Source organism: Paraburkholderia sp. J94 (assembly GCF_905220285.1).
In the GTDB taxonomy this organism is placed as follows: Bacteria; Pseudomonadota; Gammaproteobacteria; order Burkholderiales; family Burkholderiaceae; genus Paraburkholderia; species Paraburkholderia tropica_A.
Genome location: NZ_CAJMZH010000017.1, coordinates 57,672 through 115,342, shown reverse-complemented (window position 1 = coordinate 115,342; position 57,671 = coordinate 57,672). Strand labels below are relative to the sequence as shown.

The following is a 57,671-nucleotide window of genomic DNA, read 5'->3' as shown; positions in this document are numbered from 1 at the left end:
TAGAGCACGCCCTCATACATCGTCACCTTGCTGACGATCGGCAGCAGCGACTGGCCGTAGTGCGTCGCGAGCCACGGCAGCACCGCTGCCCGGAACGCATAAACGAAGGTGTGGACACCCGTGGCGATCACGGCGATGCGATGCGCCTGCGACCACTTGAGGCTGTGATTGCGCAGCAGCTCGCGCATGGCCATCGCGGAGGCGAGCGAGATCGGAATCGCCGTGAGGTAGAGCCACATGACGGTCTCGCCGCGCGTGCCCGCAATGATCCAGGCGATGGCGAGCACACCCATGATGACGGCCGACGCGACGCGGTTCTGGCGTCCGTTCATGACGGCGAGGCCGTGCGCGATCAGCAGATAGCCGGTCATGATGACCAGGTTGCTCAGTGCCGCGCCCCAGACGCCGGGCAGCGCGCTGCGCCAGATCGCGGCCCCGACGCCGACGCCGAGCGTGGCATAGCCGGCGGCCAGGATTTTCAGTTCCCTGCTGCGCCCGGGATGCGTGCGATGCTCCCAGAGCGTCATGCCGGCGCTGGCGAAAAGTGTTCCTATAGCCAGGAGGTAGAGGGTGAATAGATCGACGTGCATCGGGGGGGCGTAAAGGTGCTACGCCGGGACTTCACGGCGGCGTGGGGCATTTTACGACGAAATGACGGCCAGACGATGACGTGTCATTTTTCTTGTGGCGGACGATGCGAAGCGCGGCGAGAAGGCCGATTGCGCGCGAATAACGTGCCCAAAAAATACCCAGCAACGCGCCCGGATCGGCTTGCGATCGACACGCGTTCGGTTCAGCGCCGCGCCTGGCGGTCTGCGACGCCGTGTCGCCGCCGCGCGAACGCAAGCGCGGCGGGCGAAATGCGCGCAGCGCCAGGCCGATTCGCCTATTCTGGTTCGTGACGATCGGTAGAGATTTCCGGCCGCCCGCGCACGCGGCGCGCGCCTTCGCACAACAGGAGGAGCAGTGACCGTACGCAATCTCGACGCCGTGTTCCAGCCGAAATCGGTGGCTGTGATCGGCGCTTCGCAGCGGCCCGGCAGCATCGGCAACATGGTGTGGCAGCGTCTGATCGAAGGCGGCTTCAGCGGCCCGCTGTTCGCGGTCAATCCGCGTCACGCAGGCGAGGCCGGGCAGTTCGACGGCCGTCCCGTGGTGGCCGACGCGGGCGATCTGCCCGAAGCGCCCACCGTCGCGCTGATCTGCACGCGGCCGTCCACGTGGCCCGCGCTCGTGCATCGGCTCGGCGGCATGGGCACGCGCGCGGCCATCATTCTCGGCGAGGTGAAAAGCGAGGAAGACCGCGTCGACCTGCGCCACGCGCTCGCGGCGGCGCGTCCGCATCTACTGCGCATCGTCGGGCCGGGCAGCCTCGGCGCGCTCACGCCCGCGCTCAACGCGCAGCTCGGTGCAGCCGCCACGGTCGCGCGCAAGGGCGGCGTGGCGTGGGTCTCGCAGTCGAACGCGCTGACCAACGCCGTGCTGCGCTGGGCCGGCGCGCGCGGACTCGGCTTTTCGCATGTGATCGCGCTCGGCGACGAAGCCGATGTCGATGTCGGCGACGTGCTCGACTATCTCGCGAGCGACCCCACCACGCGCGCGATCCTGCTCGAAGTGGACGGCATCAGCGCGGCCCGCAAGTTCATGTCGGCGGCGCGCGCGGCGGCGCGCAACAAGCCGGTGCTCGCGCTGCGCAGCGGCCGCGACGATCCGGGCGACGCGCTCTATTCGGCGGCGTTCCGGCGCGCGGGCCTCGTGCGCGTCGATACCTTGGACGACCTGCTCGACGAAATCGAAACGCTCGGCGTGGGCCGCGTGGCCGCGAGCGACTCGGCCACGCTCATCACGAGCGACCGCGGCGTGGCCACGCTCGCGCGCGACGCCTTCAACAAGGCGGGCGACACGCTCGCCGTCTGGAGCGACGAGGCGCGCGCGGCCCTGGCGGCGGCGCTGCCGCACGCGCAGGCCGGCAATCCGCTCGTGCTCGGCGACACGGCCAGGCCCGAGCACTTCGGCCTCGCGCTGCAAACGCTGGCCTCGCAGCGCAGTACCGGCACGGCGTTCGTCGTGCACGCGCCCACTCACAGCGCGCCGGTCGAGCAGGTGGCGCGCACGCTCATCGAGCATCAGCGCTTCGCGTATCGCGGCATGCTGGCGTGCTTTTTCGGCGGCGTGGACGAAGCCACGCGCGACGCGCTGCACGCGCACGGCATTCCGGTGCACACCACGCCGCGGCGGCTGGCGCGCGCGTTCGCGCGTCTCGTCGATTACCGGCTCGGGCGCGAGTTGCTGATGCAGACGCCCGAGAGCCTGCCCGCGCAAGGCGTGGCGGCCGTCGACGTGGCGCTCGGTATCGCGCGCGGCGCGCTGGCGGCCGGGCGCACGGTGCTCGAAGGCGCGGAAGCCGCGCAACTGCTGGGCGCGTTCGGGCTGGAAACGGCCGAGCCGCAAGCGCATCCGAATGCGGTCGTCGACGTGATCGTGACGTTTCGCGACGACGAGAACTTCGGCCCCGTGTTCCATTTCGAGGCGCCGTCGCCGGACGGTTTTTCGCCGCCGATGCGCGTCTACAGCCTGCCGCCGCTGAACCCGGTGCTCTCGCGCGACATCGTCACGCAATCGCCGTATGCGCGCCGGGCCGCGCCCGCACCCACGCTCGCGGCGCTCACCGAGCTGTCACAGGCGGTCTGCGAGGTGCGCGAGATCGTCGGCATGCGGCTCACGCTGCGCGCGCTGCCCGACGCCGCCGTGGTGGTCGCGCCGCGCATCGAGCTGGCGGAGAAGCGCAGCCGTTTCGCGATCATGCCGTACCCGCGCCGGCTCGAAGAGACGATCGACTGGCACGGCGAGCGCCTCACGATCCGCCCGATCCGCCCCGAGGACGAGGAAATGCACCGCGCCTTCGTCGAGTCGATGACGCCGGACGATCTGCGCCTGCGGTTCTTTTCGGCGGTGCGCAGCTTCGATCACACGCAGCTCGCGCGCATGACGCAGATCGATTACGACCGCGAGATGGCGCTGGTTGCGAGCGTGCCGGGCGAGGACGGCCGTCCGCATACGCTGGGCGTGGTGCGCGCGGTCGCCGACCCGGACAACGAGACCGCCGAGTTCGCGGTGACGGTGCTGTCCACGCTGAAGGGGCGCGGGCTCGGGCGGCTGCTGATGGAGCGCATCATCGCCTACGTGCGCTCGCGCGGCACGCATTGGCTGCTGGGCGAGGCGCTGCGCGAGAATGCGCCGATGATCGGCCTCGCACGCGCGATGGGCTTCACGGTCACGCCCACTGAAGATCCGGGCGTGGTGGGCTTCAGGATGCCGCTCGACTGAGGACTGACTGACGCTTGACTCGGCTCAGGCGCCTGAGGGAAGGGGAAATCGCAGGGGAAATCGCAGGTGGAAACGAAAACGGCCGCTCGAAGCGGCCGTTTTTCATGCTGTCTGCGCGCGCGCCGTGGCACGCCGCGCCGGAGATCAGCCCGCGATCTTCGCGATCGCCTCGTCCACCTGGGCGCGCGTGACCGACAGCTCCTCGAGCCAGGCCTCGGCGTACTGCGCGCCGGTTTCCTTCTCCAGACGCGCGATGGTCGCCGCGCAGCGCGCGCCGTCCTTCGGCGTGGCGATGAACGCCTTCACCGACTGGCCGCCCTGGAACGCTTCGAACAGCGGCACGCGGATCTCGTCGGGCAGCGCGCGCGTGGTCCACTGGTGCGTCTTGCCGTTGAACGTCAGCGACGGCGGCAGCACGCGCTCCTTGCGCGTCGCCGGAATCAGGCCGAAATTGCGCGCGGCTTCGGCGATCTGCTCGGCCGTGAACAGTTCGTCGGGCGTGATCTCGAATTGCGCGATCGCGGTTTCGACGGTCTTCATCGCGTCGGCGCGGTCGTCGCGCTTCTTCTGCGCGCGGGCCACGATGTCGCGCAGCTCGTCGGCTTCCTCGGCCGAAATCGTGAAGCTCGCCTGTTTCTGCTGAAGCTCGGAAAAGCGCTGGAATTCTTGATCGGTCAGAAGTTTCGCCATGAGATCGGAGTACGCGTCCGGGGCGCGATCGGGGCGATCGTGCGCCGGACGGAATTTGAGAGGGCCGCCATTCTAACCGTTTTGCGCGGCGCGGTTCCAGTTGCGCCGCGTGCGCGCAAAGGGACCGAACGTCGCGCAGGAAACCAGGACGCCTCTGATGTTCGGGGCCGCGCGCGCTTCCTATGCTCGCGGGATGAAACCTGCCGCCCCCACTCCGTCCGCCCGTTCCGACGCGCTGTTCAAGCGCGGCCTCGACCGTCTGAACGCCGATAAAACCATGCACGCCGAAGCGCTCTTGCGCGAGGCCGTCGACGCCGATCCGCGTCACGCCGACGCCTGGCATCAGCTCGGCGTTGTGCTCGCGCGCCAGCAGCGCCACGCCGAAGGCGAGCAGGCGATCCGCCGCGCGCTGGCGCTGAGCGAGAGCGGCACGTACCGGCGCGATCTCGCGTGGACGCTGCTCTGGCAGGGCCGCGACGAAGCGGCTGTCGAGGCCTATCTGTCGGCGGTGCTGCAGGGCGTGCGCGAAGCGCGTCTGTTCAACAACCTCGGCAATCTGCTGAAAAAGCGCCACGATCTCGCCGACGCCGAAGCGGCCTATCGCGCGGCCATCGAGACCGATCCGGCCTACGCGTTCGCGATCGGCAATCTCGCTGTGCTGCTCAGCGAAGCGGGCCGCGACGAGGAAGCCGAGGCGTGCTTCCGGCGCGCGCTCGACCTCGAACCGCAGGCCGCGAATCTCTGGCAATGCTACGGCGCCATGCTCGAACACCAGCATCGCCTCGATGAAGCCGACGCCGCCTATGCGCGCGGCGGACGCTGGGAGGCGGTGCAGTACGTGCGGCGCCGTCTCGCGCACTGGACCGGGCTGGAGGAGGTCGATCAGGCCGCGCTGGCGATGATCGCGTCCGGCGCGGCGGAGCATCTCACGCCGTGGAGCCTGCTCGGCATGCCCACGCTCACGCCCGAATGGCATCGCGAGGCGGGCAGGCGTTTCGCCGAGTCGCGCTGGCGCGGCGAACTGGCGGCGGCGCCGATGGTCGCGCGCGGCGCGGGGCTGGCCGAGGCGCTGGCGGCGTTCGAAGCGGGCGGGCGTTTGCGCATCGGCTATCTGTCGGCGGACTTTTACGATCACGCCACGCTGCGCCTGCTGGCGGGCGTGCTCGAACTGCACGACGCGGCGCGCTTCGACATCCATCTGTATTCGTATGGCGGCGTCGCGCCCGATGTCGACTGGCGCAAGCGCATCGCGCAGTGGCCCGTCACGATCCACGAAATCGACACGCTCAGCGACGCGCAGGCGGCCGCGCGCATCGCGCAGGACGGCGTGCATCTGCTCGTCGATCTGAAGGGCTATACGACCGGTGCGCGGCTCGGCATCACGGCGCTGCGGCCCGCGCCGGTCATCGTCAGTTGGCTCGGCTATCCGGGCTCGCTGGGCGCGCCGCGTCTGGCCGACTATCTGATCGGCGACGCCACGGCGACACCGCCCGTCACGGCGTCGCACTACAGCGAAACGCTCGCGCTGATGCCGCACAGCTATCAGCCCAGCGATCATCGCCGCTCCAGCGCGACGCGTGCCACGCGCGCCGAAGCGGGCCTGCCCGCGCGCGGCTTCGTGTTTTGCAGCCTCAATCAGACCTTCAAGCTCAATGCGGGCATCGCGTCGATCTGGTGCCGCCTGCTCGCGGCCACGCCGGGCAGCGTGCTCTGGCTGCTCGATCCGGGCCACGAGCGCGCGCGGGCCAATCTGCACGCGTTCTTCGCGCAGCACGGCGTGGCGGCGGCGCGTGTGATCTTCGCGCCGCGCGTGCCGCAGTCGCAGCATCTCGCGCGTCTGCCGCTCGCCGATCTCGCGCTCGACACCTTGCCGTACGGCTCGCACACCACGGGCAGCGACGCGCTATGGGCGGGCGTGCCGATGGTCAGCGCGCCGGGCCGGTTGTTCGCGGGGCGCGTGGGGGCGAGCCTGCTGCGCGCGGTGGGGCTGGAGGACTTGATTGCGCGCGATCTCGACGCGTATTTCCAGATCGCGCTCGCGCTCGCGAACGATCCGGCGTGGCATGCGAAGGTGCGCGAGCGGCTCGCGCGGGCGCGCGGCAACGCGCCCTTGTTCGATACCGCGCGCTTCACGCGCGACCTTGAGCGGCTGTATGTGGCGATCGCCGCGCGCGAGACGCAGAGCGTGGGCGATCGCGCGCCCGTCGTGATCGTTGATTGAGCACCGTGCGGTGCGGCGGCGTTTGATCAGCCGCTATTTCCCCGCCGCCGCGCGCTCGATGGTGGCGATGTCGATCTTCTGCATCGTCATCATCGCTTCCATGGCGCGGCGTCCGGCTTCGCGGTCGGCGCCGCCGACGAATTCGAGCAGACGACGCGGCGTGATCTGCCACGAAAAGCCCCAGCGGTCCTTGCACCAGCCGCAGTCCGACGCCTGGCCGCCGTTGTCGAGAATGGCGTTCCAGTAGCGGTCGGTCTCTTCCTGGCTGTCGGTGAGCACCATGAAGCTCACGGCCTCGTTCGGCTTGAAGTTCGGGCCGCCGTTCAGACCGACGAAGCGCCGCCCCAGCACCGTGAAATCCACCAGCAGTTCCGCGCCCACGCCGATGCCGGGAATCGGCGAGACGTGGCCCGCATCGACGTGGCTATCGGGGAAGGTGGCGGCGTAGAACTGCGCCGCTTCGCGCGCCTGGCCTTGATCGAACCACACGCATGTCACGAGATCGGTCATCGTTGTCTCCTCGCTGAAACGCATTTCACGCAGGGCTTTCGAGCGTAGCACCGGATGCGCGGAGCGGCCAGCGAGACTGAGCGATCCCCGCGACGCCTAAACGTCGCCTTCGCGGAACATCGACAGCGCCTGCACGGTCGCGCCGAGCATCTGCGTGGCTTCGTCGAGCGAGGGCGCGACGTAGTCGTCGATGCGCTTGAGGAACGGGCACGTGAGCGCCGCGATCGCCTGCCCCGACGGCCCGAGCACCGGAAAGGTCACATCGGTCACGCCGAAGATCTGCTGGCTGTCCGTGCGCGAAACGCCCGCCGCGCGAATCTGCTCGCACGCGCTCTCCAGCGCCGCGTGATCGATCGCGACTTCGCCTTTCACCTTGGTGTGTTCGGCGAGCATGTGCGCGCGCTGTTCGGGCGACTGGAACGCGAGCATGGTGCGCCCCGAACTCGTATCGACGAGACCCACGCGCGAACCGAGCCGCACCGCGATGCCCCACGTGCCCGGCCCGTCCACCTGCGCGATCACGAGCAGGTTGCCGCGGTCGTAGACCGAGAGATGGCAGGACTGCTCGGCGTCGTTCGCGTAGCGCTGCATGAGCGGCAGCGCCTCGGCGATCAGGCGCTCCATCGGCGGATGGCGGTGCGCGAGCGCGAACAGCTTGAGGCTCAGCGCGTAACGGTCGCCGGCCTCCGAGCGCATCACGTACTGGCGCGCGACCAGTCGTTCGAGCATCCGGTAAATCTCGCTCGCGTTGCGCCCGAGCGCCTTCGTGATCTCCGCGCGCGTGAGGCCGCCGCGCTGCTCGGCGAGCAGTTCGAGGATGTCGAGTCCCTTGTCGAGCGCGGGCGCGCGATAGCGGTCGCCGTCGTCTTTCTCTTCGTGCGCCTCGTGCGCCTCGTGTGCATCGCCGGCTTCCGGTTCGACAGCCTCGGGCGGCGCGGCGGGCCGCCGCGTACGTGCGTTCGCTTTCATCGTGTCCTTGTGCGTTGCCTGCGCGCCGCCGCCTCGGGCGGCGCGCCTCTCGTGATTATTTCAAAGCGCCCTGCCGATCCACCGCCGACAAAACCCTGACGCCCCCAGGGAAATTCCCGAGCCTTGCTGCACTGCACATTCCTTGACCTTGGATCGTGCGTATATGAATAATAGGTTCACTGGTGAACATACACCAGTGTCGTCTGGATTGGAAAGAGAAGTGGAAGGGGCAGTCGCAGCGCCGCCGGCGCGCTTCGCTTTTTCATGCGGGCGCGACGCGCACATGAGGTTCAACAACGACAACTTTGGAGACTGACATGGCGTTCGCAACCGGGCCGCACGCGGCCTGCCGCTTGATTCAAACGCGCAAGGCGCGCGCGTCGCTGCGCCTCGCCGCGAAGACCCTGTGCACGGCGGCCGTCTGCGCGGCCGCGTTCGGCGCAGCGGGAATGGCCCAGGCCGCGGACGCGAGCAAGGTCGGCCTCGGCCTGCCGCTGCTCACGTCGCCGTTCTGGCAGTCGTACAACAACTATCTCGGCGTGTACGCGAAACAGATGGGCATCGACATTCTCGCGCCCGTCAACTCGAACAACGACCCCGCGCAGCAGATCACCGACATGAACAACATGGTGAATCTGGGCGCGAAGGGCATCGTGGTCGGGCCGATCGATTCGGCCGCCATCAGCCGCGCGCTCGACAACGCCGCGCAAAAGAACGTCAAGGTCGTGGCCGTGGACGTGGCGCCCACCCAGGGCAACGTGGCGATGGTCGTGCGCGCCGACAATCACGCTTATGGCGAAAAGGCCTGCAAGTACATCGGCGAGCACGTGAAATCGGGCAAGGTCGTGCAGATCATGGGCGACCTCGCATCGGTGAACGGACGCGACCGCTCCGAGGCGTTCCGCGCCTGCCTGAAGAACTATCCGTCGCTGTCGCTGCTGGAGATTCCGGCGGCCTGGAAGGGCGATGTGGCCGCGAGCGCGCTCGACAGCCTGCTGACCGCGAACCCCGACGTCAAGGCGATCTACATGCAGGCGGGCGGCGTCTATCTCTCGCCCACGCTGCAAACGCTGCGCCGCAAGCAACTGCTGTTTCCGGCGGGCGACGCGAAGCATATCGTGATCGTCTCGAATGACGGCATTCCGCAGGAATACGAAGCGATCCGCAAGGGTGAGATCGACGCCACGATTTCGCAGCCCGCCGATCTCTACGCGAAATACGGCCTCTATTACATCAAGGCCGCGCTGGAGGGCAAGACGTTCAAGCCGGGCAAGACCGATCACGACAGCACCATCGTGCAGCTGCAGCCCGGCGTGCTCGAAGACCAGTTGCCCGCGCCGCTCGTGACGAAGCAGAACGTCGACGACAAGAACCTCTGGGGCAATACCGTCAAATGAGCGGTCAAATGAGCGGTCAAATGAGCGATCGAACGAGCGATCGAACGAGCGATCGAATCGAAGCCGCGCCGCTCGCGCTGTCACGCGAGCGCGCGGCGCGCTCGCTGCCGCCGGTGGTCGAGGCGAGCGGCGTGACCAAGCGCTTCGGCTCCACGGCGGCGCTGTCGAACGTGAGCCTGCGCGTGACGGCGGGCGAGTCGCACGCGCTCGTGGGGCGCAACGGCGCGGGCAAGTCCACGCTCGTGTCGATCTTCACGGGCCTGCGCAAGCCCGACGAAGGCGCGGTGCATTTCAACGGCGAGCCCGCCCCGCCCATCGCCGAGCGCGATGCGTGGCGCGAGCGCGTGGCCTGCGTCTATCAGCACTCGACGATCATCCGCGATCTCACGGTCGCGGAGAATCTGTTCATCAATCGTCAGCCGGTGAAGCGCGGCGTGATCGACTGGACGAGCATGCGCCGCGACGCGCGCGCGCTGCTCGACCACTGGCGCATCGACGTGCGCGAGGACGCGCGTGCGGGCGATCTCACGGTGGAGGCGCGCCAGCTTGTCGAGATCGCGCGGGCGCTCTCATACGGCGCGCGTTTCATCATCCTCGACGAACCCACCGCGCAGCTCGACGGCGAGGAAATCAAACGCCTTTTTCGCCGTATTGACGAATTGCAGCGCGAAGGCGTGACGTTCCTGTTCATCTCGCACCATTTGCAGGAGGTGTACGAGATTTGCCAGGCCGTCACGGTGCTGCGCGATGCGCGCCATATCGTCAGCGCGCCGGTTGCCGAGTTGCCGCGCGAACGCCTGATCGAAGCGATGACGGGCGAGCGCGGCGGCCTGAATGTGGCCGATGCCGCTGCGCGTGCCGCCTTGCCCGCCGACGCCGCACTCGCGCTCGACGTGCGCAACATCACGGGCGCCGACTACGCGAACGTCTCGCTGCAGATCCGGCGCGGCGAGGTCGTGGGTCTCACGGGCGCGACCAGCAGCGGACGCACGAGCGTGGGCGAGGCGATTGCGGGGCTCACGGCGCAGCAGTCGGGCGAGATCCGCGTGAACGGCGCGGCGCTCAAGCCCGGCGACGTGCCGCACGCGCTCGCGAGCGGCGTGGGCTGCGTGCCGAAGGACCGCCATCACGAAGGGCTCGTGCTCACGCAGTCGGTGGCCGAAAACGCGTCGATGACGATTGCGGGCCTGCTCGGCCGCCTCGGTTTTGCACCGCCCGCGAAGAAGCAGCAGGTAGGTAAACGCATGATCGAGGCGCTCGGCATCGTCGCACAGGGACCGGATCATGTGGTGTCGGGGCTTTCGGGCGGCAATCAGCAGAAGGTCGTGATGGCGCGCGCATTGGCAAGCAATCCTGATGTTCTCGTGCTGATCGATCCCACCGCGGGCGTCGATGTGAAATCGAAAGAAGCGCTGCTCTCGGTCGTCGACCGCGTGCGCGACGAAGGCAAGGCTGTGCTCGTGGTGTCGAGCGAACTCGACGATCTGCGCACCTGCGACCGTGTGCTCGTGATGTTTCGCGGCAACGTGGCGCAGGAATTCGCGGCGGGCTGGCAGGACCATGAACTGATTGCATCGGTCGAAGGAGTCGATCTCCATGAAGAATAGTGTTTCGACGCCCGCGTTCGCGGCCGCGCAAGGCGACCTCGCCGCCACGGGCAAACGCGCGCGTCCGCGCATCGAGTTCGCGCGTCTGCGCGATCTCGCGCTGCTGCCCGCGCTCGTGTTGCTGCTCGTGATCGGCGGCTTCGTGAGCCCGAGCTTTCTGACGAAGGCGAATCTGATCAGCGTGCTGGGCGCGTCGGCGGCGCTCGCGCTCGTCGTGCTCGCCGAGTCGCTGATCGTGCTGACCGGCAAGTTCGATCTCTCGCTCGAATCGACCGTGGGCATCGCGCCCGCCGTGGGCGCAATGCTTGTGATGCCGGCTGCGTCGGCGGGATTCGGTCTGCAATGGCCCGCGTTTGCGGGGCTGATCGCGATCGTCGCGGTGGGCGCGCTGATCGGCTTCGTCAACGGTTTTCTGGTGGTGCGGCTGCGCCTGAATGCGTTCATCGTCACGCTCGCGATGCTGATCGTGCTGCGCGGCATGCTGGTGGGCGCGACCAAGGGTGGCACGCTGTTCGACATGCCGCCGTCGTTCTTCGCGCTCGCCACCACCATCGTGCTCGGCCTGCCGCTCTCGGTGTGGCTCGCGGCGGCGGCGTTCGCGGTCGCGGCCTTCATGCTGCGCTATCACCGCGTGGGCCGCGCGCTCTACGCGATCGGCGGCAATCCCGATGCGGCACGCGCGGCGGGCATTCGCGTCGAGCGCATCACGTGGGGCGTGTTCGTGCTCGGCAGCATTCTCGCGGCGATCGGCGGGCTGATCGTGACGGGCTACGTGGGCGCGATCAACGCGAACCAGGGCAACGGCATGATCTTCACGGTGTTCGCGGCGGCCGTGATCGGCGGCATTTCGCTCGACGGCGGCAAGGGCACGATGTTCGGCGCGCTGCTGGGCGTGCTGCTGCTCGGCGTGGTGCAGAACCTGCTCACGCTCGCCCAGGTGCCGTCGTTCTGGGTGCAGGCGATCTACGGCGCGATCATCCTCGGCTCGCTGATGGTGGCGCGGCTCGCGGGCGGCGAAGCCCAGAACTGAACGCGGAGAAAGAACTTGAACAGCAGCCCCGGACACACCGATGCGCGCCTCATCCTGCTCGCGCCCGACGATAACTGCCTGATCGCCGCCGCGCGTCTCGCGGCGGGCGAGACGGTGGAGATCGAAGGCGAGCGCGTGACGCTCGCGACGACCATCGAACTGGGCCACAAGATCGCGCGGCGCGCGCTCGCGAAGGACGAAAAAGTGCTGCGCTACGGCGCGCGCATCGGTCACGTAACGGCGGACGTGCCGCGCGGCGCGCATCTGCATACGCACAACCTCGAAAGCGATTATTTGCCGACGTACACGCACGACGCGGGCCACGAGTTCGTGCCGCACCGCTAAGCAAGGGACATTGCCATGACTTCATCCAACGCCGAAGCCGCGCGCGCCGATGCGCCGATGCTCGAAGGCTGGCCGCGCAGCGACGGCCGCAAGGGCATCCGCAACGTGGTCGCCGTGGCTTATCTGGTCGAGTGCGCGCATCACGTGGCGCGCGAGATCGTCGCGCAGTTTCGCGAGCCGCTTTACGACGACGAACACGCGTTCGACGAGGCGCGCGTGTCGAACGAATCGCCCGTGCATCTGATCGGCTTTCCGGGCTGCTACCCGAACAGCTATGCCGAGAAGATGATGACGCGCCTCACCACGCATCCGAACGTGGGCGCGGTGCTGTTCGTTTCGCTGGGCTGCGAGAGCATGAACAAGCATTATCTGGTCGAGCAGGTGCGCGCGAGCGGACGCCCCGTGGAAGTGCTGACGATTCAGGAAAAGGGCGGCACGCGCAGCACGATTCAATATGGCGTCGACTGGGTGCGCGGCGCACGCGCGCAACTCGCGCAGCAAACGAAGGTGCCGATGCGGCTCGACGAACTCGTGGTCGGCACGATCTGCGGCGGCTCGGACGGCACGAGCGGCATCACGGCGAATCCGGCCGTGGGGCGTGCGTTCGATCATCTGATCGAAGCGGGTTCGGCCTGCATCTTCGAGGAAACCGGCGAGCTGGTGGGCTGCGAATATCACATGAAAAGCCGCGCGGCGCGGCCCGAACTCGGCGACGCCATCGTCGAATGCGTGGCGAAGGCGGCGCGCTATTACTCGATCCTCGGGCACGGTTCGTTCGCGGTCGGCAACGCCGACGGCGGGCTCACCACGCAAGAGGAAAAGTCGCTGGGCGCGTATGCGAAAAGCGGTGCTTCGCCGATCGTCGGCATCGTGAAGCCGGGCGATGTGCCGCCCACGGGCGGCCTGTATCTGCTCGACGTGGTGCCGGACGGCGAGCCACGTTTCGGATTCCCGAATATCAGCGACAACGCGGAAATCGCCGAACTGATCGCCTGCGGCGCGCATGTGATTCTGTTCACGACCGGGCGCGGCTCGGTGGTGGGGTCGGCGCTTTCGCCAGTCATCAAAGTGTGCGCGAATCCGCTCACGTATCGCAATCTCGCGGGCGACATGGATATCGACGCGGGCCGCATTCTCGAAGGCCGCGCGACGCTCGACGAAGTGGGCCGCGAAGTGTTCGACGTCACGCTCGCGGTCGCGCAAGGCGCACGGTCGAAGTCGGAATCGCTCGGGCATCAGGAATTCATTCTCACGTACAAGACGTTCGAGCCGGTCGGTCCCGCGTGCTTGCCCGCGAATGCGCGCGTGCCCGTGCATGTGGCCGTCGAGTATTGAATCGCCGATCAAACTGGAGACGAGCCGCATGGCGCAGGCATTTCATCCGCAGGTGACGCAGCGTCGGCGCATCGGGCGCACGGTGCTCGAAGTGAGCGCGCTGGGTCTCGGCACGGCGCCGCTCGGCGGCCTCTATCGCGACCTCAGCGACGAGGAAGCGCGCGCGACCGTCGATGCCGCGTGGGCCGCGGGCGTGCGTTATTTCGACACCGCGCCGCACTACGGCCACACGAAGGCGGAGCATCGTCTCGGCGATGCGCTGCGCCGTTATCCGCGTCATGAGTACGTGCTCTCGACGAAGGTCGGCCGCCGTTTCGTGCCGCGTGCGCACGCGTATGACGGCAGCGAAGGCTGGCAAAACCCGCTGCCGTTCGAGGCGATTTACGACTACACGCGCGACGGCATTTTGCGTTCGTTCGAAGATAGCCAGATGCGTCTGGGTCTCGTCGATATCGACATGCTGCTCGTGCATGACATCGGCCGCTTCACGCACGGCGATCGCAACGCGCATTACTGGCGGCAATTGAGCGAGGGCGGCGGCTTTCGCGCGCTCGATGAATTGCGCGCGTCGGGCGCGGTGAAGGCGATTGGTTTTGGCGTGAATGAGCGCGAAGTGATACGCGACGCGATGCGCGAATTCGATATCGATTGCGCGCTGCTCGCGGGCCGCTACACGCTGCTCGAACAGCAGCCGCTCGACGATCTGCTGCCCGCGTGCGTGGAGCGCGGCGTGAGCATCCTGCTCGGCGGCGCGTTCAATTCGGGCATTCTCGCGCGCGGCGTGTCGGGCGATCGCAAGTTTAATTACGGCGACGCGCCGCCCGAGGTGGTGGAGCGCGTGGCGCGACTCGAAGCGGTGTGCCGCCGATATGACGCGCCGCTCGCGGCGGCGGCCTTGCAGTTTCCATACGCGCATCCGGCCGTGGCGACGGTGCTCACGGGCGCGCGCAGCGCGGCGGAATTGCAGGAGAACGTGGCGTCGTTCGAGACGGCCTTGCCTGCGGAGCTTTGGCTGGCGTTGCGCGATGAGGGGCTGGTCGATGCGCGTGCGCCGTTGCCGAAAAAGTCCGCATCATGAGCGGCGATATCCTGCCCGAAGCGATCGACGCGCATCAGCATTACTGGGACCCCGCGCGCGGCGATTACGGCTGGCTCACGCCTGAGTTGAGCACGCTTTATCGACCGTTTCTGCCCGCCGATCTCGCGCCGCTGCGCGCGGCGTGCGGCGTCGCGCGCACGGTGCTCGTGCAGGCCGCGCAGACCGTCGAGGAAACGCGCTGGCTGCTCGATCTCGCGCGCGACGACGCGTCGATTGCGGGCGTGGTCGGCTGGGTGCCGCTCGACGATGCGCGCGCGCCCGAATTGATCGCCGAACTCGCGCGCGAACCGAAGCTGCGCGCCGTGCGTCCGATGCTGCAAGACCTGCACGACGACGACTGGATCGCCAACGCGCAGACGGCACGCGCCATCGACGCGCTGATTGAGCACGACCTCGCCTTCGATGCGCTGATCTTCACGCGCCACGCGCGCGCGCTCGAAACCTTTCTCGCGCGGCATCCGGCGTTGCGCGTGGTGATCGATCATGGTGCGAAGCCGCCGATCCGCGACGGCGGCATCGACTCGTCGGGTTTCGCGGCGTGGTCGCAAGCGATCGCGCGGCTCGCGCGCTTTCCGCAAGTGTTCTGCAAGGTGTCCGGGCTCGCGACGGAAGCCGCGCCGGGCTGGAGCGACTCGACGCTGCGCCCGTGGGTCGCGCATCTGCTCGAGTGCTTCGGCGCGCGCCGCCTGATGTGGGGCAGCGACTGGCCCGTGCTCAATCTCAACGGCGACTACACGCGCTGGCACGACTGCGCGCAGCAGCTTTTCGCGGATCTGAACGACGGCGAACGCGCCGCGATCTTCGGCGGCAACGCGGCGGCGTTTTATCGTTTGTCGCCGCTTCGATAGCCCGTTCCATAGCCGATTCGAACGCGGCAACGAATCTGGCTCGAACATGACGGCAAGCTGGCGCGAAACGGTCGCGAATCGGTCGCGAATCAGTCGCGAAGCGGTCTCACGCGCCGCGCCGTTCCAGCCGGTTAGAAAACATCCGCGCAAGCCGCACGATGCACGCGCCTCTGGCCATAATGGCCGTTTGCGGCATCGCATCGATCGGCATCCGGGATTCATCATCAATCGCGCTTTCTTTGGGAGTGGCAGATGGGACAACGACTGGCCGGCAAGACGGCCTTGATCACCGCGGCGGGCCAGGGCATCGGCTACGCGGCCGCCGAACTGTTCGCGCGCGAAGGCGCACGCGTGATCGCGACCGACCTGCGCATCGACGCGCTCAAGGCGCTGCCGGTCGAGGCGCGCAAGCTCGACGTGCTCGACGGCGCGGCGATCCGCGCGCTGGCCGCGGAAGTCGGCAAGGTCGACGTGCTGTTCAACTGCGCGGGCTTCGTGCACGCGGGCTCGATTCTCGAAGCGAGCGAGGAAGACTGGGACCTCGCCTTCGATCTGAACGCCAAGGCCATGTACCACACGATCCGCGCGTTTCTGCCCGCGATGCTGGAGGCGGGCGGCGGTTCGATCATCAATATGTCGTCGGCGGCGTCGAGCGTGAAGGGCGTGCCCAACCGCTTCGTCTACGGCGCGTCGAAGGCGGCTGTGATAGGGTTGACGAAGGCCGTGGCCGCCGACTTCGTGACGCGCGGCATCCGCTGCAACGCGATCTGCCCCGGCACCGTGGCCTCGCCTTCGCTGGAGGAGCGCATCGCGGCGCAGGCGGCGGCGCAGGGCACCACGGTCGACGCGGCGCGCGCCGCGTTCGTCGCGCGCCAGCCGATGGGCCGCGTGGGCAAGCCCGAGGAAATCGCGGCGCTCGCGCTCTATCTGGCCTCGGACGAGTCGGGCTTCACGACCGGCCAGGCGCATGTGATCGACGGCGGGTGGTCGAACTAGTTCGCTCCCTCGCGTGACAGGTCACGCTACATTCACGCGCGGCGCGCAGGCGTCGCGCACGAGACATCGAAGAGACAAGGAACACAGACGATGAAACTGCTCCGCTACGGCCCGAAGGGCCACGAAAAGCCCGGCCTGCTCGACGCCGAAGGCCGCATCCGCGCGCTTTCGGGCGCGGTCGCCGACATTGCCGGCGACGTGCTCTCCGACGCGGGCCTCGCGCAACTGCGCACGATCGATCCCGAAACGCTGCCGCTCGTCGAGGGCAATCCGCGTCTCGGTCCGTGCGTGGGCCACATCGGCAAGATGGTGTGTATCGGTCTGAACTATGCCGATCACGCCGCCGAATCGAACATGCCCGTGCCGGCCGAGCCCGTGGTGTTCAACAAGTGGACGAGCGCGATCGTCGGCCCGAACGACGACATCGAAATTCCGCGCGGCTCGGTCAAGACCGACTGGGAAGTGGAACTCGGCGTGGTGATCGGCAAGCCCACGAAGAACGTGAGCGAGGCCGAGGCGCTGAACCACGTGGCGGGCTACTGCGTGATCAACGACGTGTCGGAGCGCGAGTGGCAGATCGAGCGCGGCGGCCAGTGGGACAAGGGCAAGGGTTTCGATACGTTCGGCCCGACCGGCCCGTGGCTCGTCACGCGCGACGAGGTGCCCGATCCGCAGAATCTTTCGCTGTGGCTCGAAGTGGACGGCCATCGCTATCAGAACGGCAACACGCGCACGATGATCTTCACGGTCGCGAAGCTCGTGTCGTATCTCTCGCAGTGCATGAGCCTGCAGCCGGGCGATGTGATTTCCACCGGCACGCCGCCGGGCGTGGGCATGGGCGTGAAGCCGAACGCGATTTACCTGAAGGCGGGGCAGACGGTGCGCCTCGGCATCGAAGGGCTCGGCGAGCAGACGCAGAAGACGCGCGCCGCCGAATGACGGCGAACGTCTCGCTCCTGCGAGGCGATCGATAAGGAAACGGCCGCGGGCAATCCGCGGCCGTTTGTCTTTCAGCGCGGTAAGGGATGCCGCGCCGATGGTGTCATGACGTCAGGCCGAATGGCCGTTGTTGTCGCCGTTATCGCCCATGCGGTTGATGGTGCCTTGCGCGATCGCCACCAGCCGTTCGCCGCCATCCTCCATCACGAACACGCTGCACTGACAGGTGGCCTGCTGGCGTCCCGCGTGGATCACGCGCGCCCGCGCCATCAGCGTGCCGCCGATCGCCGGCCGCAGATAGTTGATCTTGTATTCGCCCGTCACCACGCGCGGCCCGAGCGCCAGCGCGCCCGCGAACGTGAGGGCGTTGTCGGCGAGATAGCTGATGACTCCGCCGTGCACGAAGCCGTGCTGCTGCTTGAGTTCGTCGCGCACGAGCAGGCGCAGGGTGAGCTCGTCGGCGCCGACGTGCATCAGTTCCGTGCCCAGCAACACGCTGAACGGCTGCGCGTGCAGCGCGCCGCGCGCGCGATCCACCAGATCTGTCATCGCTCATCCCCTGGGCTCGCGCCCCTCGGTTTCCTAACCACTCTAGGAAGCGTCTTGCGGCGGCGCAAGGTAAATCGAAGCGTCAATCGAAGATTCATCCCCGATATTGTTGCGAAAAACGGCGTCAATGATCTGGCGATTTTTTCTGCAATGCTGAATTTCGATTTTGACGCGGAAATTTCATGAAACTGGCCTCAATACAACGTTTGCCAGGCCGTAAACGCAGTGCGGGCGCGAGCGATCACATGCGAGCGCCGAACCTACTCACTGCCATCCCAGGGTGTTCAAGATGTTCAGCAAGATCAAGGTCGCATCCGGCCTGTTATGTGTTCTAGTCGCGTTCTGCGTACTCCAGCTCGTCACGGAGGGGCTCGGTTTCTGGGCGCTGACCCGCACGCACGACGACGTGAAGGACCTCTCCAAAGTCGCGCTGCGCCAGGCGAGCGCCGCCAACGACATCACCCAGCGTTTGATGGACGCGCGCATCAACCTGTCGCGCGCGGGCACCCGCCTGATTCGCGGCGGCGCGGCGCCGACCGAGATGATCGGCCATGCAAACGAGCAGCTTTCGGCCGCCGACCAGTCGTACGCGCAACTGACCGCCGTCGAGTCGATCAACGACGAGGACCGCGCGCGCGTGGCCGCGCTCGGCCAGCGTTATCAGGTCTATCACAAGGCGCTCGCCGAACTCGTGGACGACCTCAACGCGAATAACATCCAGGCCTTCCTCGATCAGCCGACGCAGTCGTATCAGGATGCCTACCTCGCCGAGTTGCAGGCGTTCACGCGCTTCACCGCCGCCGCGAGCCATGCGTCGCTCGACTCGATCGATACGCGCCTCGCGGTGTTCCAGACTGTCGGCATCATCATTCTGCTCGGGCTGATCGCGCTCGCGACCGGCGTGCATTACGCGCTGCGCCGCGGCGTGGTCGCGCCGCTCGAAGAAGCGGGCCGCCACTTCGACCGCATCGCGCGCGGCCATCTGGACGAAGTCATCGCGGCACGCGGCGACAACGAAATCGGCCGTCTCTTCCGCGGACTCGCGACGATGCAGGCGAGCCTCGCGCGCACGGTGCATACGGTGCGCGAGACGGCGGGTTCGATCAACGTGGGCGCCGATGAAATCGCGACCGGCAACGCCGACCTGTCGGCGCGCACGGAATCGCAGGCCGCGTCGCTCGAAGAAACGGCGGCCAGCATGGAGGAGTTGACCGGCACGGTGCGCAACACCGCCGAGAACGCCCGCGAGGCGAACCAGCTTGCCGAAGCGGCGCTCGACGCCACGTCGCGCGGCAGCAACGTCGTCGGCGAAGTGGTCGAGCGCATGCACGGCATCGCGAAAAGCTCGGACAAGATCGCCGAGATCATCGGCGTGATCGACGGCATCGCGTTCCAGACCAACATCCTCGCGCTGAACGCGGCCGTCGAAGCGGCGCGCGCGGGCGAGCAGGGCCGCGGCTTCGCGGTCGTGGCGGGCGAGGTGCGCGGCCTCGCGCAGCGCAGCGCGCAGTCGGCGAAGGAAATCAAGACGCTGATCAGCGAGTCGGTTTCGCAGATTCGCGGCGGCGCGGAACTGGTCGAGCGCGCGGGCGAGTCGATGCGCGAAGTGTCGGCGTCGATTTCGCGCGCCACGCAGATGATGGCGGGCATCAGCGCCTCGTCGCTCGAACAGAGCGCGGGCATCGATCAGGTGAATACGGCGGTGTCGCAGATGGACCAGATGACGCAGCAGAACGCGGCGCTGGTCGAGGAAGCGGCGGCGGCGGCTTCGTCGCTGCATCAGCAGACGCGTCAGCTCGCCGAAGCCGTGGCGGCCTTCGAAATCTCGCCGGCGGTGCTGGCCGAAGGCCGTGCGCTCGCGCCGATGGCCTCGCGCGCGGAACCGTCGGTCGGGTCGGCGATGGCCGGGGCGTATTAAACGGCGCGATGGCTGCCGCCTTTGTGGGCGGCGGCTTATCGAAGTCAGCACAACGGCGCGGAATTCCCGCGCCGTTGTCGTTTTCAGGCTCGCTCAGCCGCTTGGTCGTTTAGTCGCGCGGCAGCGCCTGATAGGCCGTCAGCAGGTGATACGGCGTGGTCGACGGCATGTCGGCGCGCGCAACCGCGCCGCTCGCGTCGCGGCATTCCACCCAGCCTTGCGGCGTGATGAAGCGCTGCTCGAACTTGCCGATCTGCGCGTCGAGCGTGGCGCGCACAACGGCATCGCCGTGCGTGGCGATCGCGCGCAGATACTCCGTCTGCGCCCAGATGCGCTGCGTGGCGTCGCTCACGCGGCCCTGTTCGTCGGTGGCGGCGGCCACGGCGCCCGTGACCGGGTCCACGCCGTGCTCCACCGCAAAGGCGAACGCGCGCACGAGCGCTTCCTGCATCCCCGAATCGCCGAGCCGCGCCGCGCCGGCCTGCGCCGCGAGCCAGAACCACTCGAACTGATGGCCGGGCTCCAGGCGATTGTCCGCCGCGCCCAGCGGCAGCTCCGCGATGCAGCCCGTGGGCGCGTGCAGGAAGCCGCGCGCGACGGCTTCGATGAGCCGCGTGATGGCCGTGTCGAACGCGGCGTCGCCGGTGGCTTCGCGCGCGACGAGCCAGGCTTCGGTCAGATGCATCAGCGGGTTTTGCACCGGCGTGCCCGTGACCGTGCCGAATGCGGCGTCGAGCGACGCGTTGAGCAGGCCGTCGCGGGCCGCGAAGCGGTCGACGATCAGCGACGAGGTCTCGCGCGCCGTGTCGAGCGCTTCCGTCACGCCGAAGCGCTGGCCGTACGCCGAGCACGCGAACACCACGAACGCATGCGTGTAGAGGTCCTTGGTGGTGTCGAGCGGCGCGCCGTGCGGATCGACGCTATAGAACCAACCGCCGCGCGTGCGGTCCTGAAAGGCATGTCGCAGCGAATCGAACAGCGTGTGCGCGTGGGCGTCGTCGCCGGCCTGCGTGAACACGAAGAGCTGGCGGGCGCAGGCCATCGCGCGATAACGCGTGTCGGGCAGCGGCGCGGCGTGGCCGTCGCGCACGGCGAGCGCTTCGTGCGGCAGACGCAGCGCCGTGTTGAAGCCGGGGCCGCGCCAGAGGGGCAGCACGATGCGGTCGAAATGATCGCGCAGGCTGGCTGCGCCGGTAGAGGTGTTCATGAATTGTGTAGGCGCGACAGGGGGCGCGCGAAGCCGGACAGTGTCCGCGATTGTACGCTTGGGCTCCTTCGCATCGAAGATCGGGCCGGGCGGGCGAAGCAGGCTGCGGTGCGCCGCGGCAATTCTAACGACGGGGCAGCCCGCGCCCGATGCGGGACGATCGAGCCGCGGAGCGCGCCCACGATAAAAACGGAGAGCAATACCATGATCAACAACTGGGAAATCGTCGCGCGCCTCGTGATGGCCGCGCTGCTGGGCAGCGTGATCGGCTTCGAGCGCGAGCGGCTCTCGTGGGCGGCCGGGCTGCGCACGCACATGCTCGTGTGCGTGGGCTCGGCGCTCATCATGATCGTCTCGGCGTTCGGCTTCGCGGACGTGATCAACGGCGAGCACGTCGTGCTCGACCCGTCGCGGATGGCGGCGCAGGTGGTCTCGGGCATCGGCTTCCTGGGCGCGGGCTCGATCCTGTTACGCGGCGAGATCGTGCGCGGCCTGACGACCGCCGCGAGCCTCTGGTCGGTCGCGGCCATCGGCCTCGCGGTGGGCGGCGGGCTCTATACGGCGTCGATCGCGGCGACCGTGATCATCCTCATCATCCTCGCGGGCCTCAAGCCGCTCGAACGGCGCTTCATCACGTTCCGGCAGCGCCGCCGCATCTCGCTGCTGGTTGATCGCGGCGCGCTCACGTTCCATTCGCTGCACGACGCGCTCGGCGTCTCCAGCCCGCGCGTCAAGCAGTTCGTGGTCCAGCAAAGCGACGACTCGCCCGAACTCGACGAGGTGATGATCGTGCTGAGCCGCGTCTCGTCGCCCGAATACCTGTCGATTTGCGACGCGCTGAAGAAGCTGCCCGTGGTGAGAGAGTTCCGCGAGGACGGACCGCAAAGCTGATCGAACGCATGCGTCACGCATGTTTCATATTGGCCAGGGGGACAGGGCGAACGTTTGCGGATAAGATGGCTGCCCATGGGCGCGCGACCGATGAGACCACGGGCGCCCGAGGAGCGAGCGCGGCTGTCGCACTGCGGCCAGGCGGGACGGCCGTGCGACGCGAAGTCAATAAGATGCAAGCCCTGTCGTTGATCCATGGCCGAACCCGTCAATCAAGCAGACAACGGACTGTCGAGTCCCGAGCGCGCGTCACGCGGCGCAGCTTCCCGGCGTCGCAGCCCGGCGCAATCCCTCGAATCCCCCGATCCGCAAACGCCCGATGCGCGCGAATTGAGCACGCTCGACCTGTTCGGCGATAGCCCGGACGACGGCGCGGCGGATCCTACGGCGTCTGCTGGCGCCGAGGCGGCGTCGCCGGAGGCCGTGAGCCTGCGCGCGCCGCGGCTTTCGCCTGCAAGCGCGTCGTCGTCCTCATCCACGCCCACGCCTGCCGCGCGGCGGGCCGCGCGTCCGAAAGCGCCGATGACGCCGATGGCGGAGGCCGGAGCGGGCGCGTTCGGTGTGGATGCGCCGCGCGTCGAGCCAGTGTTTGCGGCGGTGCTTTCTCCTGCGCCCATGCCGGTTTCTGCTGCGGCTGAGCCTGCTGGCGAAGCGCAGACGCCTCCCGCCACCCCCGCCGTGGATGCGCGCGCCGAGCCCTTCGATTTCGCGCCGCCGGTTGCTTCCGCCCAAACCGCGTCGCCGATCGACCCGGCCGCGCCGGGCTGGGAGCCGTTCGTGCCCTTCGCCCCGGCAACGGGCGCGGCTGCGGCCGCCGCGAGCTTCGACTCCGCCTCGGATTTCAAACCGGCCGCGAGTCCCGAACCCGCGCTGGCCGCCTGGCGCGCCGACACCGTCGCGGCGCTCGCCGCACAGGCGCGCCGGACGAAGTGGATGCTCATCGCGGCGGTGACGGCGCTGGCCGTCACGGTGGTCGTGGCGATCGCCCAGACGCTGATGATCGCGACGCTGTCGTCCGATAACCTGGCGCAGCAGCAGCGCATCGAGGTGCAGATGCAGAAGCAGCAGGCCTCGCTGGACGCCATGTCGGCGCAACTCGCGGCTGCTGCCGCCGCGCCGGTCGCCGCGGTCGCTCCGCCCGCACCCGCGCCCGCGCCGGTCAGCAAACCGGCCGCACCGGCCGAGCCGCGCCATGTGAAGCGCGCGGCGAAGCCCGCCGAGCGCGCAGCCGCGCACGCCACGAGCCGGACCAAAGCGCACGCGCATTCCCAGCAGACCGCGCGCTAGGCCCGTCTCGCGACCTTTTCTTTTCGACCCCTAAATCACAGGATGCCTATGTGTTGCCTTGACGCAACGCATAGGCATGCGAAATTGCCTATGCGACGCGCTGCCGCAGTTTTTTTGCTGCATCGCACTAGCGTTGGCCTAGGGAAAACCCTATAATCGTTTCTGTCAGGGAAAACCCTTAACGCCAAACCAACCGGGAGTCGCCATGAGCTATATCCTCGCACTGATCCAAAAGGTGAGCGACCTCTTCGCGTCGCCGTATCTGCCGATGGATGCTGACTATTCGTACGCAGCGCGTCACCGCGAAGCCGAACGCATCCGCCGCTCGCAGTACACGCCTTTCGGCCTGCCGCGCGACTAAGTCGAACGGTCCGAAGGCAATCGAGGCGCCGCGTAGGGCGCGCCTCATCTGCACAGAACACGCCGTACAAAGCCGGCTCTCGAAAGAGAGCCGGCTTTTTGCATTGGGGGCGCGATCGGCTATTGGCCCGATCAGCGATTAAGTGCCAACTCTCGCGAGAAAATTAATAAGGATAGCGATTTAAATTGGAATGCATGACGACATCTCGAATCAATGTCGCTCGTATTTATTCTATTCTGATGCCGTGTTTGTTCTGCGTTAATCCAGCTGTGTGATTCCCCGCGACATTTGACGATTTTTGCCATTTTCGCCATGGATCGCTGATTAGCATGATGTTGTTTCGTCATATTAATCAGAAATCCGAATCATGAATCAACGCTACAGACTGGTATGGAGCCGCGCGCGCGGCATGCTGGTGGCCGTGGAGGAAACGGCAACATCCTGCGGCAAGCACAGCGGTGAAGCGGCTGTAGCGGCGATTGTCCTGTTGCTCGCGCCGTTGATGGCGCACGCGCAGATCGTGCCATCCGGCGCGCACGCGCCGAACGTCATCAATACGGCGAACGGATTGCCGCAGGTGAACGTCAATCGTCCGGGTGGCGCGGGCGTGTCGATGAACACGTATAGCCAGTTCGACGTGAATCAGCGCGGGGCGATTCTCAATAATTCACCGACGATAACCGGCACGCAACTCGGCGGAAAGATCAACGGCAATCCGAATTACGGGCCGGGGCAATCGGCGCGGATTATCGTCAATCAGGTCAATAGCGCGAATCCGTCGCAATTTAACGGGCCGCTCGAAGTCGCGGGTCAACGTGCCACGGTGGTGCTGGCGAATCCGTCCGGTATTTCCGTGAATGGCGGCAACTTCATCAATACTTCGCGCGCGGTATTGACGACGGGGATCCCGCAATTCGATGCCAATGGCGCGCTCACGGGCTATAACGTCACGGGCGGCAATATCACGGTGCAGGGCGCGGGCTTTAACGCGTCGAACGTGGATCAGGTGGATCTGCTGGCGCGTGCGGTGCAGGTCAATGCGGCGATCTACGCCAACAGCCTGAACGTCGTCGCGGGCGCGAACCACATCAATCACGACACGCTCGCCGCCACGCCAATTGCGGGCAATGGCGCGCCGTCCCCGGTGTCCATCGACGTGAGCCAGTTGGGCGGCATGTACGCCGGAAAGATTCTGCTCGCCTCGAATGAGCATGGGGTCGGTGTCTCGAATGCAGGCGTGATCGCGGCGCAGGCGGGTGACTTCACGCTGAACGCCGATGGGCGCGTCACGCTCGCGGGCAGGACGACCGCGAGCGGGAACGTCGTGCTCAACTCGAACACGGGGATCACGAATACCGGAACCACCTACGCGCAGGGGGCGCTTGCCGCGAATACCGCGGGCGACCTCGCGAACAGCGGCACGCTGGCCGCGCAAGGCGCGCTCGATGTGGGCGCGGGCGCGGTGAACTCGACCGGCGCGCTCGGTGCGGGCGTGAACGGCGATGGCGTCGCGAATGTGGCGGCGAATCTGAACGTCGCGTCGTCGGGGGCGCTTGTCGCGACGGGCCATAACGTCTCGGGTGGCGATGCGACGCTCGCCGGTGCGGCGGTCAATCTCGCGGGCAGCGAGACGGCCGCGAACGGCAATCTCACGCTCGCCGCCAACGCGGGCGACCTGAACCTCGCGGGCGCGACGACGAGCGCAAACGGCGCGTTGAATGCGCGTGCAACTGGCGCGCTCATCAACGACCACGGCGCGCTCGCGGGCGGCGCGGTGACGCTCGTCGCGGGCAGGCTGTCCAATCAGGGCGGCAATGTGTCGGCGCAAGGTGCGCTGAACGCCACGGCGGCGGCCGACCTGTCGAACCAGAGCGGCGTGTTCGTCTCGCAGGGCGCGATACAGGTGCGCGGCGCAGCCATCGACAATCGTCAGGGCACGATGCAAAGCGCGGCGGGCCTCACGCTGTCCGGCGCGTCGCTGGACAATACGGCGGGCCGCATCACGTCGCTGAACGGCGACGGCCTCAACCTCGGGCTGACCGGGACGTTGCTCAACGGTTTGGGCGGCGTGATCGGCGGCAACGGCAACGTGCAGATCAGCGCCTACACGTTCACGAATGCGGGCCAGGTGAGCGCGCTTCACAACGCCGTCTTGAGCGCATGGAGCCTGAGCAACGCCGGATCGATGAGCGCGGGCGATGCGTTGACCGCGACGGCGAGCGGCGCGCTTGCTAACGTGGGCGGCTCGCTCTCGGCGACGACCGTGACGGCTACGGGCGCATCCATCGACAACACGAAGGGCGCGATCGCCGGCCATGCCGTGTCGATTTCGACGCCAGGCGATCTCGTCAATCAGAGCGGCACGATCACGCAGACGGGCGCGAGTGCGCAGACCATCAGCGCGGGCGGCAAGCTCGATAACTCGAACGGCGGGCAGATCGCGTCGAACGCGACGACTCTGACCGTGACGGGCGCATCGGTGAGCAACGATGCCGGTGCGATCACGCACGCCGGCACGGGGACGCTCGCGGTGAACGCCGGCGGTCTGTCGAACGCGCGCGGCACGATCATCAGCAACGGTCAGGCCGCGGCCCGCGCGACGGCGTTCAACAACGCGGCGGGCATTGTCAGCGCACAGAGCGGCGTCACTGCAGACGTCGCGGGCGCGCTGAACAATACGGGCGGCAAGCTGCTCTCGAACACGGACCTGAGCCTCACCAGCGGCACGCTCGCGAACGACGGCGGCCAGATCGGCGCGGGCGCGAATGCGGCGATCCACACCGGTTCGATGACGAACAACGGCGGCTCGATTGTCGCGCCGAATCTCGCCATCACGACCCGCAGCACGCTCGACAACAGCGGCGGCGATATCGAGGCGAACCAGCTCGATCTCTCCGCGATCGACCTGCTGAACCACGGCGGCACGATCACGCAATACGGCGCGTCGCCGATGGGCCTGAACCTCAGCGGCACCTTCGACAACTCGTCGGGCGGCACGCTCCAGACCAACAGCGCCGATTTCTCGCTCACGCCCTGGTCGCTGAACAACAACGGCGGCTCGATTCTTCACGCGGGAACCGGCACGTTCACGATTGCGCCGGGCAACGGCACGGGCGCGATCTCGAACGCGAGCGGCAGGATCATCACGGCGGGGCAGCTGGTCGCGAAGGCGCGGAGCCTGGACAACACGTCCGGCGTGCTGGCCGCGCAGGGCTATCTCTCGGCGACGATTGCGGGCGTTCTGAACAACACGCGGGGCGTGGTGCGCGGGCTCTCGTCCGCCACGCTCACGAGCGGTGGAACATTGTGGAATGCCAACGGCCAGATCCGGTCGGGATCGGGCGCGGCGGGCGACGTCAGCACGCTTGTCGTGCAGGCCGCGTCGATCGACGACACCGAGGGCGTCATCGGCAATCTCGGCACGGGCGACACCCGCGTTCAGGGCGGCAGCGCGCTCGTCAATACCGGCGGCCAGATTACGGGGAATGGCTCGGTGGGGGTGAACGCGTCCGCCATCGTCAACAGCCAGGGCGGCCAGGTCAGCGGCGCGAATGTCAGCGTGCAAGGCGGCACGCTCGACAACACCGGCGGAGCGATCGGCACTTTCGCGGGTGCGGGCGGCGATGTCGCCGTGACCACCACGGGCGCGATCGACAACACCCGCGGCCAGATCGGCGCGACGCACGACCTCGCGGTGAGCGGCGCGACGCTCGTGGGCGGCGGCACCTACAGCGCGGCCAACGACGTCGCGATCAGCCTCCAGGGCGACTTCGCGCCCACGCCCGACGTGCAGTTCAACGCCGGCCACGACCTGAGCTTCACGCTGCCGGGGACGTTCACGAACGCCGCGCTGCTGGAAGCGGCGAATAAGCTCGGCATCGACGCAGGCGATATCGCAAACAGCGGCACGATGATGGCGGGCGGTACCGTCGTCACGCATTCGAATTCGCTGATCAACACGGGCGTCATCGTGGGCGGCAGTGTCTCGCTGAACGCGAGCAGCACGATCGCCAACATCGGCCCGACCGCGCTGATCGGCGCGACCGACAGCGACGGCACGCTCGAACTGCTCGCGAACGACATCGAGAACCGCGACGACACCACCGCGACCGACACGCAGGCCACCACCGCGATCTACGGGCTCGGCAAGGTCGTGCTGGCGGGCGGCAAGAACGCGGACGGCAGCTACGCGAACGCCGCGCTGATCCGCAATCAGTCGGCGCTGGTGGAGTCGGCGGGCGACATGGAACTGCACGCCGGTCAGGTCACGAACACGCGCACGAGCATGACGACGACGGGCCTGAACCAGCCGGTCGATCCCGCGCTGCTGGAGCAGCTTGGCATCAGCCTGTCGGGTTGCACGGCCATCGACATGAACGCGTGCTCTGCGGGTCATCCGTATGTCGGCTGGGCAAAGCAGGGTGACCCGAACGCGATTGGTGGTGCGTATATCCAGCCGCCCGGCGGCGGCCAGTGGAACAGCGGCTATCAGTACACGACCTATACGGGCGTGGCGGTGGCGAACCTGATCGCGGGCATCAGCCCGCAGGCGCAGATCGTGTCCGGGGGCAACCTCGACGCGTCGCAGGTGGGCCTGTTCCAGAACTACTGGAGCGCGGTGGCGGCCGCCGGCAATATCGCCGCGCCCGTGACGCTCGACCAGAACAGCTGGCAAGGGCAGTCCGCGCCGGGCGTGGAGGTCACGTACTCGGGCTACTACCACTACACGAACTATGACCACAGCATTGCGGACTGGACGCTGCCGTTCGGCAATGCGCCGTTCAGTGGCTCCCGTCCGGGCGGCTATACGCAGGCCGCGCCCGCCGATATCCGCGACTACGCGCTGCCTTCGTATGAATCGAGCTTCGGGGCGGGCGGCACGCTCTCCGGTTCGGGCATCAGCATCGATAACACGGCGGGCAATGCGGGCGTACCGCCGCTCGGGATCGTCGCGGGCCAGGCGCTGTCGGGTGTGAGTATCGGCGCGGTGAGCGGCAGCGCGAGCGGCGCGAAGGGCGGCACCGCTTCGGTCAAGGGCGGCCCGGTCATCGTCGATCCGGTCATTGCGAGCGCGACTGCGCTGAACGTGCTGCAAAACCTGACGATTCCCCAAGGCGGCTTGTTCCGGCCCGTGAGCACGCCTGGCGTGAACTATCTGATCGAAACGAACCCGGCCTTCACGAGCCAGAAGTCGTTCATTTCGAGCGATTACTACCTCCAGCAACTCGGATTGAATCCGCAGATCACCGAAAAGCGGCTCGGCGATGGCTTCTACGAGCAGCAACTCGTGCGTAACCAGATCACGTCGCTGACCGGCAAGGCCGTGCTCGGGCCGTACACCGATCTGCAATCGATGTACGAATCGCTGATGACGGCGGGCGCGTCGCTGTCGCAGTCGCTGAATCTGCCGCTGGGCATGAGCCTGTCGCCGGAGCAGGTGGCATCGCTGACGAGCAACGTGATCATCATGCAGACGCAGATCGTCGATGGACAGTCCGTGCTGGTGCCGGTCGTCTATCTCGCGAAGTCGAGCCAGCAGAACATGAACGGCCCGCTGATCGCGGCAACCGATATCGATCTGCGGAACGCGCAGACGTTCACGAATAGCGGCACGGTGCAGGCCACGAACGCGATGAAGATCGACGGGCAGTCGATCAACAACGCGTTCGGCACGCTGCAAAGCGGCGGGCTCATGGCGCTGACGACGAAGGGCAATGTGGATCTGACTTCAGCGACCGTGAACGCGGGCAGTCTTGCGCTCAATGCCGGCGGCAACCTCGTTCTCGATACGGCGACGAAGACGCTCAATCAGGTGAGCGCGACGGGCGCGACGCGCACCACGACGACGCTGGGCTCCATCGCGACGCTGAACGTGGCGGGCGATGCCGCGATCGTGACGGGCGGTAACGTCGAGCAGCATGGCGGCAATCTGAACGTCGGCGGCAACCTCGGCATGGCCGTGGGCGGCGACTACAACATCGGCACGGTGCAGACCGGCGAGCACAAGGTGGTCGAGCGCGCCAATGGCGTGTCGGATACGAATATCAACAGCGTGACCGGCAGTAGCGTGAAGGTGGGCGGTGTGTCGGTGATCGGCGTGGGCGGCGATCTCACGGCGAGCGGTGCGAATCTCGATCTGAAAGGCGGCGGGACGATCGCGGCGAAGGGCAATGTGACGCTTGATGCAGCGAAGGCGACTTCGACGATCGATTCGAACAGCGCGGGCAGCGATGGTCATGGCAGTTACTCGGAGTCGTTGCATCGGTCCGATGACACGCTGACTGCGACGACGCTCAACGCGGGTGACTCGCTGACCGTTGCATCGGGCAAGGATATCAACGTGACGGGCAGCGCGATCAGTCTCGACAAGGGCACCGCCACGCTCGCGGCGGTGGGCAACGTCAACATTGGCGCGGCGACCGAAACGCACGTCGACAACGAACAGGAGCAGCACAAGCACAGCAACGTCGTGAGCGGCAAGGAAGTGGCGAGTTCGAGCAACACGACCGCCACCCTGTCACAGGGCAGCATGGTTTCTGCGGACGGCGTTGTGATCAGCAGCGGCAAGGACATCAACGTCGCGGGCAGCACGATTGTGGGCACGAACGATGTTGCGCTTAGTGCCGCGCATGACGTGAACATCACGACGACGCAGGACACCATGCAGTCGTCCAGCAGCTACCAGGAAAAGCGCACGGGCCTGGGGACGAGCGGCCTGACCGTCACGGTCGGCACGAACAAGCTCGCGACCACGAACGAGGCGTCGAGCGTCACGAACAATGCGAGCACGGTCGGCTCGATCAACGGCGACCTGTCGATCCAGGCGGGAAACACGCTGCATGTGACCGGCAGTGACGTTGTGGCGGGCGGCAACGTGACGGGTATGGCGTCGAACATCATCATCGATTCCGCGACCGATACCGCGCACCAGGCGCAGTCACAAAAGACCAGCAGCAGCGGCGTGACGATTGGGCTCGCCGGTTCGGTGGGCGATGCGATCAACAACGCGTATTCCGAAAGTCAGGCAGCAAAGAATTCCACCAGCACGGGTAACGATCGTGCGGCGGCGCTACACAGTATCGCCGCCGCTGGCGATGTTGCGCTGACAGGCATGGCGGCAGCGAGCGCGGCCGGTGGCGGCAAGCCAGACATTGGTATCAAGGTCAGCATCGGTTCGAGCAAGAGCCAGAGCCAGTCGTCCGAAGATCAGACGGCGCAGCGCGGCTCCAGCGTGACGGCGGGTGGCACCGCCGCGTTCTTCGCGACGGGCGACGGTACGCCGGGTAGCGGCAACGTCACGATCGCCGGTTCGAATGTGAACGCGAACGATGTGGTGCTTGCCGCGAAGAACCAGGTCAACGTCATCAACACGACCGACACGGATTCGACGCGTAGCTCGAACAGTTCCAGCAGCGCGAGCATTGGCGTGCAGTACACGCTTGGCGGCGGCTTTGGCGTCTCCGCTGCGATGTCGAACGCGCATGGCGATGCAAACAGCGATGCGTCGATCCAGAATGCGTCGCATGTGAACGGTGCGAACAGCGTCACGGTGATATCGGGCGGCGATACGAATATCATCGGCTCGCAGGTGAACGGCAAACAGATCGCGGCCGACGTGGGAGGCAACCTGAACATCACGAGCGTTCAGGACGTGACGAACAGCGCCGCGCACCAGAGCAGTACGGGCGGCGGGTTCACCATCAGCCAGGGCGGCGGCAGCGCGAGCTTCAGCGCGCAGAACGGCCATGCCGATGCGAACTATGCGGGCGTGAACGAACAGGCGGGGATCAATGCGGGCGAAGGCGGATTCAACGTCAACGTCAAGGGCAACACCGGCCTGACTGGCGGCGTGATATCGAGCACGGCGGACGAGTCGAAGAACAGCCTGACGACCGGCACGCTCACTTTCAGCGACATCCAGAACCAGTCGCACTACAGCGCAAACAGCAACGGCATCAGTGCAGGTGTGGGCGTCGGCCCGAACACAGGCAAGGCGGTCGGCCCGGGCTCGGTGAGCGGCTCGGGCGGGGTGACGCCGATGATTTCGCAGAACGATAGCGGTGATAGCAGCGCGACCACGCGCAGCGCGATCAGTGTTGGCACGATCAACCTTACGGATGACGCGCATCAGACGCAGGATGTGGCGAGCCTGAGCCGCGACACGGCGAACACGAACGGCACGGTTGCAAAGACGCCGGACGTGAACAACATCTTGAACCAGCAGGCCGACATGATGCAGGCCGCGCAGGCGGCGGGGCAGGTGGTGGCGCAGGGGATTGGCGCGTATGCGGACAAGAAGCGGGACGATGCGGCGGCGGCCTACGATGCTGCGCAGAAACGTGGCGACAGCGAAGGCATGGCGGCAGCGGCGGCCGACTACAACAACTGGAAGGAAGGCGGCGATTCGCGCGCCGAACTGCACGTTGCGGGCGGCGCGCTGATTGGCGGGCTCGGTGGCGGTAGCGCATTCAGCACGATTGGCGGCGCGGCCGGCGCGGGACTGGCGTCGAAGATGGCCGGCTCATTGAACGATCTCTCGAAGGGTGTAGCGTCAGCGACAGGGTCGGACCTGATCGGCAATCTTGCCGCGAACATTGCCGCGGGCGTAGGCGGCGCTGTGGTCGGCGGTACGGCGGGCGCGGCGATGGCGTCGAATGTGCACCTGTATAACCAGTCGATGGATGATGAAAGACAGTTGACGGGCGACACGGGAAGGAAGTCGCCGTCGCTGTTCGATCTGGCGATGCAAGGCATTGCGAATGGACTGGGTGCGATCGTAGGTATGGGCGGCGGTGGTCCGCCCGCTGCTAGTCCGGGTGCGGTGCTGGTGGATTCGGCGGTGGGACACGCAGCGGGTGCCGGGATATCATCTGGAAGTTCGGTGGCGGGGTATGGGCCGGGTAATGCGATCTTTAACAGCGGTGGCGATGGTCAGTCCTCCGCGAACAACGGTAACGTTAACGATCTTGAAAGCGCGGCAAACCAACCATTCAAGGATGGACAGGCGATAACAAATGCTGGTCGCGCCGTGACTAAACATCCTGAATACTTCGGCTTCGACTCTACACAAGATTTAAGGCAAGCCTATCGAAGTGACGCGCAATTGAATGAGCTTGCGGCGAATGCGGTGCAAGATATCCTGCAAAATGGCACAAAGACCACAGGTGCTGGGGGCAGATATCCGGATGGCTGGGTTACGTACACGCTTCCTGATGGTCGGGCAGCTAGCTGGACAACTTCAGGCGAGTTCATCGGGTTTAGAGGGTTACAGAAATGAGTTACGGTTTAGTCTTCGAGAAAGTTGGTGACATCAACAGTTTGTATCCGTACATCTGCGTTTATATGGATGGGGAAAGCAATCCATTTATGGAAATAGGTGTCACCGAGAAAAAGCAGCTTGCTTTTACTTTTTATGTAAGTGGTAATAATGTTGCGCTGTCCGTCGAGCAATGGGATGAGATTGCGATGCGTGGCCGAGAGTTCTTGCCGAAGGCGATAGCTGACGAAGAAGCGTCTATGTAGTCACAAACAATCAACCCGGCCGCAGCCGGGCATGTGAATGGCGCGAACAGCGTCACGGGGCGTCTCCGGCGGCGATACGAACATCATCGCTGTCCGCTGCTGCGAGAGCGTGGGACAAGCATGCTGGCCTTCCCAATGGCACCTTTGAGCCACTTACGGGCTCCATTGCCGATAAAAATGCCGCCGCAAACGAGTTTGTGAATCAGGATCTTAAACGATCCGTCTACAACTCAGACGAGCCTCTCACGCGGTGGCGTTGAATTCCGTTTGCCAAATGGGCGGGGAGTAAGATTTAATGCCGATGGCTTGTTCTCTGGATTCTTGGATCCAGGGAAATAAGGTGAATAGAGTGGCTGGATTTAGTATCGACTTCGTTAGCGATATGGAGCGCGAGCACCTTATCGCAGAGATAAGCTTCAACGGTCAGCGGCTCTGTGGTTTAGATAAAGAGCATGGGAATGAGAAGATGGAAATCGAATTCCTGGCTGATCTGTATGTTTTGCCTGAGAGTGTAAGAATGAAGTTCAGTCTTGCAGAGTTTCTGAAAATTATCGAGATTGCGCGGTCCGACTTGGAAAAGTGTGCATAGAGATATAAAAAAACTAACAAACCCGCGGCATCCAGGGTTGTTGTAAGGGAGATGGTGATCCACGCGCCAAACTGCGTGCTGATTCGGCACGGTTGCAAAGACGCCGGACGTGAACAACATCCTGAACCAGCAGGCCGACACGATGGCGGCGGCGCAGGCTGCGGGGCAGGTGGTATCGCAGGGAATCGACGCGTATGCGGACAAGAAACGTGATGACGCAGCAGCGGCCTACGATGCTGCGCAGAAACGTGGCGACAGCGAAGGCATGGCGGCAGCGGCGACCGACTACAACAACTGGCGCGAAGGTGGCGATGCGCGAGCGGGCCTGCATGTAGCGGGCGGTGCGCTGATCGGTGGGCTCGGTGGCGGTAGCGCATTCGGAGCCATTGGCGGCACGGCGGGCGACTATCCTCGAAGCTGGCTGACCAGATGAAGGCGTTCAGCGACTCGGTATCGGGCGCGACGGGTTCCTCGCTGATTGGCAACCTGGCCGGGAATATTGCTTCGGGTCTTGCGGGCGCGGCAGTTGGGGGTACGGCGGGTGCGGGCGTGTCGGCAGCGATGGCGAAACAACTCGACGATATCTATAAGGGAGTGGGATCAGCGACAGGTTCCGAACTGCTCGGCAATCTGGCTGCGAATGTTGTGGCAGGTGTCGGCGGCGCGCTGGTCGGAGGCGGAGCGGGCGCAGCCACGGCATCGAACGTCGAGCTCTATAACCAGGCCATGCACCGGAAGAAGAACGATCTGGTTGCGCAGGTGTGTCCGGCAACCGGGCAGTGCAACGAAACGGTTCTGAATGCGGCGATTCAGGTGCAGGGGGACAACGCACAACTTGCACTTGGGGCAATGTCTCCAGACTATGTGTCGATCCAAGGCAACATCTATATCGCTTCAGGCGGCGTAGTAGTTAACCTGCACAACGGCGATACATTTGGAAGTTGGGCGCTTGGTAAGCCCATCCCCACGTATTCGTTGAAGCCCGGGCTTTCCGTGACGTTCGTGAGTATTCTTGGTGGAGGCGGCGCAGAAGGTATTAGCTCGTACTTGGCCGGTGGCGGTGCTAATGCGTCAACGTTCGTACCTGTTCCTGGCTTTCCTGCCATTGGTGCAGGCGGTGGGGTCAGTCATGCGTATGGTGGACAAACCTCCATTGAGTATGGTCTTAGCTTCCCGCCGGGTACCGCAGTGAATCCCATTAGTTATGAGTTTGACATGAAAAGTAGAGGGCCGATATGGCTGGACCATCGTTTAAACCGGGCCAATACGAGAAGTTGAGTAAAGGTCAAAAGACAATCTACTGGGTTGCCATCGTTATTGGATTTACTCTGATTGCCGGCATCTGGATTTATAAACTCGTTCTGGCACATTGAAACAATAAACTCAGCCTTGCGCCGGGTATGTTGTTTGCAGTGCTATTCAGGCGTGCGTGATGACGGCCTGGTATCAGCGGCGGCGATACGAACATCGTCGGGTCGCAGGTGAACGGCGGCAAGGTGGTCGCGGATGTGGGCGGGAATCTGAATGTCGCGAGTGTGCAGGATGTGACCAATAGCGCGGCGCACCAGAGCAGCGTGGGCGGTGGCTTCACGATCAGCCAGGGAGGCGGCAGCGCGAGCTTTAGTGCGCAAAACGGTCATGCCGACGGCAGCTATGCGGGTGTGAACGAGCAGGCCGGGATTAATGCGCGTGACGGTGGTTTCGATATCAATGTGAAGGGGGATACGGCGCTCACGGGTGCGGTGATTTCCAGCACGGCGGATGCGTCGAAGAATAGCTTGACGACCGGGACGCTTACGTTTGACGATATCGAAAACCACTCGCACTACGCTGCGAACAGCAATGGCGGCAGCATAGGAGCAGGCGTTGGCGCGACAGGCAAGTCGGCCGGGCCGGGCTCGGTGAGCAATGCGGGCGACGTGCCGCCGATGATTTCGCAGCACGAAAGCGGCGATAGCAGCGTGATCAGTGCTGTCCCGATCAACATTACGAATGGCGCGCACCCGACTCAGGACGTAGCGATCCTGAGCCGCGGCACGACGAACACGAACGGCAACTTAACACTGAAAGACGTGAATGCCGGCGACCGCCAATCGATCCTTCCCCACCCCTCCCACAGACCCACCCGTCACGCAAAAAAAACGAAACCATTGAAATGAGATGCGGCGATACTGCAATCGAATCGGCGTGGAATGAATTATCACGGCGATTCGCGGCAATCAATATCCGCAGCTAACCACCACAATCCGAAGCGCAACAAAAAGTCGCAGAACCCGAACCAACCCCAAACAGGATTTCACCTCAATCAATAAGTAATCCAAATAAAAAAGGCGTGATTTCCCACACCCAATCAACGAAATGAAGATTCGAAACAGGCTGGCGGCGTTGCCGCTCACGGCCCTTGTCACGCTCGCGCCCAACGCACCGGCGCAGAGCCAGGGGGGCATCGAAACCGAACAGATGCAGCAACAGCGTCTCAACGCGCAACAACGCGAGGCCGCCGTGCAGGCGCCCGCTGTGCGCTCGACCGTACCGCATGCGCAGGGATACCCCGATCTGCCGCAGGAAACCCCCTGTTTCCGCATCGACACCTTCACGCTCGACGTGCCGCCCACATTGCCCGCGTCGATACAAAAGCAGGGCGCTTCCGCATTACCGCAAGATCCGTTCGCGTTTGGGCACGAATGGCTCGCCCACTACCAGGGGCAATGCATCGGCAAGGCCGGGCTGGACGTCCTCGTGAAAGGCCTGCAACAGCTGATCCTCTCGCGCGGCTACATCACCACACGCGTGCTGATGCCCGAGCAGGATCTGACCTCGGGCGTCATGAAATTCGCACTCGTCCCGGGCGTCGTGCGTCAGGTGCGCCTGGCCGATCCCGCCCTGTGGGGCACATGGAAAACCGCATTTCCCACCGACAGCGGCGACCTGCTGAATCTGCGCGATCTGGAGCAGGGTCTCGAGCAGATGAAGCGCGTCGCGAGCCAGGACGCCGACATGCAGATCGAGCCGACGGACACCCCCGGCGAGAGCGACGTCGTCGTGACCGTCAGGCGCAGGAAGCCATGGACCTTCGTCGCTTCGGTGGACAACTCGGGCACCGATGCCACCGGCAAGTGGCAGGGCAGTGTCAGCCTCGGCATCGATAATCCGCTGGGCCTGAACGACATCTTCAACGTGGGCGCGAATCAGGATCTCTCGTTCGGCAACAAATCGCTCGGCTCGCATGGTTTCAACGGTTCGTATTCGATCCCGTGGGGCTACTGGACTGCCACGCTCTCGGGCAACACGAACACCTACTACCAGAACATCGCGGGCGTGAACCAGACGTTCGTATCGAGCGGCAATTCGCAGACGGCGGCGCTGCGCCTCGCACGCGTGATCTCGCGCGGCCAGAGCAATGTGCTGGGCGGCTACGTGCAGCTATCGAAGCGTTTCGGCGACAGCTTCATCGACGATACGACCATCCCCACGCAGGCGCGCAACAACACGTTCCTCGAACTCGGCGCGACCGACCGTCACTATTTTGGCGCGGCGCAGTTCGACGGCACGCTCGCGTACCGTCAAGGCATCGGCGGACTTGGCGCAACGCCGGACCCGTATTCAGACGGTCCCACTTACCGCTTCCACATGGCCGTGCTCGACGCGAATCTCTCGGTGCCGTTCGCGATCGGCTCGCAGCGCTTCGCCTACGTGGGAACCGTCCACGGCCAGTTCACGAACGACGCGCTGTTCTATATCGACGACCTGACGATCGGCAGTCGCTACACGGTGCGTGGCTTCGATGGCGAGACGATGCTCGCCGCCGAGCGCGGTTTTTACTGGCGCAACGAACTGCAATGGCCCGTGTTTCAGACGGGGCAGACGCTCTACGCGGGGATCGACTACGGCCACGTCTACGGCCCCGGCACGGCGTATCTCGCGGGCACGCAACTCGCGGGCGCGGTGATCGGCTTGCGGGGCGGCATCCCGGCGAAATACGCGGGCTTCAGCTACGACGTCTTCGCCGGCACGCCGATCTATAAACCCGAGGGCTTCCCGAGCGCGCGCTGGACGCTCGGCATGCAGTTGACGGCGCAGTTCTGAAGCGCCCCCTCGACAAGTGGCTTGTAAAAACAACACGCCGTCGCGCTGGCGCCGAAAATATTGCAAGTCACGTGTCCCGTCCCGGTGCTTTCGTCCGCCGAAGCCCTGCCAGCAAGCCGCCGGACATCGTGTCATAGTGTGGTCCGCATCAAACCTGCCACACGACCATGTCCGAAACCTACTTCTACGACCCCGCCGCGGGCCACGGCCTGCCGCACGATCCGTTCAAGGCGATCGTCGCGCCGCGTCTGATCGGCTGGATCTCGAGCCAATCGTCCGAGGGCGTGCTCAACCTCGCGCCCTACAGTTTCTTCGGCGCGTTCTCCTCGTTCCCGTCGATCATCGGATTCAGCAGTGAGGGTCGCAAGGACAGCATCGCCAATATCGAGGCAACCGGCGAGTTCGTCTGGAATCTCGCTTCGCGCCCGCTGGCCGAGCAGATGAACCGCAGCTCCGCGCCCGTTTCCGCCGATGTCGACGAGTTCGCGCTCTCGGGTCTCACGCCCGCGCCGGGCCGCAACGTGGCGGTGCCGCACGTCGCCGAAGCGCCGGCAGCGCTCGAATGCAAACTTTTGCAGGTCATTCGCCTGCACACGCTCGACGGCACGCCGATGGACAACTGGCTCGCGCTCGGCCAGGTGGTCGGCGTGCACATCCAGCAGCGCTTCCTGAAGGACGGCCTGTTCGACACGCACGCCGCGCAACCGATCATGCGCGCGGGCTATCGCGCCGACTACGCGCAGATTGGCGAAATGTTCCAGATGTATCGGCCCAAGGCCTGAGCGCGTTGCCGGACCGCCGGACCGCCGGATCGCCGGGCCGCCGGGCCGCCGGACCGCCGCACAGGCACCGGCCGCCGTGCCGTCCGAACGCGCGAGCCGTCGCGCATTGCCCCGGCCGCCGCCCGCATCGATAATGGCCGCACCGTCCAACGCGCGGCGCGCGGGAGGCCAGCCATGCAAACACCGACCGGATCGGTCGTCGCACTGAGTTCGGCGGCGTCGACGATGTTCTCGATCGGCATCGTCTTCCTCGGTTATTGGGGCCTGCACGAGCCGTCGCCGTGGCGCGTCGCCGACCGCGTGGTCGTCGTGATCGCGCTGGCGGGCTTCGCCTGTCTCGCGAGCGTGCCGTGGCTCGCCACCTCGCCCGCGCGCCCCGGCGACGAAACGCGCTTTCTGCTCGCCCGCCGCGTCTTTCTCGCGGGCGCGCTGGCGGTCTGGATGGCCATCGCGCTCTCGCTGATCCTCTGAGCGCGCCGCGCGCGCACCGTCGCGCCGCCCGGGGTCGCAGGCCCGATGAAAGCCGCGTCCGGCAGTTTTGGTACGATGCACGCTTTGCCAGCCGACCCCGAAGCCCCGCGTGAAGCGTTCCGTGCCGTTCATCCGCGATCTCGTCGCGAAGTTGTCCTCCCGTCTCCAGCCCGTCCTGGCGAGCGCCTGCGCTTTCGCGCGTCCGCGGCTCGCGCGCGGCCTGCATCATCTGCGTCATCCGACGCGGCGCGGCGTGCTGATCGCCGTCGGCGCGCTGCCGGCGGCCCTGCTGCTCTACGTGATCGTGCTGATTCCGTTCACGCCGAGCATCGGCGACATCCGCAAGGCGCGCGTCGACCGGCCCGCGCAGATTCTCTCGGCGGACGGCAAGGTGCTCGCCGAATTCAAGCCGTCGAACCGCGAATGGGTGCCGCTCGCGCAGATCTCGCCGCACATGGTCGACGCGCTGATCTCGACCGAGGATCACCGCTTCTACGAACACCACGGCATCGACTTCAAGCGCACGGCGGGCGCGGCGCTGCACACGTTTTCGGGCGACCGCCAGGGCGGCTCGACCATCACGCAGCAGCTCGCGCGCAATCTCTATCCCGACGAAATCGGCCGCGCGCCGACGCTCACGCGCAAGATCAAGGAAGCGATCACGGCCTTCAAGATCGAGGCCGTCTACAGCAAGCCGCAGATTCTCGAGACCTATCTGAACACGGTGCCGTTCCTGTACAACGCGTTCGGCATCGAGATGGCGGCGCGCACGTACTTCGGCGTCTCGGCGGATCGGCTCACGATCCTGCAGGCCGCGACGCTCACCGGCATGCTCAAGGGCAACGCCTACTACAACCCGGTGATCAATCCCGAGCGCGCGCTCGCGCGCCGCAACACCGTGCTCGGCCAGATGGTGAAGTACGGCAAGCTCACGCCCGCGCAGTTCGCGACGCTCTCGAAGCAGCCGCTGCGCCTCGACTTCGAGCGTCAGACCGAGCCGCCCGGACCCGCGCCGCACTTCGCGCAGCAACTGCGCAAATGGCTGATCGCGTGGGCCGACCGCAACGACTACAACATCTATTCCGATGGTCTCGTCGTGCACACGACGATCGATTCGCGTCTCCAGTCGATGGCGACGGCCGCGCTCAAGCAGCACGCGAACCAGCTGCAAGGCATCGCGAACGGCGCGTGGAGCGGACGTAACGGCTGCTCGGCGGGCAACGATCTGTTCAAGACCTTCATGCGCGAAACGCCCGACTACAAGAGCGCGCGCGACGCCGGCGCCAACGACGACGACGCGCTCAAGCAGCTCGCGGCCAACCGCACGTTCATGCGCACGCTCTGCAAGGACAAGACCGAGGTGCAGGCCGGTTTCGTCGCGATCGATCCGCGCGACGGCCAGATCAAGGCGTGGGTGGGCAGCCGCGACTTCCAGGACGAGCCGTTCGATCACGTGCAGCAGGCGCGCCGTCAGCCGGGCTCGACGTTCAAGGCTTTCGTGTACGGCGCGGCCTTCGCGAACGGCGCGAAGCCGACCGACACGATCCTCGACCAGGCCGTGGAAATGCCGCTCGAAGGCGGCGAGATCTGGCGTCCGAACGACGAGGTGCCGCCCAGCAACAAGCCGATGACGCTGCGCGACGCGCTCGCGTACTCGCGCAACCGCATCACCGCGCAGGTGATGCTGGCGGTCGGCCCCGAGAAGGTCGCGCGTCTCGCGCGCGCGATGGGCGTGCGCGACAGCCAGCTCAACGCGGTGCCGTCGCTCGCGCTCGGCACGAGCCCGGTCACGCTCAAGGAAATGGTCTCGGCGTACAGCACCATCGCGAACGACGGCGAGTATCTGGAGCCGCGCATGGTCACGAGCATCGAGGACAGCAAGGGCGAGGTGCTCGCGCAGTTCGGCAGCGCCTCGCCCGAGCGCGCGTTGTCGGCGTCGGCGGACCGCACGCTGCTCGACACGATGCGCGACGTCGTGAATCGCGGCACGGGTTCGAGCATCCGCACGCGCTTCGGCATTCGCGCCGACGTCGCGGGCAAGACCGGCACCACGCAGGACAACGCGGACGGCTGGTTCATCCTGATGGACCCGCAACTGGTGGCGGGCGCGTGGGTCGGTTTCGACGATGGCCGCGTGACGCTCAACAGCGACTACTGGGGCCAGGGCGCGCGCAGTGCGCTGCCGATCGTCGGCGACTTTTATCAGCGCGCGTTCCGCTCGCGCATCATCGATCCGCGCGCGCGCTTCGATACCGAAGTCACGCCAGGCGCGTTCGAGCAGTTCCGCGACAAGCTCAAGGCGTGGATGGACACGCTGTTCGCGTCGAAGGAGAAGGCCGAGGCGCCGCGCCCGAGTACGCCGATCAAGCGTGCGCCCGAGACCGCGCCGGAGCCCGCCGAAGTGCCGCCGTCGAGCGGCGTGGCGGCGGCTTCGTCGGCGTCCGCGGTCGCGCCGGCCTCGGCAGCGGCGGCATCGGATGCGGCGCGCGCGGCGGCGATTCTCAACGGCACCGCGCCGCAAACGCCGACGTCGTCGAACGAGCCGCCGATCGTCGGGCCGTCGGGCGCGTCGCAGCAATTGCCGCCTTATCCGCCGCAAGAGCCTTCGCTCGCGCCGACGCCCACGCCCGACGATTCCGATTCGAGCGGCGGCGCGCCCGCGCAATACACGCCGCCGCAGAGCAATTGACGATTTGACGACGCGGTTTGCGCCGCGCGTCCGCACACGATGAGGCGGACGCGCGGTGCGCGTCGAACCCGGCTTCGGTCGATTTTCAGCCGATTTTCAGCCGATTTTCAGCCGATTTTCAGCAGATTCGCGGCAGCATTTCGCCGTGCAGCCAGTCGACCAGACGCTCGCCGCCGAACGAAGTCGTCAGGCGGACGAAGCGATGCGCATCTTCGACCACCTTGCCGATGCGTGCCGCGTCGCGGCCCAGCGGATGCGCGCGCATGACCGCTAGCAGCGCGTCGGCGTCTTCGTCGGCGCAAACCGCGATCAGCTTGCCTTCGTTCGCGATATAGAGTGGATCGAGCCCGTAGAACTCGCACGCGGCCCGCACGGGCGCGCGCAGCGGCAGCGCGGTTTCGTCGAGCCGCATGCCCACGCCCGACTGCGCGCAGATTTCGTTGAGCGTGTTGCCGAGGCCGCCGCGCGTGGGATCGCGCATCAGCCGCAGCGACGGACACGCCGCGAGCATCGCCGCCGTCAGCCCGTTGAGCGCCGCGCAATCGGAGACGATGCCGCTGTCGAAGCCCAGATTCTCGCGCTGCGACAGCACCGCGAGCCCATGTTCGGCCAGCATGCCGGACACCAGCACGGCGTCGCCCGGACGCGCCTGCGCGCCGTCGAGCCGCACGCCGTCCGGCACCACGCCCACGCCCGCCGTGGTGATGAACACGCCGTCGGCCTTGCCCCGCTCGACCACTTTGGTGTCGCCCGCCACGATGCGCACGTTCGCGGCGCGCGCGGCGTGCGCCATCGACGCCACCACGCGCGCGAGATCGGCGAGCGCGAGCCCTTCTTCGAGGATGAACCCGGCGGTCAGATAGAGCGGCGTGGCACCGCCCACAGCGAGATCGTTGACGGTGCCGTTCACGGCGAGCGTGCCGATGTCGCCGCCCGGAAAGAACAGCGGCGCGACCACGTGGCTGTCGGTGGTGAGTGCGAGGCGGCCCGTGGGCATCGGCACGATCGCCTGGTCGTTGCCTTGCGCGAGCCACTCGTTGGCGAACGCGGGCGCGAACAGCTCGGCGACGAGTTGCGCGCTCGCGCGTCCGCCCGCGCCATGCGTGAGGTCGATGCGGCCGCGCTTGAGGTCGAGCGCGCGGCCGAACGGCGTTTGATGAGAAGCGTTGAGTGCGGACGTCATGCGGATCTCGCTGCGTCCAGCCGGCTGAAAGCGCGGCCGGAGGAAAGGGCGGGCGCGACGAAGCGGCCGTACTGATAATGCGCGGCGCACGCGCCTTCGCTCGACACCATGCAGGCGCCGAACGGCGTGGCGGGCGTGCAGACGGTGGCGAACAGCTTGCAGTCGCTCGGCTTCGCGCAGCCGCGCAGGATCGAGCCGCACTGGCAGGTCTTGACGTCGGCGGCGACGCGCGGCGTGAGCGCGTAGCGGCGTTCCGCGTCCCAGCGCGCGAACTCGGGGCGAATCGCGAGCGCGCTCTGCGGCACCGCGCCGAGGCCGCGCCATTCGAAACTGTCGCGCTGCTCGAACGCCGCATGCACGAGCGCCTGCGCGCGTGTGTTGCCCGCTTCGCTCACGGCGCGCGTGAACTGGTTTTCGGTGTCGGCGCGGCACTCGTTGATCTGCTCGACCAGCATCAGCACCGCCTGCAGCACGTCGAGCGGCTCGAATCCGGCGATCACGACGGGTTTGACGAAATCGCGCGAAATGGCGCGATAGGGCGCGACGCCGATCACCGTGCTCACGTGCGACGGCCCGATGAAACCGTCGAGCCGCGCGCTCTGGTCGGCGTCCTCGGCCAGCAGATGGCGCATGGCGGCGGGCGTCAGCACGTGGTTGCAGAAGACGCTGAAGTTGTCGAGCGCCGCGTCGCGCGCCTGCGCGAGCGCGAGCGCCGTGGGCGGCGTGGTGGTCTCGAAGCCGATGCCGAAGAACACCACCTCGCGCTGCGGCTGCGCCTTCGCGAGCGCCAATGCTTCGGATACCGAATAAACGACGCGCACATCGGCACCCGCCGCGCGCGCCTTGTAGAGACTCATCTGCTTCGAGCCCGGCACGCGCAAGGTGTCGCCGTAAGTGCAGAGCGTGACGCCGTGCGTGAGCGCGAGTTCGATCGCGCTGTCGACGCGGCCGACCGGCAGCACGCAGACCGGGCAGCCCGGGCCGTGAATCAGCTCGATTTGCGGCGGCAGCAGCGCGGTGAGCCCATAGCGTGCGATGGCGTGGGTGTGGCCGCCGCAAAACTCCATGAGCCGATAGCGGCGGCGGCGCTCGACGGCGCGATGGATGCGCGCTGCCATGCCGCGCGCGAGTTCGCTGTCGCGGAAGTCGTCGACGTATTTCATGACGGGGCTCCCGTGTCGGGCGTGCGCGCCAGTTCGGCGAGTTGGGCGAGCGTGGCTTCGGCGGCGGCGCGGTCGAGCTTGCCGATCGCGAAACCCACGTGCAGGAGGACGAAATCGCCGGGCACGACGTCGTCGACGAGCGCGAGCGAGATCTCGCGCGTGACGCCATCGACGCTCGCTCGCGCGCGCTGTTCCGGCAGGAGTTCGATGACCTCGACGGGCATCGCAAGACACATGATGCGGATTCCTTATGATGTCGCCCGCGTGAAGGATGCGGGCGACGAGAGTTGCTGAATGACGGCCCACGCCTGGCCGTAGCTGATTGCGTCGTCGCCGCTGGGCAGCGTACGCGCGGTGAGTACAGTGAGCTTCGATGCGCGCAGCGCGTCGGCGAGCGCGAGCATCAGCACGCGGTTCGCGCAGCAACCGCCGCCGAGCGCGACCACGTTCAGATCCTGCGCGCGCGCCGCCTGCGCGATCCACGCGCCGAGCGCATGGCCGAGCGTGGCGTGCCAGACGCTCGCGATGGTCGCGGCATCGTGCTGCGCGGCGAGCCAGCGCGCGAGCGGCAGGAGATCGAGATCGCCGCCGTCGATGCGCCAGCCTTGCGCGAGCGGCGCGCACGGACGCGCCAGCGCTTCAAGGCGAAGCGCGGCTTCGCCGCTATAGCTCTGTTCCGGGCACACGCCCGCGAGTCCGGCGATGGCGTCGAACCAGCGGCCGAGGCTCGTGGTCGGCGGGCAGTTGAAGCCGCTGGCGAGTTGCGCGCGCAGACGCGCGGCCACGACGGCGTCCATGCCGGGCGGCGCGTGCGTCACGGGCGAATCGAGCCGATGCAGCAGCGCGAGCGCCATGCGCGCGGGCGAACGCGCCGCGAGATCGCCGCCGGGCAGCGCGAGCGGCGTGAGATGGCCGAGGCGCGTCGCACGGCCTTGCTCGACGCGCAGCAGTTCGCCGCCCCAGGCCGTGCCGTCGTCGCCGTAACCGAAGCCGTCGAGCGCCACGCCGAGCGCCGCGTCCGCGTGACCCTGCTCGGCCAGCACAGCGGCGATATGCGCGTGATGATGCTGGACCGGCACGACGGGCACGTTCCAGCGCGCGGCCAGCGTGTGGGCGAGGCGCGTCGAGTAGAGGTCGGGCTGGAGATCGCAGGCGAGCGCGGCGGGCTGCACGCCGCAGGCTTCGATCAGCCGGTGCGCGGCGTCGTCGAGCGCGGCGCAGGCGGCGGCGCTCGTGAGGTCGCCGAGCCAGGGCGAGACGAACGCGCGCGCGCCGTGCGTGAGTGTGACGGTGCTTTTCAGATGCGCGCCCAGCGCGAGCACGGACGGCCCCGCGTGCGGCAGCGCGAGCGCTCGCGGCGCGTAGCCGCGCGCGCGCCGCAACGGCATCGGCGCGTGCGTGGCGCCGGCGGCGAGCAGCACGCTGTCGTCGCAGCGCGCGACGATCGCGCGGTCGTGAAAGAGCAGCGCGTCGGCGATACCGGCGAGCGCGTCGCACGCGTGCGCGGGATCGGTTTCGAGCGGCTCGCCGGAGACGTTCGCGCTGGTGGCGATCAGCAGCGCGCCGTGGCTCGCGTGAAGCCACGCGTCGCCGGTCGGGCGGCCTAGCGCTTCGTGGAACAGCAGATAGTGCAGCGGCGTGCACGGCAGCATGACGCCGAGTTGCGCGAGGCCGGGCGCGACGCCGATCAGTGCGCCGCCATCGGCGCGCGAGGCGACGACGGCGGGCCGCGCCAACGATTCGAGCAGCGCGCGCGTGGCATCGTCGCAATCGATCCAGCGCGCCGCCGAAGCGGCGTTGAGCGCGAGCAGCGCGAACGGCTTCGTGGGTCGCCGCTTGCGCTCGCGCAGGCGCGCGACGACGTCGGGACGCGTCGCGTCGCAGATCAGCTGGAAGCCGCCGAGTCCTTCGACGGCGACGATCCCGCCGCGCGCGATCGCTTCCCACGCGGCAGAGAGGGGATCGGTGTGCGCGACGCGCGCGATCGGCTCACTGCCCAGCGTCGCTTCGAAACGCAGGCGCGGCCCGCACGCCGGGCACGCGATCAGTTCGGCGTGAAAGCGGCGGTTCGCGGGATCGGCGTAGTCGGCGGCGCAGGCGGCGCACGGCGCGAACGGCGCCATGCTCGTGTTCGCGCGGTCGAACGGCAGCTTGCGCGTGACGGTGTAGCGCGGGCCGCAATCGCAGCAGCTGTTCAGCGCGTAGCGATGGCGGCGGTCGCCCGCGTCGAAGATCTCCGCGAGACAGGCGGGGCAGATCGCGCTGTCGATGGCCATTTCGCCATCGTGCGCGTGTGCTTCGCCGCTTTCGGCGATGCGAAAGCCACGATTCCCGGCGACCTCGCGTGGCATCGCCGATTCTTCATGTATCGCGTCGATACGCGCGAGCGGCGGCGCTTCCTGCGTGAGCGCCGCGCGAAACGCGAGCAGCGCCGTGCGCGTGCCCTGCACGTCGATCTGCACGGTGCTCGCGACGTTGCGCACCTCGCCCGCCAGGCCGAAGCGATGCGCGAGCCGCCAGACGAACGGCCTGAACCCGACGCCTTGCACGATCCCGCTCACGCGCAGCTTTTCTCGCTCCATCGCCGTCATGTCCTCGCTTCGCGCCTCGCTCGCTGCACGGCTAGCGCGCGTCGGGACGCAGCGCGCGCGCCGCGTCGCAACCCGCGCGGACCCAGTCGAGCCACTGCGCGAAACCTTCGCCCGAGCGCGCCGACACGCACAGCACCTGAATGCGCGGATTGACGCGGCGCGCGTAATCGAGCGCGGCATCGACGTCGAAATCGAGGTGCGGCAGCAGATCGGTCTTGTTGAGCAGCATGAGGTCGGCGGCGGCGAACATGTCGGGATACTTGAGCGGCTTGTCCTCGCCCTCGGTCACCGACAGCACCACGACCTTGTGCGCCTCGCCCAGATCGAACGACGCCGGACAGACCAGGTTGCCGACGTTTTCGATCAGCAGCAGGCTGTCGTCGAGCGGCGGAAGACGGTCGAGCGCGTGGCCGACCATGTGCGCGTCGAGATGGCAGCCCTTGCCCGTGTTGATCTGCACGGCCGGCGCGCCCGCGGCGCGCACGCGCGCGGCGTCGTTCGAGGTCTGCTGATCGCCTTCGATGACAGCGACGGCGAGTTCGTGCTTGAGCGCTTCGATCGTGCGCACGAGCAGCGAGGTCTTGCCCGATCCGGGGCTCGACACGAGGTTCAGCGCGAACGCGCCGTGCGCGCGCAGACGCGTGCGATTGGCCAGCGCGTAGCGGTCGTTTTCGCGCAGGATGTCCTGCTCCATGCGCACGCGGCGGCCGGGCGCGTGGGCGTGTTCATGCGGATGCGGATGCGACGCGGCGTGCGCGTGCGAATGTGCGTGATCATGCGCGTGATCGTGCGCGTGCTGGTGCGAATGCGCGTGGTCGTGCGCGTGGTCGTGTCCGTGATCGTGCTCATGCGGATGCACATGTTCGTGCTCATGCAGCTGAGCGCCTTCGATACGCACGTTGTCCGGGCCGCAGCCGCAGGTCGTACACATGGTGATGTCCTTTTTCGATGCGTCCGGCGCGAACCGGACGCGTTAGATTCCGCGCGCCGTCGCGCTCAGTCCACGACGATGCCGGCCACGCGCAAGGTGTCGCCGCCGGTCACGGCCAGCTGGTAGCTGCCGCAGGCGGGGCAGGCTTCGCCGCGCCGCGCGAGCGCTACGTCGTGGCCGCAGCGCAGGCAGAACGCGCTGCCCGGCGGCTCGGCGACGTCCACGCGCGCGCCGTGAGCGATGGTGTCGCGCAGCACGACGTCGAGCGCGAAGCGCAGTGCGCCCACGTCGACATTGGCCAACTGGCCGATTTCCAGTTCGAGCGTGCGCACGTGCGAGGCGTGCTGGCGCGCGGCCTCGCGCTCGACGAGGTCCAGAATGCTGTGCGCGATGGCCATTTCATGCATGCGATTGCGCTCCTGTTCCTGTTTGCGTTTCCGATTGCGTGCCTGACTGCGTGTTCTGAACGACGCCGCGCGGCGCGCCACGCTGCACGACGATCTCGTGTGCGACACAGGGATCGAGCAGCAGCGCGAGGCGGGCGGCGCGGCGCAGCGCGTCGTCCCAGCTGCGTTGCGCGAGCGCCTGGCGCAGCAAGGTGGGCGCGTCGAAATTCCATTGCGTGGGCGGCACGATGCGCCACGCGACGATCGCGCCGTCCTCGACGCGCGCCAGATGCACGAGCACGCCACGCGCGCCGCGCGCCCAGCCGACGCCGAGCGTGCCCGCGCGCCAGCCGCCGGAAACGGGCGGCGCGTCGTCGCCGTGCGCGCAGTAGTACGCGAGGCGTTGCAGCCGCGCGATCAGCAGGCCGGACGCGAGATCGGGCATCCACGTGGGCGTCTCCCAGAGATCGGCGTGCGGCGGCGCATCGGCGGCGGCGAATGGCATACCCGGCGCGCCTGGCGCGCCCGCGAGCAGCGCGGCGCCCGCGCGATCGACGTAATGCAGCACGCCCGCCGAGGTGGCGATGCAGGCGCGGTCGGCGTCGCGCAGCAGCGTGTCGAGCCAGCGCGCCGGTACGCGCGTGCGGCGCGCGGCCCACGCGCGCTGGCCGCGGCCGTCGAGCGCGAGCCACTGCGCGGCCTGCATGCCGAACACATGGTCGGCGCACCAGGCGGCGATGGCCGCGTGCGAGTCGAGTTGCGGCCACTGCGCGAGCGTGCCGCCCGCCCAGTGCTCGCCGAGTTCGCCGGGTAGATCGATTAGCCAGCGGCGCAGCGTCTCGCGCGCGGCTTCGAGGCGCACACGCGCGTCGCGTGGCGCGTTGAACGCGCGCAGCGGGCCGGGCTGCGCGGCGGCGAGCGCCCAGTGCGCGGCCGCGCAATGCGCGTGGCGGCACAAGGCGAGCGCGGCGGGCACGAGCGCTTCCGCTTCGGCGACGCGGGCGCCGATCAACAGGCGCTCGACGGGCAGCGGCTGCCATTCGGCGCTCACGTCGCGGACCCATTGGCTGTCGCCGCGCAAGGTCAGCGTGAGAACGTGGCTGCGATTCATGGCCGAAGTCCGAACAGTCTGCGACGGCGCGGATCGGCGAGCGGCGCGGGCGTGGCGTCGGGTGTTGCGTTTTTCGTCGAGTTTGTCGTCGCGCCGGTCGAGGCGTCCGGCTCGAACAGCAGACGTAGCACCTCATGCGCCGTGGCGAGCGCGCTGGCCTGATCGGCGAATTGCTGTGCGGGCGAAAACAGCGAGCACTGCCGATAATCGCCGAGCGTGTCGAGCCGCGCGGGCACGAACGCGAGCGTCGCGCCGGGCAGCGTGACTTCGATGGCGTCCGCGGCGCGCCAGGCGGCGAACGGCGCGTCGTCGGTGGGCAGTTGCAGCAGATTGATGCCCCACGGCGTGACCAGCACGCCGATCCAGCTGGCCTGCCATTCGCGAAAGCCCACGGCCGCCACGGCGAGACGCGGATTCAGATACGGCAGATCGCGCATGCGCGTGGCCGCGATCTGCGTGAACGCGGCTTCGACGCGGCGCGACGGATCGCGCGCGGGATCGGCGGCAGGGGCGGCGGTGGGAGCAGCGGCGGGAGCAGCAGCAAGATCGCGCGCCTGCGTGTGCGCGCGATCGTGCGAAGCGCCGCGAACGACGTCAGGCGCGTTCATCGTCCAGCACCATGAATTGCTCGCGCGCGCCGTCGCAGACGGGGCATTTCCAGTGCGCGGGCAACGCAGCGAACGGCGTGCCGGGCGCGATGTCCCAGACCGGGTCGCCGAGCGCAGGATCGTAGACCCACCAGCAGATCTTGCATTCGAGCCGGCTGGCGGGACGCAGCGCGGCGTCGTTGCCGAGGTAGCTGCCTTCGAACATCAGCGCGGCTCCAGCCATTGCACGATGTCGCGCAGATGCTGCAGCGAATCGCGCAGATCGTCGGGCGCGGCGAGCACGACGTCGGGCGCGCGCGTGATCTCGACGGTGTCGAGCAGCACCTTGTTCGCGCCGTCGAAATAGCGCACGCGCCAGACGTGACGCAGCGCCGTGGCCATCACCATGCACTTGCCGTAACCGGTCGAGAACAGCCCGACGCGCCCTTCGCCGAGCATGCCTTCGAGCCACGCGAGATCCTCGGGGCTCACGGGCAGCAGGCTGAAGTTGATGGTGTGCTGGCCCGCGCCGCCGGTCTGCACGGCGCGCGCATGGACGGCGGCGATTTCGCTGGCGATGGACGGCGCGTTCATCAGCGTGGTCTCGCCGACAGGCGGAATCTGCGCATGCGCCGCACCGCGCGCCGCCGCTTCGAACACGACGGAAGGCGCGGGCGCGATCTCGACGTAGTCGGCGATGCGCTCGCCTTGCGGCCCGACGGTGACCACGCGCCAGACGCCCGCATAGCGCGCTTCCTGGATCTGCACGGTCGCGCCGCCATCGAGCGCGACGCGCGCCGAGACTTCGCCTTCGCCGAGCACCTGCGCGAGCAGGCGATGCGCGTCGGCGTCGAGCGCGTCGAGCGGGAAGCGGATGGCCTCGTGCGGCGACGCGGCGCTTTCGAGCGCGTCGATCATGCCGCGCAGCAGCGCGAGCACGGCGGCGGCGCCGGGCTCGCCCGGTTCGGGGAACTCGGGCGCGCGCCAGGTTTCGACTTCGACGGGCAGCGGCAGGCAGGACCACGCTTCGTCGCCGGGTTGCTGCGGCTGCGAGCCGGGGCCGCTCACGAGCGGCAGGATGGGGATGAAACTGGCGTGGCTCATGGGCGGACTCCTGTCGCGTCGTTCGATGCGCCCGGCAAGCCCGACGGCGCCGCCGAAGCGCACAGCCGCGCGAATGCCTGCACGTATTCGCGCCAGTCGCGCAGGCCTTCGATCGTGCCCGCGAGCGCGCCGAAGTGGAGGAACACCAGCGCGGGCTGGCGCAGCACGCCGAAGCGGCGCGCGAGCGCGGCGGCGGCGGGCGGACAGGCGTAAGCGACCGTGAAGGCGTCGTCGCCGAACTGGCTCAGCAGCTCGGGCAGGATCACGAGCAGGTCGGCGAACTCGGGGCGCTGGGCGGGGTTGTCGAGCGGCAGCAGCACGAGTTGCGCGGTGCGCGCGGCCACGCCGTCGAGCGTGTGTTCGTCGACTTCCACGTAACCGTGGCGCGCGAGGCGTTCGCGCAGCGTGTCGAGGGTCAGGCCGCCGGAAAGCGGAGCGAGCGTCATGATGGTGTGTCCGAGGTGGCCGATGCGTTCGCGCTATCGGCGCGCGCCCGCAGATGCGCGGGCAGTTGCGGCTCGCGGTTCGTGAGATCGGCGAAATAACGGTCGAGGCCCGCCGCCGCGTGCGCGCTGTCGATCTCGCCGCGCGCGATGGCTTCGAGCGCATCGAGCGCCGCGTCGATGTCGCGTGCGCGGTCGGCGTCGATGACCTCGCGCGCCGCGCCGAGGAACGTGAGCACCCACGCGCCCGCGGGCAGCGTGCCGGTGAGTGCGAGGTCGATGGCGCATGCGCCGTGACGCGTCACCGCTTGCGCGACGAGTCCTTCACTGCAGACGATGCGTGCCGGAATGCCCATGCACATCAGACTGTCTCCTGGGGCTGCCAGAAGCGCGTGTCGCCGTCGCGGTTCGCGAGGCGCGCGCTCGGGCGTCCGTTTTCGTAAGCCGCGAGCGCGAGGCTCGCGGCGTTGAGCGGCTCGGCGCGCGAGGCGCAAGCCTCGGCGGACGCCGACCCATCACGCGCGCGCGGCGCCGCGTTCCAGCGTTCGAGGAACCGGCACGCCTGCGCCACGGCGGGCGCGATCTGCGCCTTGACCGCATCGCGCAGGCTGCCGCCGAAGTCGTCGAGTTCGACCGGCTGCACGCCGATCAGCACGATCTCTTGCGGATAGTGGCCCTTGAGCTGCGCGCAGGCGAGCACGTCGGCGAAACCCATCTGATGCAGGCTCATGCGGCGCGCCTGCAGGCACACGGGCACCTCCTCGCCTTCGCGCACGTCGAGCGTGCCGGGTTCGAGCCCGAAGTCGATCGCGTCGAACACGATCAGGCGCTGCGCGGACTCCACGAGCGGCAGCAGCGCGAGCCCCTGGGTGCCGCCATCGACGAGTTCGACGTTCGGCGCGCATGCGTACTGCGCGTTGAGCGCCTCGACGGCGCGCACGCCGAACCCTTCGTCGGCCCACAGCACGTTGCCGATGCCGAGCACGACGATGTGCGGCGCGCTTTGAGCCACGCTTGGCGAATCAGGAATCGAAGCGCGCATGTCAGCTCTTGAACATGCGGAAGCCGCTGATCATCGTCGAGATCATGCTTTGCTTCGACATGATGTCTTCGCGGATGGCCGCGTACACGTGAATCATCACGAACAGCACGATGCTCCACATGCCGAGACGGTGCCAGCCATGCAGCGCGAGACTGTTTTCTCCGACGAGCGAGATGACCCAGCCGAACGTGTACGAGGCCCAGCTTTTCGTGCCGAGACCTTCGCCATAGAGCGCGAAGCCGCTCACGCACATCAGCACGGCGACGACAAAAAAGCCGAACATCGCGAGTTGCCCGAGCGGATTGTGGCCCACGTATTTCTTCGGATAGCGCGCGAGGAACAGATACCAGCGGAACTCGTAGAAGAGTTCGCGCCACCACTGCGGGTCCCAGATGGGCACGAGAAACATCTCGCGCGAGAAGTGATTGCCGAAGAACGCCCAGCACGCGCGGAACACGAGCCCCACGGCGAGCACGTAGCCTGCCGTGAAGTGCGCGAAGCGCAGCCAGCCCATCATGAAATGCGCGCTGGCCTCGCCCGAAAGCGTGGGCAGCACAGGCTTGCCGATCAGAAAGCCGGTGCCGGTGAGCACGATCACGGCGAGCACGGTGAGCCAGTGCCACAGGCGCACGGGCGCCTGGTACACATAGACCGACGTGACGCGCTTGCCTTCGAATTCGGCGGGCGCGTTGCCGTCGAAACCATAGGTCTTGAGTTGCTTTTGCCTGGACATTGCGACCTCGCTTGCGCGCCTTAGCGCACCTGAACGTTGACGAGTTCCTCGCCCGCCGGCCCGATCACGTGCGTCGAGCAGGCGAGACACGGATCGAAGCTATGCAGCGTGCGCAGGATTTCGAGCGGCTCGTCGGGCTTCGCCATCTTCGTGTTCATGAGGCTGGCCTCGAACGCGCCGATCTGGCCTTGCTCGTCGCGCGGCGAACCGTTCCACGTGGTGGGCACGATGCACTGGTAGTTGTCGATCTTCGTGTCGCGGATCTGGATCCAGTGGCCGAGCGCGCCGCGCGGCGCTTCGGTGAAGCCGACGCCCTTGACCTGCGCGGGCCACGACGCGGGCTCCCACTTGTCGACGTTCGCGGTGGCCGTGTCGCCGGCCTTGAGATTGCCGATCAGGCGGTCGAAGAAGTACTTCATCTTCGTGGCGGCCCAGTCGGCTTCGAGCGCGCGCGCGGCCGTGCGGCCGAGCGTGGAATTGAGCGCGGAAACGGGCGCGCCGAGCTTCGCGAGCAGCGCGTCCACCGGCTCGCGGATGTCTGCGCGATTCTGGTGATAGCCGATCAGATAGCGCGCGAGCGGGCCCACTTCCATCGCGTGGCCGCGCCAGCGCGGCGCCTTGATCCACGAATACTTGCCCGATTCGTCGATCTGCTCGATCTTCGTGCGATGGCCTTTGGTCGCGCCGCCCAGTTCGAAATGCGGCTCCGTCACGCCTTCGAACGGATGCAGGCCCTGCTTGCCGTCGGGATAGCGGTACCACGAGTGCGCGACGAACTCCTGCACTTCCTCGGGGTTGTGCAGATCGACGGGCAGAATCTCGTTGAAGTTGCCGTTCACGACGGCGCCGCGCGGCACCAGCAGGCTCTTGTCGCTGTAGTCGTTGGCGTGGTCGGGGAAGTCGCCGTACGAGAGCACCGACTGGCCCGAAATGCCGCCGCCGATCGCCGCCCAGTCCTTGTAGAACGAGGCGATCGCGACGACGTCGGGCAGATACACCTTCTGCACGAATTCGATCGTGCGGTCGATGATCTGCGAAACGAGATTCAGGCGCTCCATGTTGACCGCGCCGACCGCGCCCACGTCGTCGATATTGATCGCGCAGGGCACGCCGCCCACGAGCCAGTTCGGATGCGGATTCTTGCCGCCGAACACCGTATGGACCTTGACGATTTCCTTCTGGAAATCGAGCGCTTCGAGGTAATGCGCGACGGCCATCAGATTCGCTTCGGGCGGCAGCTTGTAGGCCGGATGGCCCCAGTAGCCGTTGCGGAACGGCCCGAGCTGGCCCGAATCGACGAACCGCTTCAGCCGCGATTGCAGATCGCGGAAGTAACCCGGCGACGACAGCGGCCAGTCGGAAATGCTCTGCGCGAGTTCGGAGGTGCGCTTCGGATCGGCGTTGAGCGCGCTCACCACGTCGACCCAGTCGAGCGCGTGCAGGTGATAGAAGTGCACGAGGTGGTCGTGCACCCACAGCGTGGCCTGCATCAGATTGCGAATGAGGTTCGCGTTCTCGGGAATCGCGATGCCGAGCGCGTTCTCCACCGCGCGCACCGAGGTGAGCGCGTGCGTGCCCGTGCACACGCCGCAGATGCGTTCGACGAAGGCCCACGCGTCGCGCGGATCGCGGCCCCGGAGGATGACTTCGAGGCCGCGCCACATCGTGCCCGTGGACACGGCGTTGGTGATGACGTTGTTGCTGTCGAGATTGACCTCGCAGCGCATGTGGCCTTCGATGCGCGTGACCGGGTCGACGATCACGCGTCGGCCGCTGTTGTCGAGCGTGAAGCCCTGGGTTGCGTAGCTCATTGTCGGGGCTCCTGATGATTGTTGTTGTCGTTCGTTTCGTGCAGCGGCTTGAGGTCGTTGCGCTTGAGCACCGTGCTCTTGATCGCGCTGACGACCGCATGCGCCGCGATGGCCGCGCCCGCCACGCCCGCGACGCTCATGCCGATGCGGTCGGCGTTCTGCTCGATCCCGAACTGGTTGATGTCGACCACGCGGTCGTAGAACGAACCCTTGTCCCAGAAGCCGTTTTCCGAGCAGCCCAGACAGCCGTGGCCCGACTGGATCGGGAACGACACGCCGTCGTTCCAGCGCACCGTCGAGCAGGCGTTGTAGGTGGTTGGCCCTTTGCAGCCCATCTTGTAGAGGCAGTAGCCCTTGCGCGCGCCTTCGTCGTCCCAGCTTTCGACGAACTGGCCCGCGTCGAAGTGCGGGCGCCGATAGCATTTGTCGTGGATGCGCTGGCCGTAGAACATCTTCGGACGCCCCTGGCGGTCGAGCGGCGGCAGGCGGTCGAAGGTGACCATGTAGGTGATCACGGCGGCCATCACTTCGGGGATCGGCGGGCAGCCCGGCACCTTGACGATGGGCTTGTCGAGGATCACGTCGGCGATCGGCGTGGCGCGCGTGGGATTGGGCTTGGCCGCCTGCACGCAGCCCCACGAGGCGCACGCGCCCCAGGCGATCACGGCCTTGGCGTCGGCGCTCACGCGCTTGAGCTTTTCGACGAAGGGCTCGCCGCCGGGGAAGCAGAACATGCCGTCTTCGTTGAGCGGCGGATTGCCTTCCACGGCGACGATGTAATTGCCCTTGTACTTCGTGCGGATGTCTTCGAGGATGGCCTCGGCCTGGTGGCCGGCGGCGGCCATGATCGTGTCGTCGTAGTCGAGCGAGATCATGGAGAGAATCGCGTCCTTCGCGAGCGGGTGCGCGCTGCGGATGAACGATTCGGTGCAGCACGTGCATTCGAGCCCGTGCAGCCAGATGACCGGCGTGCGCGGCCGCGTTTCGAGCGCGTGCGCGATGCGCGGCACGAACGCCGAACCGAGCCCGAGCGCGGTGGCCGTGAGGCTGCAGAACTTCAGGAAGCTGCGCCGCGTCACACCCTGTGCGCGCATGGCGTCGTAGAACGTCTCCAAGATGGCCTCCTTTGATTGACCTTGTGGGCTGCGAAAAACTGGAATCATCTGGCTTGGATGCCCATCTTGTTTTGACGAGCATCAATTCAGAATGGCTATCGGATAATTCCGATGCGTGCGGGCTTATTCGGCGGCAAGCCGCGTTGCTGCACTGTCAGAAAACATCAGGAATGGCGGGCGGGCGCGCGCGAGGCGGACGCGCCCGAGCGCGCGCGAAAGAGCGCCATCGACGCGAGCCAGCCGACGGCGAACAGGCCGACGACCACGAAGCCGCCGAGGCCCAACTGGTCGCCGAGCGTGTCGACGACGCGCCAGCCGCCGCCTTCGAGATGCAGCCGCTGGCCGATCAGCGACAGCGCCTCGATGCCGCCCACGACGATCGCCACGACGACCGAGAGCGCGGTCATCGCGAGGTTGTAGCGCAGCTTGCGCAGCGGATCGTCGAGCGCCCAGCCGTAGGCGCCGAGCATGAGCAGGCTGTCGGTGGTGTCGGCGAGCGTCATGCCGGCCGTGAACAGCGCGGGGAACACGAGGATCGACCAGATCGGCAGGTTTTGCGTGGCGCTCGCGGCGGCGATGCCGAGCAGGCCGATTTCGCTCGCCGTGTCGAAGCCGAGACCGAACAGGAAGCCGAGGAAATACATGTGCCAGCCGCGCGTGACGAGGCGCATGAGCGGGCGCAGCAGCCGTGCGAGCAGGCCGCGGCCCGCGAGCAGGACGTCGAGATCGGCTTCGCTCCAGGCTTCGCCGCGCCGCACGCGCCGGTAGGTGCGCAACACCGAACGCAGGATCAGCAGATTGAGCAGCGCGATTGCGAACAGAAACGCCGCCGAGACGCAGGTGCCGATCAGCGCGCCGGTGTCGCGAAATTTTTCCAGCGGCCCCTGGAACGAGGCCGCCGTAGCGGCGATGACGATGGTTGCGATTACAACGATCGTCGAGTGGCCGAGCGAGAACGCAAGGCCGACTTCGAGTGGACGCTGCCCGGCCTGCATGAGCTTGCGCGTGACGTTGTCGATGGCGGCGATGTGATCGGCGTCGAAAGCGTGACGCAGGCCCAGCGACCACGCGAGCAGACTCGTGCCGAGCAGCGCCGGATGATCGCGGAACACGCAGATGGCCCACAGCCACGCACCCGTATTCAGGGCCAGCAGAAAGGCGTAGATGGCGGCGATCTTGCGGCGCAAGGGCGGGGCGGAGGCGGGCGTCATGAAGCGGTGCTCGGGCTGGTGCGTGGCGCCTGGCGCGCGTGCGGGTCGGCGCTCAGGCGAAATTGAGCGCGCACGGTAACAGCATCGAGTTATTGGGGGCGCGGGTTTTGCGCGGGGGTTGATCGGGCGCAAGGGGGAGGGGCGTGAGCGCGATGGCTTGCCCAGATGCCCACATAGTTGCGGCTTCCTGATCGTCACGCTTTGCGATTGCCACGACCATGCTCACATCGCCGATCCACCTTTGCATCGTCCAGCCCGGCGGAAACGTCCACGCGCTGGGTTTCCTCGATCAGGCGCGCTTCTTTCGTCATCAGTTCAGGCGCCTGGGCGCGCAGGTGAGCCTCGGGAAGAACCGGTTGCGGCACGATGCGCTTAACTTCGTTTTCGGCGCGCATGCCGGGTTCGAGACGGGGCTCACGGAGCGCTTTCGCTGTGTGTTCGTGAATCTGGAGCAGTTGGGCGAGGGCGGCTCGCGGGTGTCGCAGGCGTATTTGCAGCTGCTGGCGGCGTCGATGGTGGTCGATTACGACGCGGCCAACGTAGCGGCTTATCGCAAAGACGCGGATGTCGCGATCGTGTCGTTCGGTCACGCGCC

At 67.0% G+C, this 57,671-nt stretch carries 47 protein-coding genes and 2 pseudogenes (2 of these 49 cut by a window edge); 25 read left to right on the top strand and 24 right to left on the bottom strand.

From position 1 onward, the window contains the following. A protein-coding gene (locus U4Y88_RS30455) for a sensor domain-containing diguanylate cyclase (RefSeq protein ID WP_224018052.1) crosses the window boundary here: on the bottom strand, positions 1-590 show its 5' end (the start). 598 nt of this gene lie to the left of the window's left edge; only the first 590 of its 1,188 coding nucleotides appear in the window; its start codon is at positions 588-590; its stop codon lies off the left edge, out of view. Between the two features lie 376 nt (positions 591-966). On the opposite strand from U4Y88_RS30455, the gene U4Y88_RS30450 reads away from it, so the two are divergent. Beyond that, positions 967-3,327: a GNAT family N-acetyltransferase gene (locus tag U4Y88_RS30450; RefSeq protein WP_321788486.1), complete on the top strand. Its 2,361-nt coding sequence runs from the start codon at positions 967-969 to the stop codon at positions 3,325-3,327. A gap of 144 nt (positions 3,328-3,471) precedes the next feature. On the opposite strand, the gene U4Y88_RS30445 is transcribed toward U4Y88_RS30450, so the two are convergent. Continuing rightward, entirely contained in the window at positions 3,472-4,017 is a 546-nt protein-coding gene (locus tag U4Y88_RS30445) for a hypothetical protein (RefSeq protein WP_310633694.1), read from the bottom strand. Positions 4,018-4,210: 193 nt separating this feature from the next. Here U4Y88_RS30445 and U4Y88_RS30440 point away from each other — a divergent pair, with 193 nt between their 5' ends. Continuing rightward, complete coding sequence (locus tag U4Y88_RS30440) at positions 4,211-6,238, top strand: tetratricopeptide repeat protein (RefSeq protein ID WP_321788484.1); 2,028 nt, start codon at positions 4,211-4,213, stop codon at positions 6,236-6,238. Positions 6,239-6,271: 33 nt separating this feature from the next. Here the strand turns inward: U4Y88_RS30440 and U4Y88_RS30435 are convergent, their stop codons facing one another. After that, on the bottom strand, positions 6,272-6,748 hold the full coding sequence (locus U4Y88_RS30435; RefSeq protein WP_224018044.1) for a VOC family protein: 477 nt from the start codon (positions 6,746-6,748) through the stop codon (positions 6,272-6,274). Positions 6,749-6,844: 96 nt separating this feature from the next. After that, positions 6,845-7,717, bottom strand: coding sequence for an IclR family transcriptional regulator (locus U4Y88_RS30430; RefSeq protein ID WP_224018042.1), 873 nt, complete (start codon positions 7,715-7,717; stop codon positions 6,845-6,847). 449 nt (positions 7,718-8,166) lie between these two features. On the opposite strand from U4Y88_RS30430, the gene U4Y88_RS30425 reads away from it, so the two are divergent. From U4Y88_RS30425 to U4Y88_RS30385, 9 genes are all read left to right on the top strand, one after another. Then, complete coding sequence (locus U4Y88_RS30425; protein WP_310633697.1) at positions 8,167-9,114, top strand: sugar ABC transporter substrate-binding protein; 948 nt, start codon at positions 8,167-8,169, stop codon at positions 9,112-9,114. A gap of 20 nt (positions 9,115-9,134) precedes the next feature. Further along, positions 9,135-10,721 (top strand): sugar ABC transporter ATP-binding protein, encoded by a 1,587-nt coding sequence (locus U4Y88_RS30420; protein WP_321788482.1) that lies wholly within the window; start codon positions 9,135-9,137, stop codon positions 10,719-10,721. Then, positions 10,711-11,751 carry an ABC transporter permease gene (locus U4Y88_RS30415; protein WP_224018038.1) on the top strand — a complete coding sequence of 347 codons (1,041 nt, stop codon included), beginning with the start codon at positions 10,711-10,713 and terminating at the stop codon, positions 11,749-11,751. Before U4Y88_RS30420 ends, U4Y88_RS30415 begins: the two co-directional genes overlap by 11 nt. A gap of 15 nt (positions 11,752-11,766) precedes the next feature. Next, positions 11,767-12,096, top strand: coding sequence for a UxaA family hydrolase (locus U4Y88_RS30410; protein WP_310633689.1), 330 nt, complete (start codon positions 11,767-11,769; stop codon positions 12,094-12,096). A gap of 15 nt (positions 12,097-12,111) precedes the next feature. Beyond that, the gene (locus tag U4Y88_RS30405) at positions 12,112-13,431 is read left to right on the top strand and encodes a UxaA family hydrolase (protein ID WP_321788480.1); all 1,320 of its coding nucleotides are present in this window, start codon (positions 12,112-12,114) and stop codon (positions 13,429-13,431) included. A gap of 28 nt (positions 13,432-13,459) precedes the next feature. Continuing rightward, positions 13,460-14,509 (top strand): aldo/keto reductase, encoded by a 1,050-nt coding sequence (locus tag U4Y88_RS30400; RefSeq protein ID WP_321788478.1) that lies wholly within the window; start codon positions 13,460-13,462, stop codon positions 14,507-14,509. Further along, positions 14,506-15,378 (top strand): amidohydrolase family protein, encoded by an 873-nt coding sequence (locus tag U4Y88_RS30395; protein ID WP_321788476.1) that lies wholly within the window; start codon positions 14,506-14,508, stop codon positions 15,376-15,378. The genes U4Y88_RS30400 and U4Y88_RS30395 overlap by 4 nt, the downstream gene beginning before the upstream one ends. Positions 15,379-15,630: 252 nt before the next feature. After that, complete coding sequence (locus U4Y88_RS30390) at positions 15,631-16,374, top strand: SDR family oxidoreductase (RefSeq protein ID WP_224018029.1); 744 nt, start codon at positions 15,631-15,633, stop codon at positions 16,372-16,374. Between the two features lie 90 nt (positions 16,375-16,464). Further along, on the top strand, positions 16,465-17,313 hold the full coding sequence (locus U4Y88_RS30385) for an ureidoglycolate lyase (protein ID WP_224018027.1): 849 nt from the start codon (positions 16,465-16,467) through the stop codon (positions 17,311-17,313). A gap of 111 nt (positions 17,314-17,424) precedes the next feature. On the opposite strand, the gene U4Y88_RS30380 is transcribed toward U4Y88_RS30385, so the two are convergent. Further along, the gene (locus U4Y88_RS30380) at positions 17,425-17,862 is read right to left on the bottom strand and encodes a PaaI family thioesterase (protein WP_310633685.1); all 438 of its coding nucleotides are present in this window, start codon (positions 17,860-17,862) and stop codon (positions 17,425-17,427) included. A 289-nt stretch (positions 17,863-18,151) separates the two neighbouring features. On the opposite strand from U4Y88_RS30380, the gene U4Y88_RS30375 reads away from it, so the two are divergent. Continuing rightward, positions 18,152-19,780, top strand: coding sequence for a methyl-accepting chemotaxis protein (locus U4Y88_RS30375; protein WP_224018024.1), 1,629 nt, complete (start codon positions 18,152-18,154; stop codon positions 19,778-19,780). A gap of 109 nt (positions 19,781-19,889) precedes the next feature. On the opposite strand, the gene U4Y88_RS30370 is transcribed toward U4Y88_RS30375, so the two are convergent. Continuing rightward, a complete protein-coding gene (locus U4Y88_RS30370; RefSeq protein ID WP_321788474.1) occupies positions 19,890-20,987 on the bottom strand; it encodes an AGE family epimerase/isomerase in 1,098 nt (365 codons plus the stop codon). A 204-nt stretch (positions 20,988-21,191) separates the two neighbouring features. Between U4Y88_RS30370 and U4Y88_RS30365 the strand changes: the two genes are divergently transcribed. The 12 genes and pseudogenes from U4Y88_RS30365 (at position 21,192) to U4Y88_RS30310 (ending at position 41,665) form a co-directional block, all read left to right on the top strand. Beyond that, positions 21,192-21,878 (top strand): MgtC/SapB family protein, encoded by a 687-nt coding sequence (locus U4Y88_RS30365; protein ID WP_224018020.1) that lies wholly within the window; start codon positions 21,192-21,194, stop codon positions 21,876-21,878. A 195-nt stretch (positions 21,879-22,073) separates the two neighbouring features. Next, positions 22,074-23,165 (top strand): hypothetical protein, encoded by a 1,092-nt coding sequence (locus U4Y88_RS30360; RefSeq protein ID WP_321788472.1) that lies wholly within the window; start codon positions 22,074-22,076, stop codon positions 23,163-23,165. Positions 23,166-23,370: 205 nt separating this feature from the next. Beyond that, the gene (locus U4Y88_RS30355) at positions 23,371-23,526 is read left to right on the top strand and encodes a hypothetical protein (protein WP_167371389.1); all 156 of its coding nucleotides are present in this window, start codon (positions 23,371-23,373) and stop codon (positions 23,524-23,526) included. 367 nt (positions 23,527-23,893) lie between these two features. Then, positions 23,894-32,803 (top strand): hemagglutinin repeat-containing protein, encoded by an 8,910-nt coding sequence (locus U4Y88_RS30350; RefSeq protein WP_321788470.1) that lies wholly within the window; start codon positions 23,894-23,896, stop codon positions 32,801-32,803. Continuing rightward, entirely contained in the window at positions 32,800-33,048 is a 249-nt protein-coding gene (locus tag U4Y88_RS30345; protein ID WP_321788469.1) for a hypothetical protein, read from the top strand. The genes U4Y88_RS30350 and U4Y88_RS30345 overlap by 4 nt, the downstream gene beginning before the upstream one ends. A 674-nt stretch (positions 33,049-33,722) precedes the next feature. Beyond that, positions 33,723-34,040: pseudogene (locus tag U4Y88_RS30340) on the top strand (hypothetical protein); the annotation flags it as partial. 26 nt (positions 34,041-34,066) lie between these two features. Then, positions 34,067-34,915 (top strand): polymorphic toxin type 22 domain-containing protein, encoded by an 849-nt coding sequence (locus U4Y88_RS30335; RefSeq protein ID WP_321788465.1) that lies wholly within the window; start codon positions 34,067-34,069, stop codon positions 34,913-34,915. A 167-nt stretch (positions 34,916-35,082) separates the two neighbouring features. Next, positions 35,083-35,700 (top strand): annotated as a pseudogene (locus U4Y88_RS30330) (hemagglutinin repeat-containing protein); the annotation flags it as partial. Between the two features lie 295 nt (positions 35,701-35,995). Continuing rightward, positions 35,996-37,723: a ShlB/FhaC/HecB family hemolysin secretion/activation protein gene (locus U4Y88_RS30325; RefSeq protein ID WP_321788463.1), complete on the top strand. Its 1,728-nt coding sequence runs from the start codon at positions 35,996-35,998 to the stop codon at positions 37,721-37,723. A gap of 167 nt (positions 37,724-37,890) precedes the next feature. After that, complete coding sequence (locus U4Y88_RS30320) at positions 37,891-38,505, top strand: flavin reductase family protein (protein ID WP_224018016.1); 615 nt, start codon at positions 37,891-37,893, stop codon at positions 38,503-38,505. Positions 38,506-38,679: 174 nt separating this feature from the next. Further along, complete coding sequence (locus tag U4Y88_RS30315; protein ID WP_321788461.1) at positions 38,680-38,976, top strand: hypothetical protein; 297 nt, start codon at positions 38,680-38,682, stop codon at positions 38,974-38,976. Between the two features lie 109 nt (positions 38,977-39,085). Beyond that, positions 39,086-41,665, top strand: coding sequence for a transglycosylase domain-containing protein (locus U4Y88_RS30310; protein WP_415774520.1), 2,580 nt, complete (start codon positions 39,086-39,088; stop codon positions 41,663-41,665). 118 nt (positions 41,666-41,783) lie between these two features. Here U4Y88_RS30310 and hypE read toward each other — a convergent pair whose 3' ends face one another. From hypE to U4Y88_RS30220, 18 genes are all read right to left on the bottom strand, one after another. Further along, positions 41,784-42,848: a hydrogenase expression/formation protein HypE gene (gene hypE / locus U4Y88_RS30305; RefSeq protein WP_321788460.1), complete on the bottom strand. Its 1,065-nt coding sequence runs from the start codon at positions 42,846-42,848 to the stop codon at positions 41,784-41,786. Next, on the bottom strand, positions 42,845-44,011 hold the full coding sequence (hypD, locus tag U4Y88_RS30300) for a hydrogenase formation protein HypD (protein ID WP_321788458.1): 1,167 nt from the start codon (positions 44,009-44,011) through the stop codon (positions 42,845-42,847). Before hypD ends, hypE begins: the two co-directional genes overlap by 4 nt. Beyond that, on the bottom strand, positions 44,008-44,247 hold the full coding sequence (locus U4Y88_RS30295; protein ID WP_224018009.1) for a HypC/HybG/HupF family hydrogenase formation chaperone: 240 nt from the start codon (positions 44,245-44,247) through the stop codon (positions 44,008-44,010). The genes hypD and U4Y88_RS30295 overlap by 4 nt, the downstream gene beginning before the upstream one ends. Before the next feature lie 12 nt (positions 44,248-44,259). Then, entirely contained in the window at positions 44,260-46,593 is a 2,334-nt protein-coding gene (hypF, locus tag U4Y88_RS30290; protein ID WP_321788456.1) for a carbamoyltransferase HypF, read from the bottom strand. Positions 46,594-46,633: 40 nt separating this feature from the next. Continuing rightward, the gene (gene hypB / locus U4Y88_RS30285; RefSeq protein ID WP_321788454.1) at positions 46,634-47,533 is read right to left on the bottom strand and encodes a hydrogenase nickel incorporation protein HypB; all 900 of its coding nucleotides are present in this window, start codon (positions 47,531-47,533) and stop codon (positions 46,634-46,636) included. Positions 47,534-47,598: 65 nt separating this feature from the next. Beyond that, the gene (gene hypA, locus U4Y88_RS30280) at positions 47,599-47,940 is read right to left on the bottom strand and encodes a hydrogenase maturation nickel metallochaperone HypA (RefSeq protein WP_224005370.1); all 342 of its coding nucleotides are present in this window, start codon (positions 47,938-47,940) and stop codon (positions 47,599-47,601) included. Next, positions 47,933-49,030: a HupK protein gene (locus U4Y88_RS30275; RefSeq protein WP_321788452.1), complete on the bottom strand. Its 1,098-nt coding sequence runs from the start codon at positions 49,028-49,030 to the stop codon at positions 47,933-47,935. The genes hypA and U4Y88_RS30275 overlap by 8 nt, the downstream gene beginning before the upstream one ends. Next, complete coding sequence (gene hybE / locus U4Y88_RS30270) at positions 49,027-49,638, bottom strand: [NiFe]-hydrogenase assembly chaperone HybE (protein WP_321788451.1); 612 nt, start codon at positions 49,636-49,638, stop codon at positions 49,027-49,029. The genes U4Y88_RS30275 and hybE overlap by 4 nt, the downstream gene beginning before the upstream one ends. Continuing rightward, positions 49,625-49,843, bottom strand: coding sequence for a rubredoxin (locus U4Y88_RS30265; RefSeq protein WP_321788449.1), 219 nt, complete (start codon positions 49,841-49,843; stop codon positions 49,625-49,627). The genes hybE and U4Y88_RS30265 overlap by 14 nt, the downstream gene beginning before the upstream one ends. Then, complete coding sequence (locus U4Y88_RS30260) at positions 49,843-50,721, bottom strand: hydrogenase expression/formation protein (RefSeq protein ID WP_321788448.1); 879 nt, start codon at positions 50,719-50,721, stop codon at positions 49,843-49,845. The genes U4Y88_RS30265 and U4Y88_RS30260 overlap by 1 nt, the downstream gene beginning before the upstream one ends. Continuing rightward, positions 50,718-51,167 (bottom strand): hydrogenase, encoded by a 450-nt coding sequence (locus U4Y88_RS30255; RefSeq protein ID WP_321788446.1) that lies wholly within the window; start codon positions 51,165-51,167, stop codon positions 50,718-50,720. Before U4Y88_RS30255 ends, U4Y88_RS30260 begins: the two co-directional genes overlap by 4 nt. Next, positions 51,164-51,520, bottom strand: coding sequence for a HypC/HybG/HupF family hydrogenase formation chaperone (locus U4Y88_RS30250; RefSeq protein ID WP_224005396.1), 357 nt, complete (start codon positions 51,518-51,520; stop codon positions 51,164-51,166). The genes U4Y88_RS30255 and U4Y88_RS30250 overlap by 4 nt, the downstream gene beginning before the upstream one ends. Before the next feature lie 5 nt (positions 51,521-51,525). Next, complete coding sequence (locus U4Y88_RS30245; RefSeq protein ID WP_321788444.1) at positions 51,526-52,206, bottom strand: HyaD/HybD family hydrogenase maturation endopeptidase; 681 nt, start codon at positions 52,204-52,206, stop codon at positions 51,526-51,528. 1 nt (position 52,207) lies between these two features. After that, positions 52,208-52,939 (bottom strand): Ni/Fe-hydrogenase, b-type cytochrome subunit, encoded by a 732-nt coding sequence (cybH, locus tag U4Y88_RS30240; protein WP_321788443.1) that lies wholly within the window; start codon positions 52,937-52,939, stop codon positions 52,208-52,210. A gap of 20 nt (positions 52,940-52,959) precedes the next feature. Further along, the gene (locus tag U4Y88_RS30235; protein ID WP_224005405.1) at positions 52,960-54,750 is read right to left on the bottom strand and encodes a nickel-dependent hydrogenase large subunit; all 1,791 of its coding nucleotides are present in this window, start codon (positions 54,748-54,750) and stop codon (positions 52,960-52,962) included. Then, on the bottom strand, positions 54,747-55,865 hold the full coding sequence (locus U4Y88_RS30230) for a hydrogenase small subunit (RefSeq protein WP_290371056.1): 1,119 nt from the start codon (positions 55,863-55,865) through the stop codon (positions 54,747-54,749). Before U4Y88_RS30230 ends, U4Y88_RS30235 begins: the two co-directional genes overlap by 4 nt. A gap of 164 nt (positions 55,866-56,029) precedes the next feature. Beyond that, positions 56,030-57,076 carry a HoxN/HupN/NixA family nickel/cobalt transporter gene (locus U4Y88_RS30225; protein ID WP_321788441.1) on the bottom strand — a complete coding sequence of 349 codons (1,047 nt, stop codon included), beginning with the start codon at positions 57,074-57,076 and terminating at the stop codon, positions 56,030-56,032. A 194-nt stretch (positions 57,077-57,270) separates the two neighbouring features. After that, a complete protein-coding gene (locus tag U4Y88_RS30220; RefSeq protein ID WP_321788440.1) occupies positions 57,271-57,471 on the bottom strand; it encodes a hypothetical protein in 201 nt (66 codons plus the stop codon). A 39-nt stretch (positions 57,472-57,510) separates the two neighbouring features. On the opposite strand from U4Y88_RS30220, the gene U4Y88_RS30215 reads away from it, so the two are divergent. After that, on the top strand, positions 57,511-57,671 hold the beginning of the coding sequence (locus U4Y88_RS30215) for a methyltransferase domain-containing protein (protein ID WP_321788439.1). It continues 1,090 nt past the right edge of the window; 161 of the gene's 1,251 nt are visible here — the first part of the coding sequence; the start codon lies at positions 57,511-57,513; its stop codon lies off the right edge, out of view.

Coding starts and splice junctions, on each gene's coding strand:
- U4Y88_RS30445 (WP_310633694.1), bottom strand. CDS start 4,017: ATGGCGAAACTTCTGACCGATCAAGAATTCCAGCGCTTTTCCGAGCTT.
- U4Y88_RS30440 (WP_321788484.1), top strand. CDS start 4,211: ATGAAACCTGCCGCCCCCACTCCGTCCGCCCGTTCCGACGCGCTGTTC.
- U4Y88_RS30435 (WP_224018044.1), bottom strand. CDS start 6,748: ATGACCGATCTCGTGACATGCGTGTGGTTCGATCAAGGCCAGGCGCGC.
- U4Y88_RS30430 (WP_224018042.1), bottom strand. CDS start 7,717: ATGAAAGCGAACGCACGTACGCGGCGGCCCGCCGCGCCGCCCGAGGCT.
- U4Y88_RS30425 (WP_310633697.1), top strand. CDS start 8,167: ATGGCCCAGGCCGCGGACGCGAGCAAGGTCGGCCTCGGCCTGCCGCTG.
- U4Y88_RS30420 (WP_321788482.1), top strand. CDS start 9,135: ATGAGCGATCGAACGAGCGATCGAACGAGCGATCGAATCGAAGCCGCG.
- U4Y88_RS30415 (WP_224018038.1), top strand. CDS start 10,711: ATGAAGAATAGTGTTTCGACGCCCGCGTTCGCGGCCGCGCAAGGCGAC.
- U4Y88_RS30405 (WP_321788480.1), top strand. CDS start 12,112: ATGACTTCATCCAACGCCGAAGCCGCGCGCGCCGATGCGCCGATGCTC.
- U4Y88_RS30400 (WP_321788478.1), top strand. CDS start 13,460: ATGGCGCAGGCATTTCATCCGCAGGTGACGCAGCGTCGGCGCATCGGG.
- U4Y88_RS30395 (WP_321788476.1), top strand. CDS start 14,506: ATGAGCGGCGATATCCTGCCCGAAGCGATCGACGCGCATCAGCATTAC.
- U4Y88_RS30390 (WP_224018029.1), top strand. CDS start 15,631: ATGGGACAACGACTGGCCGGCAAGACGGCCTTGATCACCGCGGCGGGC.
- U4Y88_RS30385 (WP_224018027.1), top strand. CDS start 16,465: ATGAAACTGCTCCGCTACGGCCCGAAGGGCCACGAAAAGCCCGGCCTG.
- U4Y88_RS30380 (WP_310633685.1), bottom strand. CDS start 17,862: ATGACAGATCTGGTGGATCGCGCGCGCGGCGCGCTGCACGCGCAGCCG.
- U4Y88_RS30375 (WP_224018024.1), top strand. CDS start 18,152: ATGTTCAGCAAGATCAAGGTCGCATCCGGCCTGTTATGTGTTCTAGTC.
- U4Y88_RS30370 (WP_321788474.1), bottom strand. CDS start 20,987: ATGAACACCTCTACCGGCGCAGCCAGCCTGCGCGATCATTTCGACCGC.
- U4Y88_RS30365 (WP_224018020.1), top strand. CDS start 21,192: ATGATCAACAACTGGGAAATCGTCGCGCGCCTCGTGATGGCCGCGCTG.
- U4Y88_RS30360 (WP_321788472.1), top strand. CDS start 22,074: ATGGCCGAACCCGTCAATCAAGCAGACAACGGACTGTCGAGTCCCGAG.
- U4Y88_RS30355 (WP_167371389.1), top strand. CDS start 23,371: ATGAGCTATATCCTCGCACTGATCCAAAAGGTGAGCGACCTCTTCGCG.
- U4Y88_RS30350 (WP_321788470.1), top strand. CDS start 23,894: ATGAATCAACGCTACAGACTGGTATGGAGCCGCGCGCGCGGCATGCTG.
- U4Y88_RS30345 (WP_321788469.1), top strand. CDS start 32,800: ATGAGTTACGGTTTAGTCTTCGAGAAAGTTGGTGACATCAACAGTTTG.
- U4Y88_RS30335 (WP_321788465.1), top strand. CDS start 34,067: ATGAAGGCGTTCAGCGACTCGGTATCGGGCGCGACGGGTTCCTCGCTG.
- U4Y88_RS30325 (WP_321788463.1), top strand. CDS start 35,996: ATGAAGATTCGAAACAGGCTGGCGGCGTTGCCGCTCACGGCCCTTGTC.
- U4Y88_RS30320 (WP_224018016.1), top strand. CDS start 37,891: ATGTCCGAAACCTACTTCTACGACCCCGCCGCGGGCCACGGCCTGCCG.
- U4Y88_RS30315 (WP_321788461.1), top strand. CDS start 38,680: ATGCAAACACCGACCGGATCGGTCGTCGCACTGAGTTCGGCGGCGTCG.
- hypE (WP_321788460.1), bottom strand. CDS start 42,848: ATGACGTCCGCACTCAACGCTTCTCATCAAACGCCGTTCGGCCGCGCG.
- hypD (WP_321788458.1), bottom strand. CDS start 44,011: ATGAAATACGTCGACGACTTCCGCGACAGCGAACTCGCGCGCGGCATG.
- U4Y88_RS30295 (WP_224018009.1), bottom strand. CDS start 44,247: ATGTGTCTTGCGATGCCCGTCGAGGTCATCGAACTCCTGCCGGAACAG.
- hypF (WP_321788456.1), bottom strand. CDS start 46,593: ATGGAGCGAGAAAAGCTGCGCGTGAGCGGGATCGTGCAAGGCGTCGGG.
- hypB (WP_321788454.1), bottom strand. CDS start 47,533: ATGTGTACGACCTGCGGCTGCGGCCCGGACAACGTGCGTATCGAAGGC.
- hypA (WP_224005370.1), bottom strand. CDS start 47,940: ATGCATGAAATGGCCATCGCGCACAGCATTCTGGACCTCGTCGAGCGC.
- U4Y88_RS30275 (WP_321788452.1), bottom strand. CDS start 49,030: ATGAATCGCAGCCACGTTCTCACGCTGACCTTGCGCGGCGACAGCCAA.
- hybE (WP_321788451.1), bottom strand. CDS start 49,638: ATGAACGCGCCTGACGTCGTTCGCGGCGCTTCGCACGATCGCGCGCAC.
- U4Y88_RS30265 (WP_321788449.1), bottom strand. CDS start 49,843: ATGTTCGAAGGCAGCTACCTCGGCAACGACGCCGCGCTGCGTCCCGCC.
- U4Y88_RS30260 (WP_321788448.1), bottom strand. CDS start 50,721: ATGAGCCACGCCAGTTTCATCCCCATCCTGCCGCTCGTGAGCGGCCCC.
- U4Y88_RS30255 (WP_321788446.1), bottom strand. CDS start 51,167: ATGACGCTCGCTCCGCTTTCCGGCGGCCTGACCCTCGACACGCTGCGC.
- U4Y88_RS30250 (WP_224005396.1), bottom strand. CDS start 51,520: ATGGGCATTCCGGCACGCATCGTCTGCAGTGAAGGACTCGTCGCGCAA.
- U4Y88_RS30245 (WP_321788444.1), bottom strand. CDS start 52,206: ATGCGCGCTTCGATTCCTGATTCGCCAAGCGTGGCTCAAAGCGCGCCG.
- cybH (WP_321788443.1), bottom strand. CDS start 52,939: ATGTCCAGGCAAAAGCAACTCAAGACCTATGGTTTCGACGGCAACGCG.
- U4Y88_RS30235 (WP_224005405.1), bottom strand. CDS start 54,750: ATGAGCTACGCAACCCAGGGCTTCACGCTCGACAACAGCGGCCGACGC.
- U4Y88_RS30225 (WP_321788441.1), bottom strand. CDS start 57,076: ATGACGCCCGCCTCCGCCCCGCCCTTGCGCCGCAAGATCGCCGCCATC.
- U4Y88_RS30220 (WP_321788440.1), bottom strand. CDS start 57,471: ATGCGCGCCGAAAACGAAGTTAAGCGCATCGTGCCGCAACCGGTTCTT.